This is a genomic window from Bacteroides sp. 1001302B_160321_D4, from assembly GCF_015667765.1.
In the GTDB taxonomy this organism is placed as follows: domain Bacteria; phylum Bacteroidota; class Bacteroidia; order Bacteroidales; family Bacteroidaceae; genus Bacteroides; species Bacteroides xylanisolvens.
On sequence record NZ_JADPLO010000010.1, the window covers coordinates 57,672 to 115,342 of the forward strand.

The window sequence follows — 57,671 nt, forward strand, 5'->3', positions numbered from 1 at the left end:
TTCCAACAAACTAAAACGTAAGTTATTACTTTAATTTTAATTAGGTCTTAATCCTTATTTTTTCTTACCCTTAGCAGGAGCAGCTGCTTGTCCTGGTTTCGGACGCTTAGCACCATACTTAGAACGTCTTTGAGTACGACCAGCAACACCTGCTGTATCAAGCGTACCACGTACAATGTGATAACGCACACCCGGAAGGTCTTTTACACGACCACCACGTACCAAAACGATTGAGTGTTCCTGCAAGTTGTGTCCTTCTCCCGGAATGTATGAGTTCACCTCTTTTTGGTTAGTCAAACGTACACGAGCTACTTTACGCATTGCAGAGTTCGGCTTCTTCGGAGTAGTAGTGTATACTCTCACGCAAACGCCACGTCTTTGAGGACATGAATCCAAGGCTGGAGATTTACTTTTCTCCACCAGCACTTCGCGTCCTTTTCTTACTAATTGCTGAATTGTAGGCATTTTAATTGTTTTTTGATTTATATTATTGTTATATTAATTTCGTAACTATACATTTTGGGCTGCAAAAATACGAATAATATTTGAATATTCAATGCGCTACAACTTTTTTTTCTTTTTTAATGTTTTTATATCATCCTCACGCTTCGCCTTTTACACCCGTCAAAGGAGAAATAGGGGGTTCATCCGAAGTACGAATCGGACCGAATACGCGCTCATACTTTGCTATATTATCTTCTAATGCCCGCAGCAGACGTTTTGCGTGCTCCGGAGCCACAATAATACGAGATTGCACACCAGCCTTCGGTATGCCCGGCATTACGCGCACGAAGTCAAGGATGAATTCAGAACTCGAATGAGTAATAATAGCAAGATTTGCATAAGTTCCCTGTGCAACCTCTTCTCTCAATTCAATCTGTAATTGTCCGTTGTTATTTTGTTCTTCCATATTTAATATGATTAAAAAGTTATCCTGCAAAATAACACATTTTTCCTGAAACTAATGGTAATACACGCGAGTAAAAAAGAAATAAAAAAAGGAGCAATTGCCCAATTAGGCAACTGCTCCTTTTCATATAGTCAATTGAATTGTATTTATTCTACTTCATTGTAGTCAAGTACTGTTTTCTTGTTAGCCAAGATACGGTCATACTCTTCTTTTGATCCAACGATGAGCTTTTCGAACTCGCGCTGTCCGGTACCGGCAGGAATCAAGTGACCACAGATCACATTTTCCTTCATACCTTCAAGCTTATCGATCTTACCGTTGATAGCAGCTTCATTCAATACTTTCGTCGTTTCCTGGAAGGAAGCAGCCGACATAAAGCTTGATGTTTGCAAAGCAGCACGCGTGATACCTTGAAGAATCTGAGTAGAGGTAGCAGCAACAGCGTCACGAACCTCAACCGGTTTCAAGTCACGACGTTTCAACATACTATTCTCATCACGCAACTTGCGGGCAGTTACAATCTGTCCAGCTTGCATATTTTGAGAATCACCAGCATCCACTACGACTTTCTTACCCCAGATACGATCATTTTCTTCCATGAATTCCAGTTTGTCTACGACTTGCTGTTCGAGGAAGCGAGTATCTCCCGGTTCATCAATTTGTACTTTACGCATCATCTGACGAACGATAATCTCAAAGTGCTTATCATTGATCTTCACACCCTGCAAGCGGTATACATCCTGAACTTCATTCACGATATATTCCTGTACAGCTGTAGGACCCTTGATTGCCAAGATATCTGCCGGAGTAGTAGCACCGTCAGACAACGGAGTACCAGCACGTACATAGTCATTTTCCTGTACCAGAATCTGCTTAGACAGTGCAACCAGATACTTCTTAACCTCACCCGTCTTGGAAGTTACGATGATTTCACGGTTACCACGTTTGATCTTACCCATTGTCACCTCACCGTCGATTTCAGAAACGACAGCCGGATTTGACGGGTTACGAGCTTCAAACAATTCAGTAACACGAGGAAGACCACCCGTGATATCACCCGCCTTACCTACGGCACGCGGAATCTTCACGATTACTTCACCGGCTTTTACCTTCTGACCGTTCTCAATGATAACGTGACCACCTACCGGTAAGTTATAAGTACGGATCAAATCACCGTCCTCTGTTAAGATATGAGCGGTAGGAACTTTGGTTTTATCCTTGGATTCAATAATAATAATTTCACGAAGACCTGTTGCTTCATCCGATTCAACCTTATAAGTAACGTTTTCAATCACGCCCTCAAATTCGATCTTACCAGTTGCTTCTGTGATAATAACAGCATTGAACGGGTCCCACTTAGCAATCAGTTTGCCTTTTTCTACCAAGTCGCCGTCGCTTACATACAGTGTTGAACCATAAGGTACGTTATGAGTAGAAAGAACGATACCGGTATTCACATCCACAAAACGTACTTCGGCCAAACGACCTACTACCACTTTTGCAGATTCACCCATCTCGTCAACGATATCTACTGTACGCAACTCTTCAAATTCAAGACGTGCATTATTTTTAGCAACGATACTGGCGTTAGCTGCAATATTTGCAGCAGTACCACCGGCGTGGAATGTACGCAATGTCAACTGTGTACCCGGCTCACCAATAGACTGAGCAGCGATTACACCGACAGCTTCACCCTTCTGAACCATGCGGCTCGTTGCCAGGTTACGTCCGTAACATTTAGCACAAACACCCTTCTTAGCTTCACAAGTCAATACCGAACGGATTTCAACACTCTCGATCGGAGACTCCTGAATCTTCTTGGCTACTTCTTCTGTGATTTCTTCACCACCGGCAACAAGCAATTCACCTGTGGTAGGATGAATAATATCATGTACGGAAACACGGCCTAAGATACGTTCGTACAGAGTAGCAATAACCTCATCGTTATTCTTAAGGTCCGTACAAACCAATCCGCGGAGTGTACCGCAGTCTTCTTCTGTAATAATCACATCGTGTGATACGTCCACCAGACGACGAGTCAAATAACCAGCATCGGCAGTCTTCAAAGCGGTATCCGCCAAACCTTTACGAGCACCGTGGGTAGAGATAAAGTACTCCAACACCGAAAGTCCTTCTTTAAAGTTCGACAAAATCGGGTTCTCGATGATCTGACCACCTTCAGCACCTGCTTTCTGCGGTTTTGCCATCAAACCACGCATACCTGACAACTGACGAATCTGCTCTTTAGAACCACGGGCACCAGAGTCAAGCATCATATATACAGAGTTGAAACCCTGATCGTCCGAAGAAATAGTCTTCATCAGGATATTAGACAACTCGGAGTTCACATGTGTCCAAATATCAATTACCTGATTGTAACGTTCGTTATTGGTAATGAAACCCATGTTATAGTTGTTTACGACTTGTTCAACTTCGTCGTAACCTTTCTGTACCAAAGTTTCTTTTTCCTTCGGAATGATAATATCACCCAAGTTGAATGACAAACCACCCTTGAACGCCATCTGATAACCTAAATTCTTGATTCCATCCAGAAAGTCGGCAGCCTTAGCCACACCACATACCTTAATTACATCACTAATAATATCACGAAGAGATTTCTTAGAGATAATTGTATTGATATAACCAGCTTCAGGTGGAACGATTTCATTCACAATCACACGTCCTACTGAAGTTTCGCGCATTACGTCTACAATGTTACCATTTTCATCAACGTCTTTCACGATAACCTTCACCGGAGCATGAATATCTACCTTACCTTCATTGTAAGCGATCAACGCTTCTTCCGGTCCGTAGAATGTCAAACCTTCACCTTTTGCACCGGCACGCAACTTAGTAATATAGTACAAACCAAGAACCATATCCTGTGCAGGCACAGTAATAGGCGCACCGTTTGCCGGATTCAAGATATTATGTGATTGAAGCATCAACATTTGTGCTTCAAGAATTGCTTCATTACTCAAAGGCAAGTGAACAGCCATCTGGTCACCGTCAAAGTCGGCGTTGAATGCCGTACATGCCAACGGGTGCAACTGGATAGCTTTACCTTCGATCATTTTAGGCTGGAAAGCCTGAATACCCAAACGGTGCAAGGTCGGAGCACGGTTCAACAGTACCGGGTGTCCCTTCATTACATGTTCCAAGATATCCCAAATCACCGGCTCTTTGCGGTCTACGATTTTCTTTGCAGACTTAACAGTCTTAACGATACCACGTTCGATGAGCTTGCGAATAATAAACGGCTTGTATAATTCGGCAGCCATCAATTTAGGAATACCGCATTCACCCATCTTCAATTCCGGACCAACGACGATTACGGAACGAGCAGAGTAGTCAACACGTTTACCCAGCAAGTTCTGACGGAAGCGTCCCTGTTTACCTTTCAAACTGTCAGACAATGACTTCAACGGACGGTTGGCGTCTGTCTTCACAGCACTTGACTTACGTGAGTTATCAAACAAAGAATCGACAGATTCCTGAAGCATACGTTTTTCATTACGCAAGATTACTTCCGGAGCCTTGATTTCAATCAGTCGTTTCAAACGGTTGTTACGGATAATCACACGACGATAAAGGTCGTTCAAGTCAGATGTAGCAAAACGGCCACCATCCAGCGGAACCAACGGACGAAGTTCGGGCGGAATAACCGGTACGATACGTACGATCATCCATTCCGGTTTGTTACGTCCACGTGATGCGCGGAACGATTCTACTACCTGAAGACGTTTCAAAGCTTCATTCTTACGTTGCTGAGACGCATCGTTTCCGGCGCGGTGACGCAATTCGTAAGACAAAGCATCCAGATCCAAACGAGCCAGCAAATCATAAATAGCTTCGGCTCCCATTTTTGCAACAAATTTATTCGGATCATTATCTTCAAGATACTGATTGTCTTTCGGAAGCGTATCCAGAATATCCAGATATTCTTCTTCAGAAAGCAAATCATATTCGGCTACGCCATCTTCAGCTTTCACACCCGGCTGAATAACAACATAACGTTCGTAGTATATAATCGAATCCAGTTTCTTTGTCGGCAATCCGAGCAAATAACCGATTTTATTAGGAAGCGAACGGAAATACCAGATGTGAGCCACCGGCACAACCAGCTGGATATGTCCCATACGTTCACGGCGCACTTTCTTTTCAGTAACTTCCACACCACAACGGTCGCAGACGATACCTTTATAACGGATACGCTTGTATTTACCGCAATGACATTCATAATCCTTGATAGGACCAAAAATGCGCTCGCAGAACAAACCGTCACGTTCGGGTTTGTACGTACGGTAATTAATGGTTTCAGGCTTCAAAACTTCACCACTCGAATTCTCAAGGATTTCTTCCGGAGAAGCCAGACCAATTGAGATCTTCGAGAAATTACTTTTCGTCTTATTTTCTTTTCTAAAAGCCATACTCTATATAATTGAGATTTGATAATTGAATCATTGGAAATTGAAAAAAGTGCGGATGCCAACAGACCTTCATCGGTACATTGACATCTCACATTCTTTCATTATTTTATTCTAGGTTGATACTCAAACCTAAACCTCTCAACTCGTGCAACAATACGTTCAAGGATTCCGGAATACCAGGTTGTGGCATCGGTTCACCTTTCACAATTGCTTCATAAGCCTTCGAACGTCCTACCACGTCATCAGATTTGATAGTCAGGATTTCCTGCAAGATATGGGCAGCACCGAAACCTTCGAGTGCCCAAACCTCCATTTCTCCGAAACGCTGACCACCGAATTGAGCTTTACCACCAAGAGGTTGCTGAGTAATCAATGAGTACGGACCGATAGAACGAGCATGCATCTTGTCTTCAACCATGTGGCCCAACTTCAACATGTAAGTTACGCCCACAGTAGCTGCCTGGTCAAATTGCTCACCTGTACCACCATCACAAAGATAAGTCTTACAGTAGCGAGGCAATCCTGCCTTGTCTGTCCACTGATCCAGATCTTCCATGGTAGCACCGTCGAAAATAGGAGTCGCGAATTTCACGCCCAACGTTTTTCCGGCACGTCCGAGTACAGCTTCAAAAATCTGACCAATGTTCATACGAGAAGGCACACCCAACGGATTCAACACGATGTCAACCGGAGTACCATCAGCCAAGAACGGCATATCTTCCTGACGAACAACACGGGATACAATACCTTTGTTACCGTGGCGACCAGCCATCTTATCACCCACACCAATCTTACGTTTCTTAGCAATATATACTTTTGCCATCTGGATAATACCAGCAGGAAGTTCATCACCAATTGTAATAGCAAACTTCTTACGTTTCAATTCAGCATCCAGCTCTTTATATTTCTTAATGAAATTCATCACCAGATCACGAATCATACCGTTAATATGATCGTCACTTGTCCAGTTGCTCAATTGAATAGAAGTAAAGTCAAGTGAATCAAAATCAGAAGCACTGAACTTAGAACCTTTCGCAATAACTTCCGCACCCAAATAGTCTTTCACACCTTGAGAAACCTTACCTTCAGTCAAAGTCATCAGTTTCTTAACCAGGATACGTTTCAAGTCAGCTACCTTAGATTCAAATTCATCATCAATCTTAGGCAACAATGCTTTATCGGCCAGTTTAGAGCTACGATTCTTAATCACACGTGAGAAAAGTTTCTTATCAATCACCACACCTTTCAAAGAAGGAGAAGCTTTCAAAGAAGCATCTTTCACGTCACCTGCCTTATCACCGAAGATAGCCCGAAGCAGTTTTTCTTCCGGAGAAGGATCAGATTCACCCTTCGGCGTAATCTTACCAATCATGATATCACCCGGCTCGATACGAGCACCGATTCTTACGATACCGTTTTCATCCAAGTCTTTGGTAGCTTCTTCACTTACATTCGGGATATCAGAAGTCAACTCTTCCATACCACGTTTTGTTTCACGAACTTCCAGAGAATATTCCTCTACGTGAACTGAAGTCAACAAGTCTTCGCGTACCACACGTTCGTTCAATACGATAGCATCCTCATAGTTGTAACCCTTCCAAGGCATATAAGCTACCAACAGGTTCTTACCCAATGCCAATTCACCCTTTTCAGTAGAATAACCTTCAGTCAAGATATCACCTTTCTTCACACGCTGGCCCTTGTCACAAATCGGACGCAAGTCAATCGTCATGTTCTGGTTAGTCTTACGGAACTTAGGTATTCTATATTCCTTCAAAGCAGGTTCGAAACTTACAAATTCTTCGTCTTCCGTACGGTCATACAAAATACGGATAGTAGTAGCATCCACATAGTCAACCACACCATCGCCTTCTGCGGTAATCTGGGTACGAGAGTCTCTTACCAACTGACGTTCGATACCTGTACCTACGATCGGAGCTTCACTTCTCAACAAAGGAACCGCCTGGCGCATCATGTTCGATCCCATCAATGCACGGTTAGCATCGTCATGTTCCAAGAATGGAATCAAAGAAGCTGCAATAGATGCGATCTGCTGTGGAGCAACGTCCATCAAGTCAACTTCAGATGGTTCAACAACCGGGAAATCTGCATCTTGACGAGACTTAACTCTGTTAAGTACGAATGTACCATCGTCATTCAACGGAGCATTTCCCTGCGCAATAACCTTTTCTTCCTCTTCTTCAGCAGTCAGATAAATCAGACCGTTATCAGAAAGATCCACTTTCCCATTTTCCACCTTGCGGTAGGGAGTTTCAATGAATCCTAGCTCATTAATCTTAGCAAATACACACAATGAAGAAATCAAACCGATGTTCGGACCTTCAGGAGTCTCAATCGGACAAAGACGACCATAGTGTGTATAGTGAACGTCACGAACCTCAAATCCGGCACGTTCACGGGAAAGACCACCAGGACCAAGGGCAGACATACGACGTTTGTGCGTAATTTCAGCCAGCGGGTTTGTCTGGTCCATGAACTGCGACAACGCGTTCGTTCCGAAGAATGAGTTGATTACTGAAGAAATAGTCTTCGCATTAATCAAATCAATCGGAGTAAACACTTCATTGTCACGAACGTTCATACGTTCACGAATCGTACGAGACATACGTGCCAGCCCCACAGCAAACTGATTAGAAAGCTGTTCACCAACAGTACGTACACGACGGTTACTCAAGTGGTCAATATCATCCACATCCGCTTTTGAGTTAATCAACTCAATCAGATATTTGATGATTTCAATAATATCTTCCTTCGTGAGGACACGCACGTCCATATCAGTCGTCAGATTCAACTTTTTGTTGATTCTGTAACGACCTACATCACCAAGGTCATATCGTTTTTCTGAGAAGAACAAGTTGTTGATAACCTCCCTTGCACTTGCGTCATCAGCCGGATCGGCATTACGCAACTGACGGTAGATATACAACACAGCTTCTTTTTCCGAGTTACTCGGGTCCTTCTGCAACGTATTATATATGATAGAGAAATCGGACTGATTCGGTTCATCCTTATGCAAAAGGATGTTCTGAACTCCCGACTCCAAAATTTCATCAATATGCTCCTCTTCCAGTACGGTTTCACGGTCGATAATAACTTCGTTACGTTCAATAGAAACCACTTCACCGGTATCTTCATCAACGAAATCTTCAATCCATGTTTTCAAGACACGTGCAGCCAGTTTACGGCCTAACACCTTCTTCAGATTTGTCTTGTTTACCTTCACATCTTCTGCAAGATCGAAAATCTCAAGAATATCTTTGTCATTCTCGAAGCCAATTGCACGCAACAATGTAGTCACCGGCAATTTCTTCTTACGGTCGATGTATGCGTACATCACATTATTGATGTCAGTAGCAAACTCAATCCACGAACCCTTAAACGGAATAATACGAGCCGAATAAAGTTTCGTACCATTGGCATGTACACTCTGACCGAAGAACACACCCGGAGAACGGTGAAGCTGTGACACAACTACGCGTTCGGCACCGTTAATGACGAAAGTAGCCTTATCAGTCATATAAGGAATCGGGCCGAGGAATACGTCCTGAATCACTGTATCAAAATCCTCATGATCGGGGTCCGTACAGTAAAGCTTAAGTTTCGCTTTTAAGGGAACACTATAAGTAAGCCCACGCTCTATACAATCATCAATGGTATAACGCGGCGGATCAATATAATAGTCCAGAAACTCAAGAACAAAATTGTTTCTTGTATCGGCAATAGGGAAGTTTTCAGCAAATACTTTATACAATCCCTCATTCTTACGCTTTTCAGGTGGGGTATCTAATTGTAGAAAGTCTTGGAATGACTTCAATTGTACTTCCAGGAAATCCGGGTATTCTAGCGGATTCTTAGTCGAAGCAAAATTAACTCTTTGATTTACAGTATTTGAAGACATCTGTCAATGAATTTGGAGAACTTAATTTGAAATATATACACAAAAAGGTTAAGAATCCTCTTGTGAAGGATTCCTAACCGAATTACCTGATTACCAGGCCAATGTTATTTAAGTTCAACTTCAGCTCCAGCTTCTTCCAATGTTTTCTTCAATGATTCTGCTTCGTCTTTAGCCAAACCTTCTTTTACTGTGCTAGGAGCACCGTCTACCAAGTCTTTAGCTTCTTTCAAACCAAGACCACAAGCTTCCTTAACGGCCTTAACTACTTGAAGTTTAGCTGCACCAGCGCTCTTCAATACTACGTCGAAAGAAGTTTTTTCTTCTGCGGCAGCAGCACCAGCTGCAGGACCAGCAGCAACAGCTACAGCTGCAGCAGCAGGTTCAATACCGTATTCTTCTTTAAGGATAGTTGCAAGTTCATTAACTTCTTTTACTGTCAAGTTAACTAATTGTTCTGCAAAAGCTTTCAAATCTGCCATTTTTTGTATGATTTTAATTGTTTAAATACTTTGTTGATTTTTGAAAATTATTCGGGACGTTCACCAAGAGTCTTGAGAACTCCGTGAAGGGTGTTACCACCTGATTGAAGAGCAGAAATAACATTCTTGGCCGGAGATTGCAACAGGGCAACGATATCGGCGATAACTTCATTCTTACTCTTGATTGAAACGAGAGCATCCAATTGATCAGCACCAATGTAGAAGCTTTCTTCTGCATATGCAGCTTTCAGTCCGGGAATACCGTCTTTCGCTTTGTCTTTGATTAACTTAGCAGGAACGTTTGCAGTATTGCTAAACATAACAGCAGTAGTACCTTTCAAAGAACCGTAAAGAGGTGAGAAGTCTTCCTCCAAGCTTTCAAGTGCTTTGTGAAGCAGCGTGTTTTTAACCAACATCAATTTGATGTCTGATTTAAAACAATCTCTTCTCAATGCACTGGTAGCAGCAGCGTTCATAGCTGTAACGTCTACCAAGTAGAAGTGACCATATTCCTTTACTGTAGCAGCAATTTGCTCTATAATCGTACTTTTATCTTCCTTTCTCATTATTTCTCTGTTTTATTAGATTTCATCCACTGATTTCGGGTCGATTTTAATACCCGCACTCATTGTACTAGAAAGATAAATACTCTTAATATATGTACCCTTTGCTGCGGTCGGTTTCAGTTTGTTCAGAGTAGAGATGAACTCTTTCGCATTGTCGCGAATCTGATCAGGACTGAATGATACCTTACCGATAGAAGTGTGAACGATACCGCTCTTATCAACTTTAAAGTCAATCTTACCTTGTTTTACTTCTTTTACAGCCTTAGCAACATCCATAGTTACAGTACCACTCTTAGGGTTCGGCATCAATCCACGAGGACCGAGTACACGACCGAGCGCACCAATTTTACCCATGATAGATGGCATAGTGATGATTACATCAATATCAGTCCATCCACCTTTGATCTTTTCAATATATTCGTCAAGACCAACGTAGTCAGCACCAGCTTCTTTTGCAGCAGCTTCAGCATCCGGTGTACAAAGTACCAATACACGTACTTCTTTACCAGTACCATGAGGAAGTGAAACAACACCTCTCACCATCTGGTTAGCTTTACGTGGATCAACACCTAAACGTACATCAATATCCAGTGAAGCATCAAACTTAGTAAAAGTGATTTCTTTTACCAAAGATGCAGCTTCTTTCAGTGAGTATGCTTTCCCTGCTTCAATCTTTTCTGCAGCTAACTTTTGATTTTTTGTCAGTTTACCCATTACAATTGAAGTTTATTAATTATTAACCGGGAACTCCCCTTTTACAGCGATACCCATACTTCTAGCTGTACCTGCAACCATTCTCATGGCAGCTTCCACAGTAAAACAGTTTAAGTCAACCATTTTGTCCTGAGCAATCGTACGAACCTGTTCCCAAGTAAGCTCGGCAACTTTCTTACGGTTAGGCTCAGCAGAACCACTCTTTACCTTAGCTACTTCAAGTAATTGAATAGCAACGGGAGGAGTCTTGATTACAAAATCGAAAGACTTATCTGCGTAGTAAGTAATGATAACAGGTAAAATCTTACCTGCTTTGTCTTGGGTTCTGGCATTGAATTGCTTGCAAAATTCCATGATATTGATACCCTTAGAACCCAAAGCAGGTCCAACGGGAGGTGATGGATTTGCAGCGCCTCCTTTAATCTGTAACTTGATTAGTCCAGCAACTTCTTTAGCCATTTTTTTATTGATTTATATATAAACATTAAACGAAGAACAACAACAGCGTAACAATTCCGTGTTATTCCTTTTCCACTTGCATAAAGCCCAATTCAAGCGGTGTTTTGCGCCCGAATATCTTCACCATGACCTTTAGTTTCTTTTTTTCACTATTCACTTCTTCAATGATGCCACTGAATCCGCTGAAAGGTCCAAAAGTAACTTTTACAGTTTCTCCCACTACGTACGGAATATTGAGTTCTTCACCCGTTTCCTGCAGTTCGTCCACTGTACCAAGTATACGATTCACTTCTGATTGTCTGAGAGGCACCGGTTTTTCGGAGCCGCCTAAAAAGCCTATCACATTCGGAGTATTGCGCAGGTGATGAGCGACCTCACCAACCAAAGCAGCCTCCACTAAAACGTAGCCAGGAAGATAACTTCTTTCCTTCACAATTTTTTTACCATTGCGAACCTGGTAAACTTTTTCAGTAGGAATCAATACCTGAGATACATATTCACCAAGGTCGCTGTTCTTAAGATCAGCTTCAAGATATTCCTTTACCTTAGCTTCTTTACCGCTAATAGCACGTAGAACGTACCATTTCTTTTCAATCTCAGCCATTTTCAATTCCTAATTTTTTAATGTGGATAAACGATTTTTTCCATGAAGTTCTGGAAACAGACATCCATACCCCATACTACCAATGCAATAAGCAGGGAAGCATATAAAACAACTACTGCACTGTTAGCAAGTTCAGAATACGTAGGCCACGATACTTTATGTACAAGTTCGTCGTAAGATTCTTTAATATAAGCTATTACCTTTTTCATTTCAATAATATTAGCACGGGAGGAGAGGCTCGAACTCCCGACACCCGGTTTTGGAGACCGGTGCTCTACCAACTGAGCTACTCCCGTGTGTACATAATCAGTTCCCGATGGAAAACCGGGAACTGATTAATTATTGTGTATTAGTCGATAATTTCAGTAATCTGACCAGCACCTACCGTACGTCCACCTTCGCGGATAGCGAAACGAAGACCCGGGTTCAATGCTACTGGGTAGATCAACTCAACTGTAATAGTTACGTTATCACCCGGCATTACCATTTCTGTTCCTTCCGGCAAAGTGATTTCACCTGTACAGTCCATAGTACGCAAGTAGAACTGAGGACGGTATTTGTTGTGGAACGGAGTGTGACGACCACCTTCTTCTTTCTTCAAGATATAAACCTCAGCTTTGAATTTAGAGTGCGGTTTAATCTGACCTGGTTTACAAAGAACCATACCACGTTTGATTTCGTTCTTGTCAATACCACGAAGCAAAAGACCTACGTTGTCACCAGCTTCACCTTGATCCAACAGTTTACGGAACATTTCAACACCAGTTACAACTGATTTCTTATCTTCACCTAAACCAAGGATTTCGATTTCATCACCAACGTGGATAACACCAGTTTCGATACGACCTGTTGCTACAGTACCACGACCTGTGATAGAGAACACGTCTTCAACCGGCATCAAGAATGGTTTATCAACATCGCGCGGAGGCAGTGGAATCCAGTTATCAACTGCATCCATCAGTTCCATAACTTTGTCTTCCCATTTTTCAACACCGTTCAATGCGCCAAGAGCAGAACCACGGATGATAGGAGTATTGTCACCATCGAAATCATAGAATGAAAGAAGTTCTCTCATTTCCATTTCAACGAGTTCCAACATTTCTTCGTCGTCTACCATATCGCACTTGTTCAAGAATACAACCAGACGAGGTACGTTTACCTGACGAGCCAACAGGATGTGTTCGCGAGTTTGAGGCATCGGACCATCAGTTGCAGCACAAACGATGATAGCACCGTCCATCTGAGCAGCACCAGTTACCATGTTCTTTACGTAGTCGGCGTGACCCGGACAGTCTACGTGTGCATAGTGACGGTTAGCTGTTTGATATTCAACGTGAGAAGTATTGATAGTAATACCTCTTTCTTTTTCTTCAGGAGCGTTGTCGATAGAATCGAAAGAACGCAATTCTGAAAGACCTTTCTTTGCCAACACAGTAGTGATAGCAGCTGTCAACGTTGTCTTACCGTGGTCTACGTGACCGATTGTACCAATGTTTACGTGCGGTTTGGTACGTTCAAATTTCTCTTTAGCCATAGCTTTACTTGTTATTTATTTGATTAATAATCAGCATTTACATCCTTTATGAGCTGTTACCGGGATTTGAACCCGGGACCTCTTCCTTACCAAGGAAGTGCTCTACCACTGAGCTATAACAGCAAGAAAAGAGAGCGGAAGACGGGGCTCAAACCCGCGACCCTCAGCTTGGAAGGCTAATGCTCTATCAACTGAGCTACTTCCGCATTCTTGCCAAAGTTGTCACTCTGATTGTGGGCAAAGATGGATTCGAACCACCGAAGGCGTAAGCCAGCAGATTTACAGTCTGCCCCATTTGGCCACTCTGGTATTTGCCCTTTTCAAAATCAAGAAATAAAAGAACTATTTTCAAACAATATGATAAAGACAGATGTTCTATCTTTGTTCTTCGGTTTCTTTTTGAGCCTCTTGTCGGATTCGAACCAACGACCCCGAGATTACAAATCACGTGCTCTGGCCAACTGAGCTAAAGAGGCAAACTTACTAAAAAAAGCAACCGTCACGTTCTAACGCGAGCGAAACGGCTGCAAATTTAGTTATTTATTTCTTTCCCGCAAAATATTTGGGATTTTTTTATTTGCTACGTTGCTTTTCCTTGTATTTAACCAGCTGTTTTCCGAGTGCTTCCACATCTAAATCAATTGCTTCTTCAAATGTATCGCATACTTTGCTTGCATAAAACTCTCCATTGGGGATCAATATTTTAATGCCCGCTTCCTTGTTTTCAGCAACTTCTGGTTTAACTACCTTTAATGACACCTCTACTTTCTTTATATCTTCGTAATATTTTTCCAACTTGGACACTTTCTTCTGAATAAATGCCTGCAATTGCTCTGACGCATCAAAGTGAATTGATTGAATTCTAACATCCATACTTACCTCCTTTTTTTAAGCTCTTGGATGAGCTTGTTTATACACTTTTTTAAGTTCTTCAAATGTGGCATGTGTGTAGATCTCGGTAGTTGTTATACTCTCGTGACCCAAAAGTTCTTTTACCGCTCCCAGTTCTGCTTCATTGTTCAGCATTGTGGTAGCAAAAGTATGCCTCAACACGTGAGGGCTCTTTTTCTTCAACGTCGCCACCTTTGACAGGTTCCGTTTCACTAAATTATAGACTAGATTCTTATAAAGCCGTTCACCGTTCTCTCTAATAAAGAAAGCTTCCGACCTTTCCGGAATCGTTTCGTTTCTTACATTAATATATTCAAGCATCAACTCCTGCAGTTCGTCACCGAACGGAATCAGCCGTTGCTTGTTTCTTTTCCCGGTCACTTTCAGAAGAGAAGCCGAAAAATCCACATCCTTATTATCCAGACCTATCAATTCCGAAAGCCTCATGCCGGTAGCATAAAACATTTCAATAATCAACCGATCCCGACAGCCTTTAAACCCTTCGCCAAAGTCCGTTTCATCCAATAACCGATTCATTTCGTTCTCTTTTAAGAACACAGGCAACGGTTTTTTGTTTTTAGGTCCTTTTATTTTACGCAAAGGATCTATAGTCGTTTCTCCCTGCCTCAAGAGATACTTGTAAAACGTTCGGAGCGAACTTAGCTTACGATTTACAGAAGTTGAGGTATACCCTTTATCCATCAATGAAACAATCCATTCACGAATCAGTTCCGCCTCGACTTCTAACGGATTAAATTTTCCATACTCTTCCTGAGCAAACTCCTGCAGTTGCTTTATATCTTCACCGTACGCAAGAACGGTTTTTTCAGAATAGTTCCGCTCATACTGGAGATAATCAAGAAAAGATTCTATCAACATAATATCGCTACATCTAAAATCGTGCAACGAATGTATGAAAAGAATTCAATAATTCAAAGGAAATTACGAATTATTAATCTTCTACTTGCTGAAGTTGTTGTACGTAAACTGCGCGTTCTTTCTTAAGTCTTTTAGTTACAGACGGTTTATCAAACTGTTGTCTGCTTCTCAACTCTTTTACAATGCCAGTCTTTTCAAATTTTCTTTTGAACTTCTTCAGCGCTTTTTCAATGTTTTCGCCTTCTTTTACAGGTACTACAATCATTTTGTTACTATTAATATGTTATGATTAAAAAATTCTGCAGTCAAATTGCGCCGCAAAATTACACATACTTTCTTTATTCACAAAACTTTCGGCAAATATTTCTCAAAAACTATTCATAAACAAGTTATTAAATGCAGAAAGTTAGTACCTTTGAAACACTTACATGTCTATAATAATATAATAAAGTATGAAACAGAGCATAAAAGAGCGAGTGCATGCACTGCGCATGACCTTTCATCCCAATTCTATCAAAGCGTTCATTATTCCCAGCACCGACCCTCACCTTAGTGAATATGTGGCTCCCCACTGGATGTCACGCGAGTGGATTTCTGGTTTTACTGGTTCTGCCGGAACAGCGGTTATCCTGATGGATAAAGCAGGATTATGGACCGACTCACGTTATTTTCTGCAAGCTACGAAGGAATTGGAGGGCAGCGGCATTACCTTATATAAAGAGATGTTGCCGGAGACTCCCAGTATTACAGAATTTCTCTGCCAACACTTAAAACCTGGAGAATCTGCAAGTATCGACGGGAAAATGTTCTCTGTGCAACAGGTCGAACAGATGAAAGAAGAACTGGCGGCACATCAGTTACAGGTCGACATATTTGGAGATCCATTGAGTAGCATTTGGAAAGACCGGCCCGCCATGCCTGATTCTCCTGCCTTTATTTATGATATCAAATATGCAGGGAAAAGCTGCGAAGAGAAAATATCCGCCATCCGTACGGAGTTGAAAAAGAAAGGTGTCTATGCTTTATTCATATCCGCGCTCGACGAGATCGCATGGACTCTCAATTTGCGAGGAAACGATGTACATTGCAATCCGGTCATAGTAAGTTACCTGTTAATCACACAGGATGAAGTGACTTATTTTATTTCACCGGAGAAAGTGACGGCAGAGGTAGAGACTTATCTAAAGGAACGGCAGATTGGAATACAGAAGTATGATGAGGTAGAGACATTCCTGAATTCTTTTCCAGGAAAAAACATTTTGATTGACCCACGGAAAACGAATTATTCTATCTATTCATCTATTAATCCGCAATGTTCTATTCTTCGTGGCGAGTCGCCCGTCGCATTATTAAAAGCGATTCGCAATGAGCAGGAGATCGCCGGCATCCACGCTGCCATGCGACGGGATGGAGTAGCACTCGTCAAATTCCTCAAATGGCTGGAAGAATCCGTATCTACCGGAAAAGAGACAGAATTAAGTATAGATAAAAAATTGCATGAGTTTAGGGCTGCACAGCCTCTCTACATGGGGGAAAGTTTCGACACGATTGCAGGGTATAAAGAACATGGGGCAATCGTACATTATTCGGCTACCCCGGAAAGTGACGTGACTCTTCAGCCCAGAGGGTTCTTACTCTTAGATTCAGGAGCCCAATATCTGGACGGAACCACTGACATCACCCGAACCATTGCCTTAGGCGAACTTACAGAGGAAGAAAAAACGGATTATACCCTTATATTAAAAGGACACATCGCGTTGGCTATGGCCAAATTCCCTACCGGAACCCGTGGAGCCCAGCTCGATGTACTAGCTCGTATCCCTATCTGGAACTACAGAATGAATTTTCTTCATGGCACAGGACATGGCGTCGGACATTTCCTGAGTGTACACGAAGGTCCGCAAAGCATTCGTATGAATGAGAATCCTGTCATTTTGCAGCCCGGCATGGTTACTTCCAATGAGCCTGGTGTTTATAAAGCAGGCAGTCACGGGATACGTACGGAGAACCTGACGTTGGTTTGCAAAGATGGAGAGGGAATGTTTGGAGAATATCTTAAGTTTGAAACTATCACTTTATGCCCAATCTGCAAAAAAGGGATCATCAAGGAGATGCTGACAAATGAAGAAATTGAATGGTTAAACAATTACCATCAGACTGTCTACGAGAAGTTGTCACCGGATCTTAACGAAGAAGAAAAAGTTTGGTTACAAGAGGCAACTGCTTCCCTTTAAAAAGAACTTGTCTGACACCCGGGTGTCAAGCATACTGAGACCCGGGTCTCAGCCATCACGACACCCGGGTGTCGTACAACATAGAACTGCATTAAATAAAAAACTTTATTAGAAACAAATATTATATGGCTTTAATTAAATCAGTACGAGGTTTTACTCCCGAAATCGGGGAAAACTGCTTCCTCGCAGATAATGCAACTATTATAGGAGATGTAAAAATAGGAAATGATTGTAGCATTTGGTTTAATACGGTATTAAGAGGTGACGTCAACTCCATACGAATCGGCAATGGTGTCAACATTCAGGATGGAAGTGTCTTGCATACATTATATCAAAAATCGACTATTGAAATTGGCGATCATGTATCCGTAGGGCATAATGTTACCATTCATGGGGCGACCATCAAAGATTATGCATTGGTAGGGATGGGGTCAACCATCCTGGATCACGTCGTAGTTGGCGAAGGAGCAATCGTTGCCGCCGGTTCGCTGGTATTAAGCAATACCATCATTGAGCCGGGAAGCATTTGGGGAGGGGTACCCGCGAAATTCATTAAAAAGGTAGATCCTGAACAAGCCAAAGAACTGAATCAGAAGATTGCTCACAATTATTTGATGTATTCGCAATGGTATAAGGAAGATAAATAGTATGACCCTAACAAGTTAATAAAAACAGCGGGACGTTCTAATGAAAGAACATCCCGCTGTTTTTATAAGATTTTTTATAAAGCCGTTTTTTTTACAAAAAGCGAATTCATTGGATTCATCTCTTTTCGACACTATTTCCTCTAATCAAAAATTAATCATGTGCATAATCTTTTCTGTAGCTCCGGCATTACTAGTCACATAATAACCTGCATTTGTTCCGGTTTCACGCAAGAACAATTCATCCGCCAGGAAACGATCCAGCAAAGTTTTCAGTTCATCATAATCTTTAATGGAATAAGCGCCCTTTGCTTCGAGCAATTGAACGGCTTCCATAAATTTCTGATACTTCGGTCCGAAAATCACCGGAATACCATATACAGCCGCTTCCAATGTGTTATGAATACCTACTCCGAAACCACCACCGATATAAGCTATTTCGCCATAACGGTAAATAGAGGACAGCAGTCCGAAGCAGTCTATTATGAGACAATCCGCTTTCAATACATTCCTTTCGTCAGCACGGGTATAGCGCACATACGGACGTTTCAATTTACTGATGATTTCAACCAGGTGATTCTCGTCGATCACATGCGGAGCAATAATCAGTTTCATTTCCGGATGGTTATTGAAATATTCGAGGAATAAATCTTCGTCAGGTCCCCATGAGCTTCCGGCAACAAAAGTAAAGGAATTGGTTCCTTTAAATTTCTCTACCAACGGAAGTTCTTTAGCCTCTTCACGGATTTGCAACACGCGGTCAAAACGGGTATCTCCCACTACTGTCACACGGCTGATACCGATTTTCGACAAGTAACGTTTGGATGCCTCATTCTGAACAAACAGATGATCGAAATCTTTCAATACATTGCGATAAGTTCCACCGTACCATTTAAAGAATATTTGTTCGCGACGGAAGATAGACGATACACTATATACCGGAATACGGCGTTTGTGAAGCTCATCCAGATAATTCTTCCAAAACTCATATTTGATAAAGAACGCCATGCAAGGATTTGCAATATCCAGAAACTTTTTCACATTCCGCGGTTTATCAAACGGCAGATAGCAGACAATATCCGCCCCCCGGTAATGCTTACGCACCTCGTAACCGGAAGGAGAGAAAAATGTCAGCAATATCTTATAGTTAGGATACTTCGCACGAATCATTTCTATCAGAGGGCGCCCTTGTTCAAACTCTCCCAGTGAAGCAGCATGAAACCAAATATACTGTTCCCCTTTCTCCACTTGCTGCCGCAGGAGTTCATACACTACCCAATGCCCTTTCATCATCTTTCGGGGCTTACGGCTAAACGGAGCAGCCAAATGGACGATAAAGTCATAAATGACTATTGCCAGGTCGTAAAGCATAGTACTGTGTCGATTACTTCAAAACCTCTACCGCACGTTTCATGCGAGCTATCGTCTCCTCTTTGCCCAATACCCAGGAAATATCGAACATGTGCGGGCCTTTTCCTTCACCCACTAATGTCAGACGGAAAGCATTCATGATATTACCAGTATGATAACCTTTCTCCGCAATCCAGTCCATAACGACTTTTTCCTGTCCTTCAATACTAAAGTCTTCAATGCCGGCAATCACTTCTGCCAATTCGGTCATACATTTTGCAGAATCTTCTTTCCAACGTTTCTTCACCGTCTTTTCATCATATTCGGTAGGAGCAACGAAGAAGAAGCTACATACGTCCCACAGTTCTTTAATGAAACTTACCCGATCTTTCATCATGCCAACCACAGTCACCACCTTTTCGAAAGGAGCTTCTACACCATGTTCTTTCAGGAAAGGCAAGAACAGTTCCGCAATTTCTTCGTTAGGTTTCTGCTGTATATATTGATGGTTGAACCATATTCCCTTTTTATAGTCGAACTTGGCACCCGACTTGCTGCAACGGTGAAGATCAAACAATTTAATCAATTCGTCCATTGACATCACTTCCTGGTCATTGCCCGGATTCCATCCCAACAAAGCCAAGAAATTAATCACTGCTTCCGGCAGATACCCCGATTCACGATAACCTGAAGAGATTTCTCCCGATTTCGGATCGTGCCATTCCAATGGGAATACAGGGAATCCGAGACGGTCACCGTCACGTTTACTTAATTTTCCATTGCCTTCCGGTTTCAGCAATAAAGGCAGGTGGGCAAATTCCGGCATTGTATCTTCCCAGCCGAAAGCACGGTACAACAACACATGCAAAGGAGCGGAAGGGAGCCATTCTTCACCACGAATCACGTGGGAAACTTCCATCAAATGGTCGTCCACGATATTTGCCAGATGGTAAGTCGGCAGTTCATCAGCCGATTTATAAAGCACTTTATCATCCAGAATGGATGAGTTGATAATAACTTCGCCACGAATCAGGTCATTCACATGTACGTCTTCATTCGGTTCGATTTTGAAACGAACGACGTATTGTTTGCCTTCAGCAATCAGTGCATCCACTTCTTCCTTCGGCATGGTTAATGAGTTGCGCATCATTCCGCGAGTAGATGCGTCATATTGGAAGTTAGCAATTTCAGCACGCTTAGCGTCCAGTTCCTCCGGAGTATCAAAAGCGATGTATGCTTTTCCATTTTCCAGCAAAACCTGCACATATTTCTTGTAGATTTCGCGGCGCTCCGACTGGCGGTACGGACCACATTCACCACCGAAGCTCACTCCTTCATCAAAGTGGATACCCAACCACTTAAAAGATTCGAGTATATACTCTTCCGCTCCCGGAACGAACCGGTTAGAATCAGTATCTTCAATACGAAATATCAAGTCTCCGCCGTGTTGACGCGCAAATAGATAATTATACAAAGCTGTACGCACACCACCGATGTGCAGTGCTCCCGTAGGACTTGGAGCAAAACGAACTCTTACTTTTCTTTCTGCCATAATTTGGGTTAGTATAGGTAAATCGTGGCAAAATTAAACCTTTTTTTCCACACTATTGTTTTTTTTTGTACTTTTCGCAAAAATTTCAGTGGATATGGAACATTTGAAGAAGAAAAAAAGTTTTTCATGGAGAGATTTACTATATAAATCACTGCTATTTGTGAGCACTGTGACGTTGATTGTCTATTTCCTGCCACGTGACGGAAAATTCAATTACCAGTTTGACATCAATAAGCCCTGGAAATATGGGCAGCTGATCGCTACTTTCGACTTTCCTATTTATAAAGAGGATGCGGTAGTAAAAAGAGAGCAGGACAGTCTGATGGCTTTCTTCCAACCTTATTACCAACTGGATAAAAACATCGAGAAAGACGCAATCGCCAAGTTGAAAGAGAATTATCATACCAATCTGAAAGGTATTCTTCCTTCCATTGATTATTTACGGTATATCGAGCGTACCTTAAAAGAAATCTATCAGGCAGGTATCGTATCGACAGAGAATATACAGCAGCTTCAAAAAGACAGCACTTCATCCGTCATGGTGATTGACGATAAACTTGCCAACCCGCAGGCTACCGAAAACATTTACACGGTAAAGAAAGCGTATGAACACCTGCTAACAGCAGACTCGACCCATTTCAACCGGGAAGTATTAAGGCAATGCGCGCTGAACGAATACATTACTCCCAACCTCACTTTTGACGAGGAGCGCACCCAGGCCGCCAAAGAGGAGATATTAAATAATTATTCCTGGGCAAACGGATTGGTAGTCAGCGGGCAGAAGATTATCGACCGTGGAGAGATCGTTAGTCCGCATACCTATAATATCCTCGAATCATTGCGCAAAGAATCCATCAAACGCAACGAGTCTATGGGACAAAACCGTTTGATTCTCGGAGGTCAGGTTCTGTTTGTAGGTATGCTGATGCTTTGTTTCATGCTTTATCTCGATTTATTCCGGAAAGACTATTATCAACGGAAAGGCAGTCTGTCGTTACTATTCACCCTGATTGTGTTCTACAGCGTCATAACGGCTTTCATGGTGACACATAATATATTTAATGTGTACATCATCCCCTACGCGATGCTGCCGATTATCATCCGTGTCTTTCTTGATTCGAGAACCGCTTTTCTGACGCATGTCATCACTATATTGATATGCTCCATCTCCTTGCGCTTCCCTCATGAGTTTATTCTGACGCAGTTGGCAGCGGGATTAGTGGCGATATTCAGCCTAAGGGAACTATCGCAGAGATCCCAGCTTTTCCGAACGGCCTTATTAGTGATACTGACTTATGCAGCCATTTATTTTGCTTTCGAACTGATGACGGAGAATGGTCTTTCCACCGACTTTTCGAAGTTGAATATACGTATGTACACTTACTTTATCATTAACGGAATCCTGTTATTATTCACTTATCCTTTATTATTCTTATTGGAAAAGACTTTCGGATTTACTTCCAATGTTACTTTGGTGGAACTTTCGAATATCAATAACGATCTTTTGCGGCAGATGTCTGAAACGGTTCCCGGAACCTTCCAACATTCCATGCAGGTGGCTAATCTGGCAGCGGAAGCCGCTATCCGCATTGGAGCAAAAAGCCAGTTAGTACGTACGGGGGCTTTGTATCACGATATCGGGAAGATGGAAAATCCGGCTTTCTTTACGGAGAATCAGTCGGGAGGGGTTAATCCGCATAAGAATTTGAATTACGAACAAAGTGCACAGGTCGTTATCAGCCATGTGACGGATGGATTGAAACTGGCGGATAAACACAATCTGCCTAAAGCGGTCAAAGATTTTATCAGCACTCATCACGGACGGGGAAAAACAAAATATTTCTATATTTCCTGGAAGAACGAGCATCCGGACGAAGAGCCGAATGAAGAATTGTTCACTTACCCCGGACCGAATCCGTTTACCAAAGAGCAGGCTATCCTGATGATGGCGGATGCTGTGGAAGCTGCCTCGCGCAGTCTTCCGGAATATACGGAAGAAACAATCAGCAACCTGGTCGACAAGATTATCGACTCACAGGTTACTGAAGGTTATTTCAAGGAATGTCCTATCACTTTCAAGGATATAGCAACTGTGAAAGCTGTATTCAAGGAAAAACTAAAGATTGCTTATCATACCCGGATCAGCTATCCGGAGTTAAAGAAGTAAGCAGGCCGGCACAAGCGTCTTCCAACACATCGAGTACATATTCAAATCCTTCGGCCCCTCCATAATAGGGGTCGGGGACATGATCTGCAGGAATACGGGTGCAGTACTCCGTCATGCGATGAATCTTCTTCCATTCTTCGGGAGAAGGTGCTTTGTCTTTCAGGTCGTCTATGTTCCGGTCGTCCATACCGATTATCAAATCAAAATGATAGAAATCTTCTGTACGGACGGGGCGCGAACGATGCACCAATTGGTAACCGCGACGAGCCGCGTGAGCACGCATCCGGCTGTCCGGCAGTTCGCCCTGATGATAAGACAAGATTCCGGCGGAATCTATCACAAATTCTTTTTCCAATCCCGCTTCTTTTATCAAATGAAGCATCACGCCTTCAGCCGTAGAGCTACGGCAGATATTTCCAAGACAGACAAACAATATCTTTTTCATAATTTCACTTTTAACAGATTCAAGAATAAGTCAAATGATAATTTTGCGGAGTGCCCTGAAAGGGCTTAATTATATAGCGTAGGGCAACGCCCTACGTAAAAACGACAATCTGAATTTGCGCCCTGAAAGGGCATATTTGTATACAGTTCCGCCCTTTAGGGTATGTCTAAAACGATAACATGCCGAATGGAAACCTTGTTGGGGCGCTACGCCCCTAAATTCCCATTTAACGAACAATCATTTACAATGAGTTCAATATTTGATTTGCCCGGTTCACGGTTACTGCTGCCGGGGTTTCCGGCATACTACCCAAGTTGAACGGAGCAAGCATTTTCTCTATTTTCTTTAATCCGGCTTTATTTCCCTTTTTCTCAAATTCCTGACGGAGGATATTTATCTTCTCGTGCGCCTGAATTCCTTCAATCAAGCGTTCGAAACGGATACAGCTACGCGCTCCCGGATATACAAGATACGTATCTCCACCTGCCCAACTGCGGAAACGGGAATCGAGCAGCGGTTCCAATGGCCAGCTGTTGTATGCCCAACGCAAATAACCGTCCAGGTGTTTCTTAGAAGAATAATAACTTATCCAGACAGCTTCTGCAGGATCGGAGAAAGTAAATGTATTGGGGTGAGCTTCCGTACAGCAGGTGTAATAGTTGGTACGCTTGTTTTCTGCCACACGGCGGAGGCGTACTTCTTCGGGGAAGTTCTGTCCGATTACAATGCAGTAATCATACAAATCGGGCTCAATCTCCGCATGGTAATTTCCTGCCAACGAAACTTTGAAATCCGGATCGGCCTTACGAATCACCTTCAAGGTCTTCTGCATCACTTCCATCGGACGTTCATCCATTGCTATAGCGCAGATATCGAACCATCCTTTTTCTTTCAGGTGCTTGGAGAAAGACGAAAGCATTGCTACCCACATTTCTTCGTAAGCCTCCTCGCCCGGTGCTGTTTTCACAAATTTCAGCGAATTGGTTGCCTGGTCGTAATACTGGAATGACAACTCCCAGGGAACCATTGAATAACAGTTGATCTGTTTGTCAATGCCCACACTCATCATAAATTCTACCCAACGGTCGAAAATGGTATAGTCGAAAGACCATGTGCCGTCCGCCCGTTTCATCCAGGTAACCATTGTATCAAAATAATCTTCCGTCTGACCGTTCCAGGGTTTGTGCATCAAAGTAGCCGTGATAATCTTTTGTCCGGCGTCTGTCAGCATTTTCATCAAAGGACGCATGGCGTCTAAATGCTCCTGGCTCCATAGAGGAACCTGATAGTAACGTGCCACTGCATAGGGACTTTGCCACAAATCCAAGTGGTAAGCCCACTCCGAAGGCGCCGGAAGTTCGCGGGAAGAAACCGTAATTTCCAGATTCAGGCGTTGCAACAGACGAGAGCCGTCGTTGATTAGCAACTCTCCTTTATACGTTCCGGGAACAGCCGATTGAGGAATCCAACACTGCACCCAGACAGGCTGAACAGTACGGGCAGGCAAAGCCATCGCTTTCAGACTCGTATCAATCGGGTCGGCCACCAATAATGAATCATAATCCACCGCTTTCCGATGTCCGCAGGCACCTCGACCGTCTTTGTTCAATTCGTCCGTCATCACATAACGAACAAAACCGCCGGTGAATGCATCTTGGGGAAGAACGTTTCCTTTCTTGTCTTTGAAATCACCAAAGCTGAAATTCAGGTCTTTCAGTTCTACACCTGTCCATACAACCGCTTGCGCGTTCACACGTTCACCACGCCAGCCTTTCAAAGCAATCGTTTGCTGGTTCTTCAACCGGGGAAGCCCGTGTTTTGCGTACCGGACGTCTGTTGTACCCCAAGACACTTGTGTTGTTGTCACTGCCGCCCATTCTTTATCAGACGGCGTAGCAGGGTCGGGCAATTCCTGATAAGTCAGTAAAGGGAACTTCGGTTGTCCTGTCGGAACACCACATTGAGTGACTCCTTGCTGGGCAAAAACTGCGCCTACGCTAAAGAGACAAGTCAGGGAAAAAATAGTAAGTCGTTTCATGGTTAGTTAATTAAATGATTAAAGGTTTTTATTAGGGGGAAAAATATTCAATCACATGGGGTCTACATCATAATAGACAATCAAAGATTTATAGCGTTCATCTTCCAACATCTCCCGTTGGATGCGCAACAGCAACTCCCGGGCACGTCCCATCGGAGCGTTCTGCTCAATCTTGACGACAATCTTTTTGATAAACAACGTTTGGATACGGGCAACAGGAGGTTTATCCGGCCCCAACACCCGATTGCCAAATACCGCCCGCAGCTTATCCGCCATCACTACCGCCATCTGATCCAGCAATGCTTCATTATGATTTTTCAGATAAACATATACCAACCGGTAATAAGGAGGATAATGGAACATCTGCCGTTCCGCCAACTGTCCGCCTACCATGTCTTCATAATCATTGGCAATGACCTGATGAATGATAGGATGCTCGATGCTCTTGGTTTGCAGCACCACCCTACCCCGCTTGTTCTTACGTCCGGCACGTCCCGCTACTTGCGCCATCAACTGGAAAGCCCGTTCATAGGAACGGAAATCCGGATAATTCAGCATCGTATCGGCATTCAGTATACCTACAATACTGACATGATCGAAATCCAATCCTTTCGAAACCATCTGCGTACCAATCAATATATCCGTCTTTCCCTGTTCGAAATCCGCAATAATCTTTTCATAAGCAGAGCGGGTGCGTGTGGTATCCAAGTCCATTCGTGCCACTGCCGCTTCGGGAAAAAGAATTTTAATGTCATCTTCAATCTTTTCCGTACCAAAGCCACGGTTCACCAGTTCCGTACCTTCGCAGGCAGGACAGGATTTCGGCAGTTGGTAGGTATAACCGCAATAATGACAGGTTAGCTGATTGATTCCTTTATGATAGGTAAGGCTCACGTCGCAATTCTTACACTTGGGCACCCAACCGCAGGTACGACACTCCACCATCGGAGCAAACCCACGACGGTTCTGAAAGAGAATCACTTGCTCTTCCTGTTCCAAAGCCTCTTTCATGTATTGTATCAAGAGCGGTGAGAATTGTCCCACCATCCTCTTTTTGCGATGCAATTCCTTTATATCCACCGGAATAATCTCCGGCAATTGAATTTCTTTATATCGTTCTTTCAGTTGTACAAAACCATATTTCCCCTCCCCTGCATTCTGCCACGACTCGATAGAGGGGGTAGCCGTTCCCAACAAAGTTTTAGCTCCGTACATGGCAGCCAGTACAATCGCTGCGCTACGGGCATGATAGCGGGGAGCAGGATCTTGTTGCTTATACGTATTTTCGTGCTCTTCGTCCACAATCACCAATCCCAGATTTCGGAAAGGAAGAAACACGGAAGAGCGAACACCCAGGATAATATCGTACCCATTCTCTCCCAGTTGTTTCCGCCAGATTTCAACCCGTTCGGCATCGGGGAATTTAGAATGGTAGATCCCCAGGCGAGCACCGAAGACACGTTGCAGACGCTCTGTAATTTGAGTAGTCAAGGCAATCTCCGGCAACAAATATAAGACTTGTTTTCCCTGACGAATCGTTTCTTCGATCAGATGAATATATACTTCCGTCTTCCCACTGGACGTTACTCCATGAAGCAGACAAACGTTTTTCTCCTGAAAAGACTGAACGATTTCATCATGTGCCCGTTGCTGAAACTCATTCAAGGCGTTCAGCTCGACCACTTCTTTCTCCTGTTTATTCAACCGTCCGATTTCGTGATAGTAGATTTCGAAAATCTTCTTATCCACCAGTCCGTTCAGTACCGAAGGGGCCACATTAGCCCGTTGCAACAATTCTTTCTTGGAGACTTCTTTCGGAGTTCCGGTTCCTAAAATACCTGAATACTCTACATACTTCATGAGCAACGCCAGTTGCTTCGGAGCACGAGACAGAATATCAAACAGAATATGGAGTTGCTTTTCATCTGCCGTACCCGCAAGCCGCACTCGTGCCTCTGTCTTAGGCTTATAAGTACGTTTCAATTCTTCCTTTACAAAAATAGCTTCTTTATCGAGCAGGGACTTGATGGCAGTAAGAATGTTTTTTATGCCGCTATCTTTCTCCAGTTTAGTGACGGACTGCTGCGCATCTACGGCAAGTAAATCCAAAATGCGTTGTTCCCGTTCCGGCAATGGCGCATCCGCCTCAAAATCGGGATTATATTCAACAATCGTTTCACTCTCCAGCTTCAGACCGGAAGGAAGTGCCGCTTTATACACATCTCCCTGTGTACAGAGATAGTAATCGGCTATCCATTCCCAAAATTTGAACTGAACGGGTAGTAAAATGGGAGAAGCATCCAGCAATGCAGATATATCTTTCACTTCGTACTCCGTTGGAGCACAATAATGAACGTTAAGGACGATAGCCGTATAAAACTTCTTTCGCCCGAAAGGAACTACCACACGGCAGCCTATCTTCACATCTTCCGCACATTCGTCCGGCAAAGAGTAAGTGAAACTCTTCGGAAGCGGAAGCGGTAATATGACATCTACATATTTTTTCATTGCAGGTACAAAAATACAATAAAAAAATGGGGAATGAAAAAGAAGGAAGAGAGAACACTCAAAAGAAAAACGCTTCTTAAGGCAGGATTGGGCAGAAACAGTTTCGAGACTGCAACAGGGCAGCCCCCGAACAAAAAAAGAGTTCCCGTTCACCGGAAACTCTTTTTTATATACGATGTAAAATGACAGACTATTTAAAAAATATAGGCAACAGATACCTGCCAAGTCTTAGTCTTATAAGAAGCGTCTGTTCCTTCAATATCCGCAGTGTCGCCCAATGGGATATTGTAGTTAGCACCTACCTGCAGATGGTTCAGCAACTTCAAACCGGCACCCACATTAATACCTACTTGCGCTTTCTTCTTATCAATTCCCGATTTCTTTTCAAAATCGAAATAAAAATCAGGACCTGCAGCAAGATAAATACCGGCCATACTTCCCAAACCGATTGTATATTTCAGGTTTACAGGAATATCAATACCGTTTTGCTTGATAGTCAAATCCTCGTTTCCTTCAGAAACCTTTATACCTCTTTGAGCAAAAAGCAAGGCAGCATCTACTCCCAACCCTACGATTGGAATATTAAACTCGGCCATCGGACCAATAAAGAAACCGGTAAAATTATCCTTCTTAAAGTTATCGCCTACATTAGAGAAACTCGCCTTCGACAAGTTCAAACCTCCTTTTACACCAAAGTGTATTTGCGCCTGGGCAGGCATCGCCATACCGATACATACGGCAATCATTAAAGCACCAAAAATCTTTTTCATAAATTTACGTGTTTATAATTCGGGACAAAGATATATAATTAGAATAAATAAACACAATTTATCGGTTTTTTGTTCGCTCAAAGTCGCTGTTGTTCACTTAATCCGACGCCCATACCTTTATATTTGCTCTTTTGAAGATTGAACTTACAATAGAGCATCAGTTTCATCTAACACTCACAGACTAATAAGAAGTTCTTATTAGTTCAATTTTCATCCTATTTATCATCTATAAATATTGGAAAAATGATAGTTAATCAAATTTACTTCCTAATTATCATACATAACCTTTTCAGCCAACACGTACGGCAAGTGGTCTGCTCCAATGCAAGTTCTTTTTCTAAATGCCGCACCCGGTCACATTGCTTCAACCATTTGCTCTGCAGTGCATCATACAAAAATTTAGCTCCTTTATATATGGTGATTTCCTTATCTTGTTTGCCTAAAAGTGATGCGTATATTGAACAAACTTGAGATTTATCCATGCAATATCGTTCCAACTTTTCGATATACATCAATGTAATCCCCTTTTTATTCCGGTTGATAAAATCCTGAATACTTTCATCGTCGATGATGTCGATGTCAGCTCTTTGGTAGTCCACGGTAATTTCTCTTATCTCTATCAAGACCCAAATATATTCTGTCTCGAATCCGTACTTTGCAGCCGCTTCTTCTATACTAATCCATTGTGCCATAGCGTTTGTTCTTTTATGTGTGATACAATAAGGGATGAATAATGTTTTATTCATGTATATTAGCACAACGAGCATCCACTCTTTTTGCAGTCCGCCGGATGGAGATTGGCTAGGTTAAATTGTGGGGTAATTGATAACCGGCCGAATACAAGAAAGACGCAGATGCTGCTGTACCATTATCCACTTTCAAGGCTAGCTAAACCGACCAGAGAACAATGATAACAGCAGACACCCACGTCAATCGTTTATATATAACACATCTTTTACGAATATGTTGATATACATCCGTTCACGTGGAGTATCTACCGTATCATCTCCCTCTGTTTGAATTAGCTATTTCTGAAAGTGAGAGATAATACGCTTTTACTCCATATAGGAAATAAAAACCGCTTCCTGCCTGTTTCATCACGCTGATGGGCTGAAAGCGTATGACAAAGATATATGTTTTTTTTGAAAGGTAGCAGAAATATGGAAATAAATATAGGAAGTTCTGTATTAAAATGAATTTGATAAAATATAATCCTGTTTCTTATTTCTGATTACTGAAATCCGTCACTAATAAAAATAAATAAGCAATTTTACTCTCATACTCTCATCAATCGTTTGAAAAGCCTTTATTCATCGGAGTTACAGGTATGAGAGTAAGTATGATAGTAAGATGAGAGTAACTTTTACTCTCACCATGCCTCACACCAAGACAGGACCATTATCTTCTGACATACAGTACATTATCTACTATTACCAAAAGTATTAACAGCTATAGCATCAAGTATTAACTCCCTAAAAATCATATATTAATAGTTCGAAAATCAGGTATTAATGCATGGGAAACAGTATAATAACACCTATATTAGTAGTGACAATAAAAGCATTATAGATAAACTTATAACCAAGCTACCATCATCTTTCTACCATTTAAGCAGTGAATGTTCGTTAAAACACGAATATAGGATTTGCTTTTTATAGCATTGTTCGTATATTTGCGAACATTAAATAAAAGAGAAACTAATGTATGGAACAGCAGGAACAGATTGCTCGTTTTGCTAAAGCGTTGGGGCATCCCACCAGAATAGCAATACTTAATTTTCTTGCAAGGCAAGAAAGCTGTTATTTTGGGGACATCCACGATGAGTTGCCAATCGCTAAAGCAACCGTTTCCCAGCATCTAAAAGAATTAAAAGACGCTGGACTGATACAGGGTGAAATAGAAACGCCCAAAGTGAAATATTGCATAAACCGTGAAAACTGGGAAATAGCCAGACAGTTGTTCGCCCAATTCTTTTGCGATTGCGCTTCTAAAAAAGGTGCTTGCTGTGAATAGCAGCCCCTTTTTTAGACTTATTGTTCGTTGTTTTGCGAATTACGTTTAATATATAAAATAGAAAATATGGAAATTAAAGTTTTGGGTACAGGCTGCGCAAATTGTAAAGCTCTGTACGTAACAGTAGAACAGGCTGTAAGAGATCTAAATTTAGATGCTACGTTAGTTAAAGAGGAAGATATTTTAAAGATTATGGAGTATAATATCCTTAGTTTGCCGGCATTAGTGATTGACGAAAAGATCGTTTCCGCCGGAAGAAAATTATCCTTAGCCGAAGTAAAAGAACTATTGAAACAATAACTTAGAAACACTGTACCTATGAAACATTTATTTTTGATTGCTATCAGCTTACTCCTGTTTTCTTGTAGCGGGAAGCCAAAAACAGAAAATAAACAAGAGGTTTCCGCACAAGGAGATCGTGTAGAAGTAATCTACTTTCATGGAAAACAACGGTGTGTTACCTGCCGTGCGATTGAGCAACTGACGAATGAAGTGTTGGAAGCCACTTTCAGAAATCAAATCGATAAAGGGGCAGTTGTGTATAAGGTTATAGATATTTCAGATCCGCAAAATGAAGCGATTACGGATAAATATGAGGTGACATGGTCGTCTTTGTATATAAACGGCTGGAAGGGAGGAAAAGAAACTGTTAATAACATGACTGAATTTTCTTTTGCCAACGCAAAGGGGGCACCGGATATATTCAAAGAAGGTATAAAGAACAAAATAAATGAACTGCTAAAATAACTATTATATGGATTTTCTTCAAAATCTTCTGGATAATAGCAATATCCCGGTAATAACCGCTTTCCTGCTCGGTTTGCTTACAGCCATAAGTCCTTGCCCTTTAGCTACCAATATAACTGCGATAGGCTTTATCAGTAAGGATATAGGCAACCGGAACAAGATTTTTTTAGGAGGATTGCTTTATACCTTGGGGCGTGTTGTGGCTTATACGGTTTTAGGGATCATCCTGATTTCTATATTGAAAGAGGGATCAAGCATGTTTTCCTTGCAAAAAGGTATAAGTAAATATGGTGAGATACTAATCGCTCCGGTCTTGATATTTGTAGGGGTATTCATGCTTTTCGGAGATCATTTGAATTTACCTAAGTTCGGATTTTCGGGAACAGGAAAGGCGGAAAAACTGAAAGGCAATTTAGGCAGCCTTTTGCTTGGAGTGCTTTTCGCTCTGGCATTTTGCCCTACCAGCGGACTGTTTTACTTCGGGATGCTTATACCGATGTCGGCAGCAGAACCGGGAGGCTACCTTTTGCCTATTGTCTATGCGGTAGCCACCGGCCTGCCCGTTATTCTGGTAGCTTGGATTTTGGCGTATAGCGTTGCCGGGATAGGCAAATTCTACAACCGCATACAGGTATTTCAGAAATGGTTTAACAGAGTGGTAGCTGTTTTGTTTATCGCAGTCGGCATTTATTACGCATATATCAATTACTTATAAATTAAATAAAAACAGAATATGAAAAGAATCGAGATTTTTGATCCGGCGATGTGTTGCCCTACCGGATTGTGTGGCCCGAATATCAATCCTGACCTTATGAGGATTGCAGCCGTACTGGAAACCCTCAAAAGACGGGGGATCGTTGTCGAGCGTCATAATTTACGGGACGAGCCGCAGCTTTATGTCAGCAATAAAACGGTTAACGATTATTTGATGAAAGAAGGTGCGGAAGGCTTGCCAATCACCATAGTAGAGGGGAAAATCGTGGTAACAAAAGGTTATCCGACCAATAAGCAGTTGAGCGAGTGGACAGGCATTCAGTTAGACATTATTCCAATTATCAACCAATGAGATTATGAAGAATTTCAATTTATCAGACATACAGTTAACAAAGTATTTGTTTTTTACAGGTAAAGGCGGTGTAGGAAAAACTTCTATCGCTTGCGCTACGGCCGTAGGTCTTGCGGATCTTAGCAAAAAGATATTATTGATAAGTACAGATCCAGCCTCTAATTTGCAAGATGTATTTGGGCAGGAACTGAACGGGCATGGTACGAATATCTCCGAAGTGCCCGGCCTGACGGTCGTAAATCTTGATCCGGAAAAAGCAGCCGCAGAATACCGGGAAAGCGTAATCTCTCCTTATCGTGGGAAATTGCCGGAAAGTGTGATCCGGAATATGGAAGAACAACTATCCGGATCTTGCACGGTGGAGATTGCAGCGTTCAATGAGTTTTCGGATTTTATCACCGATAAAACCAAAGAAAAAGAATACGATTATATCATTTTTGATACAGCGCCAACAGGACACACCCTAAGAATGTTACAATTACCGTCCGCTTGGAGTACGTTTATCAGTGAAAGTACACATGGTGCATCCTGTTTAGGCCAGCTGTCGGGACTGGAAGAAAAAAAAGGTATTTATAAACAGGCTGTAAATACCTTGTCCGATGAAAAAGCAACCAGCCTGATACTAGTTGCCCGGCCGGATCTTGCTCCATTAAAGGAGGCTGCACGCTCTTCTCACGAGTTGAATTTGCTTGGCATAAAAAACCAGGTACTTGTCATAAACGGGGTGTTACAACAAGCCGATGATAATGACAAGGTTTCCAAGTTATTAAGCGAAAAACAAACTTCGGCTTTACAGAACATTCCGGAGGAGTTGAAAGATTATCCGGCATATAGCGTTCCATTACGTTCCTACAATTTATCAACTATAGAAAATATCCGGAAAATGTTATCGAGCGATAACCTTATTTCGGGAGGTGATTACAAGCCTTTGCAGGGTGAAAAGAATCTGGATGATTTGGTAAATGACCTTTTTTCTTCCGGCAAACGGGTTATTTTTACAATGGGAAAAGGGGGCGTAGGAAAAACGACTGTTGCAACCAATATCGCCCTAAAGCTAAAAGCACTTGGCGCAAAAGTGCATTTGACAACAACAGACCCGGCCAATCACTTGAATTATGAACTTGTAATAAAAGCAGGGATCGACGTTAGTAAAATTGACGAAGCGGAGGTTCTGGAGGCTTATAAAAACGAGGTAAGGGCAAAAGCCAGGGAAAACCAAATGACGGCCGAAGATATGGAATATATTGAGGAAGACCTGCGTTCCCCTTGCACACAGGAAATAGCTGTATTCAAGGCATTTGCCGATATAGTGGAAAAGGCTGATACGGAAATTGTAGTAATAGACACAGCACCAACCGGACATACTTTGTTATTGTTGGATGCAACGCAAAGTTATCACAAGGAGGTAGAACGGACGCAGGGAGAAATCAAGGGAGCAGTGGCAAACCTGTTGCCACGTTTGCGCAATCCCAAAGAAACGGAGGTTGTCATCGTAACACTTCCGGAAACAACCCCTGTTTTTGAGGCGGAACGTTTATTGCAAGATTTACAACGGGCAGGCATCAAGAACAAATGGTGGGTGATAAACTCCTGTTTATCTCTGGTTGATACCCAAAACCCATTTTTAAAGGCCAAAGCACAAAGTGAGTTGCCATGGATCGACAGAGTAAAGAAATTATCAGACAGTAATACCGCGTTAATCGCATGGAGAGCAAAATAAAAAGAGAGTGATTATGAAACAACTTGCTTTTTTAGACCGTTATTTGACGGTATGGATTTTCTTAGCAATGTTTATCGGTGTAGGATTGGGTTACCTATATCCCGGCATCGTAGATTTTTGGAGTCATTTTGAAGTCGGAACGACGAATATACCCTTGGCAATAGGGCTTATCCTGATGATGTATCCACCTTTGGCAAAGGTGAAATATGAAGAATTAGGCAACGTATTCAAAGATAAAAAAATCCTGACCGTATCACTTCTGTTGAATTGGTTGGTAGGGCCGATACTGATGTTCGTTCTCTCAATCATCTTCCTGCATAATTACCCCGAATATATGTACGGATTGATTATGATAGGTCTTGCACGATGTATCGCCATGGTACTGGTTTGGAGCGAACTTGCAGGAGGAAGCAACGAATATACGGCCGGACTGGTCGCTTTTAACAGCATCTTTCAGGTCCTTTTCTTTTCTGTATATGCTTATTTCTTCTTATCTGTGTTCCCTGAATGGGTGGGAATGGAAACAACCGACGCCGTTCAACAAATCACGATGTCCGAGATTGCGAAAAGTGTAGGCATTTATTTAGGAATACCGTTTGTTCTTGGATTTCTGACACGTTTAGTCTTGGTTAAGAATAAAGGCATGGATTGGTATTACCAGAAATTTATCCCTAAAATCAGCCCGGTTACATTGTTGGCCTTGCTGTTTACAATCGTGATAATGTTCTCTTACAAGGGAGAATATATCATAAAATTGCCGTATGATGTGATGATAATAGCAGTCCCGTTGGTGTTGTACTTTGGAATCATGTTTTTTGTTTCCTTTTTTATTACCCGGAAAATGGGAACGGATTACCCAAAAGCCGCTTCCGTATCATTTACGGCTACCGGAAATAATTTTGAATTGGCTATTGCTGTGGCTATTGCCGTTTTCGGTATCAGTTCGGGAGAGGCTTTCGCCGCGGTAATCGGGCCACTGGTAGAAGTACCCGTATTGATACTATTAGTAAGATATGCGTTAAAGATGCGCCGCAAATTTAAAGCAAAGAACTAGAAACTACAGTTCCGAGGCGGGAAACTACAGTTTCCAAGGCAAGAAACGCCAGTTCCCAAGGCGGGAAACGAGAGTATCTAAGGCAGGAAACTGAAGTTTCCATATAGAGTTATTATAACTCTCCCGTAAGGATAACTAGAACTTCCCATAGCTTTGCATAAAGAAATCAAGGACTTTTCTTTAGTTATATTATACGTTGCAGATACTTTATCTGCAACGTATCTGCAACAGGTATCTGCAACGCTCCAACTGCCTATTTACTAATACATTACAAGCGTTTTGTTGCAGGTGGCAGATACTTTGATGTTTTTTAAACTTTATAGAGGAAGATTATACTCATTCTTACTACTATGAAAACAAATCATTTAACGCCTCGCTCATACTAGGATGAGTAAAAATGAAGTCACGCAGGAAAGTATAATCCTGACCTGTCTTCATTGCAACAGCAACTGTATTGATTACTTCGCTGGAATCAGGCGCAAACAGCATACAGCCCAATATTTTTCCCGTATTCTTATCAATGACAGCTTTCAACAAGCCATCCGTTTCTCCCAATGTTTTCGCTCTTGGTATCGCCATAACGGGCAATTTCCTGATAATAATATCCAAATTCTGTTTACGAGCCTCTTCTTCATTCAATCCGATACGTGCTAATGGAGGATCAATAAAAACAGAGTAGCTAACCGGATTGCGATCATTGGTTGTCCGTTCTTTATCGCCAAACAGATCCTCCCGGATAATCCGGTAATCATCCAATGAAATATAAGTGAACTGCAAACCACCTTTCACATCACCAACGGCACGTATATTCGGTTGGGTTGTTTTCAGATATTCATCCACAATGATCGCTCCGCGTGCATCCGTCTCCACTCCGGCAACTTCCAAATTCAGATCTTTCGTGTTCGGTCGGCGCCCTGTAGCCAGCAATACAGCATCAGCTTCAAGTTCCACCACCTCGCCAGTTTGTGAATCAGAAAAAACAACGACTGCTCCATCTTCGATATGTTTCACAGATTGAACCTTTGCATTCATTCGAAAAACAATGCCTTTTTTCTCTAATGTTTCTTTTACACTTGCAGCAATATCCCGGTCTTCACGCACAATCAGTTCAGGATAACTTTCGAGTACGGTCACCTGTGAACCGAACGAAGCATACATAGACGCAAACTCCAAACCGATGTAACCGCCACCGATAATAACCAGTCGGCGGGGAAGCTCGGTCAATTCCATGATTGAGGTACTTGTATAAACCAACGGATTACCCGCAACTCCCTCAATGGGAGGAATAACTGTTTCTGCTCCCGTATTGATAATAATTTGCTTCGATGTCAGCATTATTTCTTCAGTAGATGTACGGACAGAAACCACATCGGAAGAGACAAAAGAGCCCACACCTGTATAGACTGTCACATTGGGATTATCTGCCAGATTATGGTAATTCTTATTTCTCAATGCACTTGTCACAGCTTCTTTCACAGAAATGGCGTTGCGATAGAACTCACTCCTTTCTTCAAATGTAGCATCTTTCATACCGGAAGCAATTTTAGCCTGATGAACCAATGTCTTGGTCGGAATACAGCCAATATTAATACACGTTCCTCCATACATTTTATCCGAACGTTCAACAATGGCAACTTTTCGCCCACGCTTTGCAAACTCTGCCGCAAGGGTCTTCCCTCCCTTGCCAAAACCGATAATAATAACGTCAAATGCATTCATATCCATATAGTTTTAATTGGTTCTAAATTTACTTGTTAAGTTCATAACTAATGATGTTGCAAAGTTCACTGTTTTTGAAAGAATGAACAATAACTATTTTACCGGATAAGTTAGCAATTATTCCCATATAGAATAAAAGTAACAAATAATCAAAATCGCCGGAGCAGATCAGTGACCTGCCCGGCGATTTCCCTATTGAATCGATTCCCACTTACTATCTATCAACGGTTGGGATGAATATCCAGTTTGACTGGTTTTATCATATTTTCAGGTTCCAAAATGGTATCCAAATCTTTCTTGGAAAGGATATTATGTTCCAAAACAAGTTCATACACTCCCTTTCCTGTTTCCAATGCTTCTTTAGCTATCTTGGTAGAATTTTTATAACCAATCACCGGATTCAGGGCTGTCACTACGCCAATGCTGTTGTGCACATCTCTCCGGCATTTTTCTTCATTGGCTGTAATGCCGTCGATGCATAACGTACGCAAGGTATCAAAGCCATTCATCAACAAGTCGGCAGACTCGAAACAGCATTGCGCCATCACCGGTTCCATTGCATTCAGCTCCATTTGAGCGGCTTCGCCACTCATGGCCACACAAAGATCATTTCCTATCACCTTATAAGCCACCTGATTCATCACTTCAGGAATCACCGGGTTCACTTTTCCCGGCATGATGGATGAGCCCGGTTGCATAGCCGGCAGATTAATTTCGCCCAATCCACAACGCGGACCGGAAGCCAGCAACCGCAAGTCATTGCATATCTTATTCATTTTGACAGCTATACGCCTCATCGCTCCCGAATAACCTACCATGCAGGAAGTGTCCGAAGTGGCCCCCACCAAATCATCGGCTAGTTTTATATCCAGTCCCGTAATCTTGCGCAAAGCGGCAATACACTTCTCCGCATATTCCGGTTCGGCGGTGATTCCGGTTCCGATGGCTGTGGCTCCCATGTTGACTGTCAGAAAGTCCTGCGCGGCAAAATCAAGATTCTTCACTTCATGTTCAAGAATACTCGCAAACCCGTTGAAGGTCTGTCCGAGAGTCATTGGTACGGCATCTTCCAGTTGGGTACGTCCCATTTTGATGACATGCGCAAACTCACTTCCTTTCTTCCGGAAAGCCTCTATCAACACTTCGAAATGCTTAACTAATTTCAGATGAGTGTAATAGAGTCCAATGTGGATGGCGGTGGGATAAGCATCGTTGGTAGATTGCGAGCGGTTGACATGATCGTTAGGCGAACAGTATTGATACTCTCCGCGCTGATGCCCCATCAATTCCAATGCCCGGTTGGCAACCACTTCATTGATATTCATGTTCGTGGTAGTACCCGCTCCTCCCTGAATCATATCTACGGGGAACTGTTCGTGATGCTTTCCTTCGAGTATTTCTTTACAAGCTCTCAAGATAGCATCCGTTTGTTCTTCGGTTAATAAGTCCAGTTCGCGGTTGGCAACGGCGGCTCCCATCTTTGTGATAGCCAATGCCTGGATAAACAAAGGGTACTCATTTAAATGAAACTTGCTGATGCGAAAGTTTTCGATACCACGGAGCGTCTGTACTCCGTACAGTGCACTTTCCGGCACTTCACGACTACCTATCAGGTCACTCTCCGTACGAGTTTTTTTTGATAAATTCTGTTCCATATCGGTTGTTTTATAATAATAACTGTTTCGTTAGTTCTTATAATAACCAATGAGTTTAGTTATTGTTTTAATAAATATGCAAAAACTATTCAAAGACTTTTTTGTTGTTAATACAAGAAAAAGAAAATACAAAGAGAGAAATCACTTATCTTTGTTGGGAACTTAAAACAGCATCTTATGATATTACAATTAGCATTTGTTCTGACAGCTATTATTATTGGCGCACGCCTGGGAGGTATCGGCCTCGGCGTGATGGGAGGAGTTGGATTGGCTATACTTACGTTCGTTTTTGGTTTACAACCCACCGCGCCTCCTATCGACGTTATGTTAATGATTGCCGCAGTGATTTCGGCTGCTTCCTGTATGCAGGCGGCCGGCGGACTGGACTATATGGTGAAACTGGCAGAACATTTGCTTCGTAAGAATCCTTCACACGTCACCTTGCTTAGTCCGCTGGTGACCTACCTGTTTACTTTTGTAGCCGGAACGGGACACGTCGCCTATTCTGTGTTGCCGGTCATCGCGGAGGTTGCTACCGAAACCAAAATCCGTCCGGAACGTCCGTTGGGTATTGCTGTCATTGCTTCCCAACAGGCCATTACAGCAAGTCCGATTTCCGCGGCTACCGTAGCACTTCTCGGACTCTTAGCCGGATTCGATATTACCCTGTTCGACATTCTCAAGATTACGATTCCCGCTACCATTGTCGGCGTATTGGTCGGTGCTTTATTCTCTATGAAAGTCGGTAAAGAGCTGGTGGAAGACCCCGAATATCAGAAACGTCTGAAAGAAGGATTATTCAACAATAAAAAGATAGAGATTAAAGATGTGAAGAACAAACGTTCCGCTATGATTTCCGTCCTTATCTTTATATTGGCAACTGCGTTTATCGTACTCTTCGGTTCTTTTGAAGGTATGCGCCCCAGTTTCCTGATCGACGGGGAAATAGTTACATTGGGAATGTCTTCCATCATCGAAATCGTGATGTTATCGGCTGCCGCCATCATCCTGTTAGTGACCAAGACTGACGGAATCAAAGCAACGCAAGGTTCCGTATTTCCGGCAGGTATGCAGGCAGTGATTGCTATCTTCGGCATTGCCTGGATGGGAGATACCTTCCTTCAGGGAAATATGGGACAGCTGACTCTTTCTATTGAAGGAATCGTGCAACAAATGCCGTGGCTGTTTGGTGTCGCGCTGTTTGTGATGTCTATTCTATTATACAGCCAGGCTGCCACAGTTCGGGCACTTGTGCCTCTGGGTATTGCGTTGGGGATTTCGCCTTATATGCTGATCGCCCTATTCCCGGCAGTAAACGGATATTTCTTTATTCCGAATTACCCTACCGTAGTGGCCGCCATCAATTTCGACCGTACCGGGACAACAAAAATCGGCAAGTATGTGTTGAATCATTCGTTTATGATGCCCGGCTTGGTATCGACGATTGTTGCCATTGCCCTGGGACTGCTCTTTATACAAATATTTTAATATACATATATTATTAACCTAAACATCATTCAGTTATGAAACAATTCAAAAGCTTTGGACTGGTAGTAGTCACACTACTATTTTCTGTAACAATGGCATTTGCCGCAAAACCGAACATTCATATCCTTGCCACCGGAGGAACGATTGCAGGCACAGGAAGTTCAGCTACCGGAACCAGCTACACAGCAGGACAAGTTGCCATCGGCGCACTACTCGATGCCGTGCCCGAAATTAAGGACATCGCCAACGTGACCGGAGAACAGATTGTCAAAATCGGTTCGCAGGATATGAACGACCAGGTTTGGCTGACGCTTGCCAAAAAAATAAACGAACTATTGAAACGCCCGGACATCGACGGCATCGTGATTACTCACGGAACCGATACGATGGAAGAAACAGCCTACTTCTTGAACCTGACCGTTAAAAGTGACAAACCGGTGGTACTGGTAGGTGCCATGCGTCCGTCTACGGCTCTAAGTGCCGACGGCCCGTTGAATCTTTATAACGCCGTAGTTACCGCCGCCGCAAAAGAATCCAAAGACAAAGGAGTACTGGTTGCCATGAACGGACTGATCCTTGGAGCACAGAGTACGGTTAAAATGAACACGGTCGACGTGCAAACTTTCCAAGCTCCCAACTCCGGCGCGCTGGGTTATGTGTTGAACGGAAAAGTATTCTACAATCAGGTGACGCTAAAAAAACATACCACCCAATCCGTTTTCGATGTTACTCATCTGAACGCACTTCCTAAAGTAGGTATCGTATACAGCTATTCCAACATCGAAGCAGATATGGTCACTCCGATGCTCAACAACGGCTATAAAGGCATTATCCATGCAGGAGTAGGAAATGGAAATATCCATCAGAATATCTTCCCGGTACTGACAGACGCCCGTCAGAAAGGAATCCTTGTAGTCCGTTCTTCCCGTGTCCCGACAGGTCCTACCACACTGGATGCAGAGGTAGACGACGCCAAATATCAGTTTGTGGCTTCACAGGAACTGAATCCGCAGAAATCACGCGTTTTGTTAATGCTTGCACTAACCAAAACAACTGACTGGAAACAAATTCAGCAATATTTTAACGAATACTAAAAGCCTGACCTACTTATGAAAAAATGGATATTTATGTTGCTCCTCGCGGGCAGCATACAGGGAGTATATGCTCAAAAAACGGAGAAGAAGGATAAATTCAACCCGAACACTCCCCTGTTTGAAGAACTGACAGACGTAAAAAAGAAGACAGATAAGTTCAATCTTTATCTGAATATGCAAGGAAGCTTTGACGCTCATTTCCAAAATGGTTTTCAGGAAGGTGACTTCAATATGCACCAGCTCCGCATCGAAGCCAAAGGAAATATCAACAACTGGCTTTCTTACCGCTATCGCCAACGCCTCAACCGCTCGAACGATGCAAACGGCATGATTGACAATCTGCCTACTTCCATCGACTATGCCGGAATCGGTATCAAACTGAATGACCAGTTCAGCCTCTTCGCAGGAAAGCAATGTGCCGCATACGGTGGTATCGAGTTCGACCTCAACCCGATCGACATCTATCAGTACAGCGATATGATCGACTATATGAGTAACTTTATGACCGGACTGAATGTAGGCTATAACATTACTCCCGAACAGCAACTTAACCTGCAAATACTGAACAGCCGCAACAGTTCGTTCGACAGCACTTACGGAATCACGGAAGATGCCGAAGGAAATCTTCCCGATCTGAAATCCGGCAAAATGCCGCTGGTTTATACTTTGAACTGGAATGGTAATTTCAATAACGTATTCAAGACCCGTTGGTCGGCTTCTGTCATGAACGAGGCCAAAAGTCACAATATGTATTATTATGCTTTAGGTAACGAATTGAATCTCGGCAAATGGAATGCTTTTGTCGATTTCATGTATTCAAAAGAGGACATTGACCGCAAAGGTATTATTACCAGTATCGTAGGCCGTCCGGGCGGGCATAACGCTTTTGATGCTAACTATCTTTCGGTTGTTGCCAAATGTAATTACCGCTTTCTTCCGAAATGGAATGTTTTTGTGAAGGGTATGTACGAGACGGCTTCCGTAGGCAAGGCGTCCGAGGGAATAGAGAAGGGAAATTACCGTACTTCCTGGGGATATCTGGGCGGTATCGAATATTACCCGATGGAAACCAATCTGCACTTCTTTGTTACCTACGTGGGACGTTCGTATGATTTCACTTCCCGCGCCAAGGTGCTGGGACAGGAGAATTATAGTACTAACCGTATTTCTGTAGGATTTATCTGGCAGATGCCTGTATTCTAATTCTAAAGCAAGAAACCGGGCTGACAATAAAAAAATACCCGATAGCTTCTTACAACAGTTATCGGGTATTCTTATATGTTCGGTCTTTTTAAATCAGAACCCAGGTATCTGCTCCGGCCCATTCAGGCATATGCACAGCATCCCCACTGGGGAAAGACAGTCTATTCAACTGCTTCACGGAAGCACAGATAAGCCGTCTCATCAATTCTGGCAAGAGAGACTGACATTCTTTTGTGTCAGCCCATTGCTTCAAATGTGTTGATGTGATGAATTCCATAGATTACCTATATTGAGACTAGATATTGATGAACAAATATACAACTTCTTTTTGACCCAATACACAAAACATTGAAAAGATGTCGCAAATTTTTCTCAACATACTCGACAAAAGAGATTGGAACAACAGCGTTGACCAAATTCAAAAACTCACCGAAAGCCCCATAAAATCAACTAGGGAATATCCGTTTACGCTTTCATGGTCTCACTATTTGATATTAATGCGCATTGAATCTGATGAAGAACGCAGATTTTACGAAATTGAGTCTCAGAAACAAAATTGGAGTGTACGTCAATTGCAGCGGCAATATAATTCAAGCCTGTATGAGCGTTTGGCTCTCAGCAAAGACAAAGATTCAGTCTTGCGTTTAGCACAAGAGGGGCAAACGATCAATAAACCAGATGACATCATAAAGAATCCTTTAACGCTTTTTAGTAATCATTGTTCTATAATATATACAAAGAACTATGGACAATTTGTAATGTTCTAAATTATATCGAACTCACGTTAGTTTAGATGCGGGAGATTCAAAAACGCTGCAAATTCGAGGGGCGAAAGTGACTGGTTTATGTGCAATTACGATTTTCCCGGAGTCAAGAATATAAAACGAATGGATAAAAAATATTACTACGGTATACTTCTTGCATTTTTAAACTTCATCTACCCTCCCATCATTTTTCCCATCATGAAAAGACTTGTTATTTATAATCTTTTGGCAACATTCCGAACTTCTCTTTAAAACATTTTGCAAAATGGGAAGAAGAAGCAAAGCCTAACCGTTCTGCTGCCTCAGCTATGCGAACACCATTTGCAATTAATTCAGCTGCTTTGTTTAAGCGGAAGTTCTTCACATAGTTATTAGGAGGCATACCAAACAAACCTTTCATCTTCCGGTAAAGATTAGAATGACTCATATTCATTTGATCTGCCAATATATCAATTGAATAATTTTCATTAATAACCTGCTCCGATAAAATTGCATTGATCTTGTCTATAAATTCTACATCTTTTTGAGAAATAGCAAAATCCGAAAGTGAAGAAGATGAACCAATTGTGATGTCCGTCATCTGTTTATGAAACGCCAATCGCAGTTTTAATAAATTCTCGATCTGTTTATAGAGCTGCTTAACAGAAAACGGTTTCTCAAGATATACATCAGCACCACTTTCAAGTCCTTCCACTTTAGATTCCAATGTCGTTTTTGCAGTCAGCAAAATAACAGGAATATGAGAATAAGCCATATCGGATTTTACATGATTACAAAGTTCAAGTCCATCCATTTCAGGCATCATAACATCACTGACAATAACATCCACACTCTGGCGTGTGAGTATTTCCAATGCTTCTTTTCCATTACCGGCACGTATCACCCTAAACCAAGTACTTAAAGCTTCCCGAGTTAGATTTAACAATTCAAGATTATCCTCCACCAATAAAACAGTGAATCTCCTATTAGCAAATTCAGAAACAGAAGTCACCTCTTCTCCAACATCTACAGCATCCGTTTCAGTCAATTCATCAGATACATCTTCTGTTTCTACAGTTCCCAATGGTAAAGATAATACAAATGAAGCACCGCCCTCGGAACTATTTTCCAGAAACAAACTTCCATGATGGGCTTCTGCCAAAGACCTTGCAAATGCCAAACCAATCCCAGTACCCTTAGATGATGCCACAGGATCATCAGGCAATTGATAAAAAGCTTGAAATATTTTATCGCGTTGGTCCTCCGGAATACCGGGACCATCATCAGTGACCTCTATCCTCACCTCGTCATCTACTGATAATACCTTCAATTCAATTCTGGATTTCGCATATTTCATCGCATTCCCTATCAAATTTACCAGAATCTTACTCATCTTTTCCGAATCAATCATCATGTTAATCTCTTCATGAGGCAAACAAAGATGTAATGTCAGTCCTCTCAACTCCGCAGAACCGCAGAATTGATTAAAAATATCACTGACCAATGCATTAACATTGCATTTCTTCAAATTCAACTGCAAAGCACTACTTTCCAACTTCTGAAAATCAAGTAACTGATTGATGATTCCCAATAGATAATCTACATTCTTTTCTATTACAGAAATATACTTATTCTCTTTCCCTTTGATTTCCTCTTCTCTCAATTTCTCCAACGGCAAACGAATCAAACTTAGCGGAGTTCGTATTTCATGTACCAAATTAATAAAGAAATTGATTTTCGATTTATACATTTCTTTTTCTTTGGTAGTCTGATACTCCTCCATCCGACGTTTATACTTACGCCTGACATACAAATTCCAACGCCAACCAAGAAATACGATAGCAGCAAGTAACAACAATGCATATACCACATAAGCAATAGTAGTCCGCCACCAGGGAGGAGTAACCACAATCCATAAAGAAATTGCCTTTTCAGTCCAATAATGGTCATTATTTGAACCACGAACCAAAAACTCATATTCTCCCGGAGGAAGGTTGGTATAGGAAGCTGTATTATTAGAAGAGTTGTTAATCCATTCCTTATCTACTCCGTTCAAGATATACGCATAACGATTTCTAAGAGGATCTTCATAGCTAAGTATCGCAAAACGAATTGTAAAACTGTTATTCTCATAAGGTAATTTTATTTTATCAACAGTATAAAAAGGCTTATCCAACCGGAGCAACCGCCTCACTTCCCGCTCATTATTCAAATTAGGGAAACTGATATTTATAACATAAACAGGAGGAAGATAGGTGTTATCTGTAAATTCTTTCGGTTCAAAAACATTAAATCCGTTCACTCCTCCAAAATACATCTTTCCAGTCGATGAAGCTAATGAAGATTGCGCTGTGAACTGATTCCCCTGCAAACCGTCATTTATAGTAAAAAGACAGTTCTTATTCTTATCTGCAGGATTAAACTGATATAACCCGGAATTACAGGAAATCCAAAAGTTGCCGGCCAGATCCTGCTCTATCGAATAAATAACCTTATCCGGTAACCATATATTTTCCGGATCAAAATCAACAAAAGTTTCTGTTTCTTTGGAAAAAGAGCATAATCCTCCACCATTGGTCCCAAACCACATCGTACCTTTCCTATCTTCAAATAATGTTATCACGGAGTTACTCGTAATAGTAGTCAGGTCCTCCCGGATATGTTCAAAATGTTTCCACTCTTCACCAACTGTATTATAACAGAAAACGCCGCGATTTGAAGTCGCAATCCAAAGATTATTGTACATATCCTCATAGATGTCAGTTACAGAAGCCATAGCACCGACATTTATCACAGTTATAAAATTATCCGATTGTGGATTATAACGACATAATCCCCAGCTTGTTCCGACAAAGATTTCTCCTTTACGATCTTTAAAAAGGCTTAATACATCATTACTGCAAAGTGTATTCGGAATATCACGGGAATAAGTATAACTTTTAATATTCCCTGTCTTCAGATTTAACACATGCAATCCTTCAGCATAAGTTCCTACCCAAAGATTATCGCCCTCCAACAACAAACTACGTATATCGTATTTTATATTTGATTTCTTCAAAAAATACTCATGAAAAGAATGAGTTTGTGAATTGAAAAACCACAATCCATTCCGGGTTCCCACCCAAACATTCTTCTCCCGATCTTCACAGAAAGGTCCTATCTCCTTATCTGCTTTTTCCATCCCCGTCAAAGACAGAGAATAAGTAGAAAAACGCTTCGACTGTTTAGACATGTAATTTATTCCACCGGAATTAGTCATTACCCAAAGTGTACCTTCATTATCCCGCATCATCGCGTGTACAGTCGGATCGCTCAAAGCCCATAAACCAAACGGAGAGTCTCCCCTACGAAATGTCTTACGCTCACGGTCAAATAAATAAATGCCATTGTCTGTACCAACCAGCATTTCTTTCCCGTTATAGTCCATCAGACAAAGAATAGAACTGAAACTCTCTGCAGACGTATTATATATTTTTAATTCCTGACTTCCTTCCTGATAGCACCCTAACGAATTCGTCCCCACACCGCACCAAATTTCATGATCAATACTATGGAGACAGTTAATCCTCTGATTGCCAATATTCAATTCGAATGAAACCGGATAACTTTGCAGAAAAGTTCCTTGTTCATCAAAGCACAATAATCCCTCCTGCATAGAAGAGACATAGACAAGAGAATCCGTACCTTGGCAAATATCCCAGGCAAAAAAAGTCCGGATACTATTTTGAGTCAGAACGTCTTTTACCGGATCATAAATAAAGATGCCTTGTCCCAAAGTAGCTATCCAAATCAAACCATTTTTAGTTTTTACGATTTTCTTGACTTCGCAACTAATGAATACTCCATATTTAGTTGTCTTATCAAAATACAAGAAATGATCGTCAGAGCGATCATAAATGTATAGCCCGGAACTTGTTCCTATCCAAAGGTCTTCACCCTCTTCCATCAAAGAACCGACAAAGTTGTTCCCTAAAGAATATTTGTCATTTAGAACATTCCGATAAATTTTATTTCCGCTACCATAATAGCAGTTCAACCCATTACTCGTACCTATCCATAAAAAGCCATAACTATCTTGAATTGCACACCAAGTTGTGTTATGAGACAATCCGTTTTCTACTTGATATTTCTTAAAAGAAAACTCTGCAGATGCCATTAATGGCTCAATACAAAAAATAATAAGACTGATAAATGCTATTATTGCTTTTTTCATATTATATACCCATGTCGATTCAGCGAGTCAAATATAGCTATTTTAGTAACCCAAGCCAAATCTCAAAATTATTTTCACTTGGAGAATAGATAAAAACAACACAGATAACGTCTATTGATCTCATCGACGTTATCTGTGTGCCAAACAATACATTTACCTCATTGTCTTCAGACAATTAATCGTGTAATCCCTTTTTTCTCAAATAATCCAGCATGAACCCCGGACGATCAGTCTGGAGAATCCGTGCCCCCAGCTCTTCAATCAGATATCCATAGTTTCCATCCGGATCTTTTAAAGCCTGATCGTCTTCATGCCCTCCCGCAAGAGAAGCCCACAACGTATTGTACCAAATCCGACTCTTTCCCAGAATAATCGATTTCACTTTTCGAGGCAAAGGACTGGAAGAATCCGAATAAACCAATTCGAAGGCAGCAGGATGCAGCTGTGTCATATAGTCCCTGACCTTCTTTTCGCCATCCTTTCCGTCAAGTCCTATCACCGGTATGTAAATCACTTTATCCAGATAATCTCCAAACTCACTTTTGACAGTTTCCACCGGCTGGCCTCCTTTCATTATCACCAAACTGGCAGTTCCGGTTTTCTCGAGCACAGCGTATACCTCGTCAAACACAGAATACGCCTTATCCAAGTTAAACATAATCTGACCTTTGCCTGCCAACAATGCCTCTTCCAATGTTGGAACAATATGTTCTGTCAGATTTCCATCCTTATCTTTCAGTTTCAACTTCTTGATTTCTGCCAATGTATAATCCTTAATCAATCCTTTACCATTGGTTGTCCGGTCTACACGGTCATCGTGCATCAATATTAATTGTCCGTCTTTAGTCTTGTGAATATCAATCTCCACAATATCCACTCCCATTTGTATGGCACTATCAATTGCCGCTACGGAATTTTCCGGTGCACTCCGCCAGTTCCCCCGGTGTGCCACGACTAACACCTGATCGGACTTCGGATCTAAAAATGCCTTACGGATCATTTCTCCCCGTTGCGCAAACAATATAAGAGGTTGCAAACAACAGAATATCCCTAACCATATCAGTTTGTAGTTTTTCATTGTCATTCGTTTAAATAAATTGTATCATTATTCTTGATAAGCTCCCGGCCACATCGCATTTTTATCACGCGGATTCCCCAACTGGTCAGTGGAAAAAGCATCCATCTCATCCAACCATTTTCCAAACTCCTCACCTAAATTCTGGAAAGGACAACTATCCGGTTTAAAGCCGGTTGTGATCGCATTCTTAACAGCGTCGGCAGCAGTCCGGGTAAACTCATTCACATTCCCGTCCCAAGTATAGACAGAACGATTGGCATCCCATACGACATTTAAAGAGCTAATCGTACTGTTATACTTATCAAACTCTGATGTTGTAAACTTGTTGGTTGATGCAGGCATGATCGTACCGCCCATCAGATTATACCCTTTGGATGTCAAATGGCGAGTATCATCACCGGACATTTCAACAACCGGATTAGCTGCATTTTTATTCAGGATGATATTATTCATCAAGAATGATTGCCGGGCCGGCCAGGATTCACAACGAATAACAGCCCCGCTATTTTGAGCACCATCCTCGATAATGGTAGAGTTTACAATCAACATACTCCCCGCGCCGTTAATGGTTCCATCTCTACCACTATTATTGGTAACAGTTGTATTATTCATACATAAATGACCGTTTGACATTTGAATAGCATAACCGAACTGTCCGCCTTCATTGCCTGTAATGGAGCAATTATTCATAAAAAGAATACTCCCACTGTCATTGACACGAATTGCGCCTCCACGCGAAGATGCCTTGTTGTTTCTCAACTGCACATGATTTAGTTTGGCTGTCCCCTTATACATGAATATACCGGAACCACCAGCCTCACCTGAACCATTTACTCCCGCATTATAGCACTTTTCAATGATACAATGATTCAACTGTAATGTTGCATTGCCACTGCTACCATTCGCAATCAGGAATCCACCACTATAGCCATTTATTTTCTCATTGGGATGATAACCGCAAGAGAACGTACAACCTTCAAATGTAATATCTATCTGGTTTCCTAATGTAAACAAGGAATAATCACCCGCATCCGCAATGCCGTTATTATTTGCATCTCCTGTGAAAGTAGTCAGATACCGGACAGGATCACGCTTGCTTAAATCCTTCCGGGTACTTTGAGGATCATATCCACACACAACCTTTATTTCGACTTGTTTACTATATCCGCTATACTCTATTTTCAGACCGGCTTCCTGATCTGCTATCAAATAGGTACCGCCTGCCACATAGATATTCTTACCATCCAATTTCTTAGCATTCGCAGTCGTGATCGCACTGTTAGTGTTAGTTCTCAATAGATTGCGTAACCCGTCTACTCCCATTGCATTATCCCAATCCATACCGGTAGCATTCCCTGTAGCATGCTCTTTCACATAATAAGCGTCCAATTGCAATTCCGTTGCATCTCCCCCATTGATTGTACCAGTCTCCCATGGAGTGACAATCGGTTCACTCAATCTAATGACCGAACCTTCTACTTTCAAAGTAAATTCATAACAAAATCCGGCCTTTATTGCAGGAATGCCCGGCAATACCAGATCTTCCCCCTTGTAATTTAAAGAAACGAAAGTACTATTAGGATTTGCAGTTCCCGGAGCTACGATCGCCGTATATTTACATCCGCTTTGTCCGGCTTTCCCTCCTTCAGGAATGGTGACATACGGTGAAACAAGTGCAGTTCCCGATGAAACATTTCCGTCCGTATATCCCTGATAGGAACTGATTTTAACTCCTAGAGCTTTACTTTGTGAGTCTATATCGTCCAATGTCATGATAACTTTCGCCATTCTCCGGTTCATATTCAGATGAAGGACACCTGATCCCTCATTTATAGCATCTTCTACTGTGCAAGTCATGTAGTCTGCGCTCGCCAGATTTTCCAAACTCTGCTGATTAATAGGAAGAGAGAAGTTGGCTACGCTTGTTCCTTCAGTCACCGGATAAAAGGCAGAATAAGTAACAGGTTCATTTCCCCACCTAAGATAATAGTTATCCGTAGGAGCCCATTGCCCTCCAGACAACATATAAGTCACACTACCATCTTCGCAACTCAACAGAATCTGGTCTCCATTATTAAATTGCATTTGCTGTTCATTTGTTCCTGTAGGATTACTACGGGTATATGCAGCATCAATAACAGCATTGATCTTGATTGCACCGGAGTCTTCATTGAACACGGCTATCTCTTTATCCGTATCACAAGCTGCCATACCCGTTAATATACATGCAGCCAATATATGTTTAGTAATTTTCATAACTCATCTCCTCCTTTTTATTTCTGATCGATAATCTGACCGGTTGCCCGATATTTCATTTGCATGGTAGCCAACCGTGCCGTTTCATTTACATTCAGTGTCAGCGTATGCTCTACTCCCTTTTGCAACTCAATGGGCTCTTCGGCAGTCCATATATACAATTTTCCGTCATAACTGAAATTGACAGAAAAGCCTTCTATTATTGTTTGCGGGAGAAGAATGCATTCATACCCATCCGTACCCTTATAGGGGGCGATAGTTGTAGCTACAGCATCTTCCCGTGGAATGACTACCGGTTCCGGCACTGACAAATCACAAATACCACCCGCTATTGTACCATTTACAGCCATATCGCCCAGTTTACTGATCGCCGCATCTTCCATACCATTATTTACCGTCACTTTTATAATCAGCTTGCTCATGGCATGATCCAAAGTAACTTTCAATCTACCATCTGCGGTGAGATCCTGTTTCGGATCAACTATTGATTTAGTCAACAGGAAATCAGAAGCAATCACATTTTCTTCAGTAGTTTGGTTGCTTTGTATGTTGATAGCTAACGGAGTGTCTAAACTAGCTTCCGAAATGTAAGGAGCATACGCCACTACTGTTACCGGAGTTCTTGCATTATCCCAAAGCATTTGTTGCCCGTCCGCCGTATTCCAGTCATTATTAGATTTTACCATTTGCGAATTATAATCATAAGCAATGTTTTCACTGTTATGAATGATCAGTCCAAAACTCTCCAGATTACTTGCATCATATCCGGCACGCGACACAGGCGCATTCACTTCTGTCACAATACGGATTATATGATCTTCGGGAAAGTTGCCGGTCGGCTGCGTCCCGTCTTCAATGTTTGAACAGCCTGTCAGACTAATGACCAAAGCGGTCATTATATAAAATTTGTTTTTCATATCACAATTACTTTTTAAAGATTCAGTTGGACAATACAGCATCATAAGCTCCCATTTGCATCTTATCAGGATTGCGTGTCACGCCACGCTGATCCAATCCGAAAGCATCTTCACCCATCCATTCCACGAATACCTCACCTAAATTAACCATAGGAGAAGCAGCAGGATTGAAACTTTTCACAGCATTGATTACAGCTTGTTTGGTAGCATAACCACCCACCTGTCCGATCTGGTCAATATTCCACTTATAAACACCCTCTTCCGTCAGGTTGCCATTCACAAGGGTAGGATAAGCAGTATCAGAAACGTCCATTGTGAAATTATTAACTCGCTGATACAAGTTATATCCCATGGAGTAAGCTTCTTTATTCGCTCCATTCAAAATGAAGCTTGGAGCGGTAGAATTCTCGGAAATCAACAGGTTATTAATAAACTTAGTATCACCATCAATAGAGGTTTCACATCGAAAGGCGCCATACTCCTGATCAATATCATGCCCTACAATCGTACTATTAGCGAGCATGAAACTACCTCCCCCGTTTAAAGCAGCACCTTTTCCCGGATTTCCGACAATGGTTGTGTTATTCATACAAATATGTCCCGATGATATCTGAATACCGACCCCAAAAAGTTCTCTTACTGAATTGCCAGTTATCAGGCAATTATTCATAAACACAACAGCCTTATTGCTGTTACACCGTATTGCTCCGCCACGGCTATCCGCCGCATTATCCAGAAACTTCACATTGTTCAGTTTCGAGCTCCCGGAAGCAATAAGAATAGCTGTACCTCCCGCTACTCCTCCTTGCCCGTTGACAGCTTCCGTTTTACAATCCCTGATAATACAATCCGTTAATTCGACAGAGGTGCTATTGACGTTACCATTGATATAAATTCCGCTACCACACTCGTTAGACTTGGCATCATTATTAGAAAGGTACCCATATTGAAAAGTAACTCCTTCAATCCCAATAATCCCTCCTTTCACCAACAATAGTCCGCAATCACCGGAATCAGCCTGATTATTACCGTTTACATCTCCGCTGATCACTGTCTTATACGTATCAATACGACGATTAGTCAGATCTGTCCCTTCGCTCAACAAACTATATCCTCCTTTGATCGCTTTAATGTCTTTGCGGATAATCACCCCGAGTCCTCCGGTCTCGGACATCACATATTTTCCCTGGCTCATGTAAATAGTACTCTTGGACAGATCGATAGACCCACTCAATAATTTGCGAAAACCAGCTACATCCATTGCCTGATCCCATGAAGTACCATCCATGTCCCCTTCACCGAATTGAGTTACAAAATAACTTTCCAGTCCTTTTTGCAAGACAACTTCTTCATCCAGATCATCATCATAATCAGTAATCATCGGAGGATCAACCATCTCATAATCTTCCTGACACGCCTGGCTCACTAAAATAGTGAAGGCCAAAAGCCCAATCTTTGATATTGTGAGCAACTTATTTTTCATTTTTCTTCATTTTAAACTTGTACACTAAATTGAAATAATTACAGTTCACCGCTTAACGGGCAATATCCGGATAACCGGGATTCTGTTTCAGATATTCATTCTGCTCCAATTGGGTCTGTGAAAACGGGAACAATTCATAATGAGTATCTGCATCCCGTTTCTTGTCCCACCATGCATCCTGAAATCTTCCGAAGCGGATCAAATCCGTACGACGACGGCTCTCCGCAAGAAATTCCCGCCCCCATTCATCAAGCATTTCTTTTAGATCAAGTACCACGTTACCTTCCGGCTGATAAGCGATATCTGCAGTAAAGTTTTCATAGTTGCGTTTACGCACGCTGTTCAACAGCTTGCCGGCCTCGCCTGCCTGTCCGAGACGAAGAAGGCATTCCGCCTGCGAATAAATAATCTCCGCCAAACGGATTTCCGTATAATCCGACTCTATAAAATATCCTCCATCAAACGGATAGAAAGGATACTTCACACAGTAAAGCCCCGAGTTGAAATCTCCGTTTCCCAGTTTAGACTCCTGATAATTCGGGTTGGCAATATAACCGGATTCTGCGTTACCTTCAAAACGTCCCACTTGATCAAGTAGGTAAAGGACATATTGATTATCCGGATTCTTGGCATATCCCCCACTAATACTGGAATTAGCTATTTTCCCTTCCATGAAGAACATACCTTCCCGTGTATTATTACTCGTATTTACATATTGTTTATAACGTTTATCGCCCGCATACTTGGCGAATTTCTGCGTAACCATGCCCAATTCATAATCAAACAATGCACGTGGTTGCTGGTTATTATAACTTGGCGAAAGTGCATATTTGGGATTTCGGCTGCCATCTCCTTCAATTTTCAGGTATTTCTCACAACCATAAGGAAGGGCCCGCCCGTAAACTGTTCTCTTATCATTTTTCAGATGCCAGCTAGTCAGTCCATAAGAACCGGGAAAACCGAGGATTACTTCATTACACATTTCATTATTCCAGTCAAAAGGTTCGTACCAGTTATCAGCGATTGCATAATAGCCGAATTCTCCTCCGGTAATACGCTCACACATATCAATACATTCCTGCCATTTAGGCTGTCCAATCCACTTTTCCGCATTTAAATAAAGACGTACCAGCAATGCAGCAGCCCCCGCTTTAGTAAATTGTCCTTGTTGACCGCCATTACCAGATTGTCCGATTTTGGAAGGTAAAGCTACCAGACAGACATCTCTCAACTCACTTTCGATAAAATCAAACATAACCTGTGGAGATACCTGCTTCCGGTTTTCCGGCTGTTCATTGACCGCTTGGTCAGAAGTCGTAGTTAAGATACAATTACGGTAACTATTAAGCAGGCGAAGATAACAGTAAGCTCTCATACAACGTAGTTGCGCTTTAAAACTATCAAACTCACTGTCACTTAAATTAAATTTAGAAGGATTCAATTGAGACAAATCATCCAACACCAGATTGCATTGACCGATACCGCCATACATGCCTTCCCACTCGTTTGTCCAGTCTTCCTGATTAATGTCATCGTATTGATGATAATGATATTTTTCCCATTTACCGCCATCATACCACCAAGTTCCCCGAGTAGGCGTTATCAACTGATCCCCTGTCAGTTCTTCGTGTTCATGACGTCTGACAATGGATTCATAGATATGCTCAAACGGACGAAAAACGGCGTTGATAACATCCTGTTTGGTATTATAATAGTTTTGAGACATGACCTGATCATACACCGTTTCCGACAGATCTGTACAGGATGGCAAACTAATGACTGTACCTGCCATTATCCCTAATCCAATGATATATTTTGTTATTTTCATAATCGTCTTTTATTAGAAACTTACTTGTAATCCTAAAATAAACTGAAAAGCAGACGGATAATAGTTATATCCTCCTCCGAAAGTACCCGGTGTCAGTCCGTTCACTTCGTAGGTAGAAGGATCTACACCGGTAAACTTCGTAAACGTATAAAGATTGTTGGCCGTACCGAACAAACGTATCTTTTCAATATATTTCTTATTCAGGTTCATGGTATATCCTAAAGTGACGTTGTCTATCTTCAGATAATCACCCGGTTCAATGAAGTAGTCGGTAATCACATTCTTACCTGTCGTGATATGTGCATTCTTCGAATAAGCGGTCGTCAACTGGTTGGTAGTCATGCTCTGCAATCCGAAATAGAAATCATGCACGTTGAATATGTCAAACCCGGCAGCACCACGGAGGGCAACAGACAAATCAAAGTTCTTATAAGTGAAGTTATGCGTCATAGAGCCGGTGAATTTCGGCAAACCGTTTCCGGTCACAGACTTATCCTCTTCCGTACCTTGGGCTACAGGAATCACATTCCCCTTTTTATCATAAATCAGCCAGTCACCTTTTTTATCCACTCCTGCATAACGATATGTAAAGTAGTTACCAATACGTTCCCCCTCTTCAATCCGCTGCAAATATCCCGGATTATTCGGATTCGCCATGCTACAGGTAGAGTAATATTTTTGTCCTTTATATATATCGTTGGAAAAACTGACAAACTTATTGTTATTAGTAGCCCCCACTAATGTGAAACTATAAGTGAAATCCTTTGTCCGGACAGCATTTACTGTAACATCAAGTTCGAAACCGGTATTACGCAATGTACCTACATTGGTATAGATGGTGGAGAACAAGTTAGGTGGTACCGGTACAGAATAATCTCCGAGCAAATCACTTTGTTTACGATGGAAATAGTTAAATGAACCGGTCACTTTGTGTGAGAAGAGTGAGAAGTCCAAACCCACATTCTGATTATGTCCTTTCTCCCAGCGCAATTCCGAGTTCGTATTTTTGCTCGGTCCCCATACATGAAAACGGTTACCATTGTATTGATACCAACCGAAAGCCCGGTAAGTAGCCAGAGAATTATAATTTCCTATTTCCTGATTACCTGTCACCCCATAGTCATAACGTACTTTCAAGTCATCAATCCATGAAAGTCCTTTCATAAACTTCTCATCCGAGATACGCCAACCGACAGATACAGCCGGGAAATTGCCCCATTTATGATTCTCGCCAAAGCGGGAAGACCCTTCGTGGCGTAAAGAAAAAGTAAACAGGTAGCGCTCTTTCCAATCATAATTAACACGTCCGAAGAAGCTGATTAACTTATGGTCATTCTTATAGGAGCCCATCATTGTTTTTCCATCTTTTGCCGCTTCCAGCCCGGAACCCAGATTATTATACGTCAATCCATCCGAAGAGAAATTCCAGTTTTCAGCAGACATTCCGGAATTTACACCATAATTATAGCTATACCCCACCATTGCACGGATCTGATGATTCTTGATACGTGTAGAGAAATTTGTTACCCATTCCAGATTGTTAGTCGTACTTTTGTCGAAGTCACGGCTGGCTTTTCCGGTGACACCATCATTTACGTTAGAACCATAAGTAGACGGTGTAAACCATCCGTTAAATTTATCAACTTGATATTGAGAAATAGTGACCTGCGACTTCAATACCATGTCCGGATTCTTCGGATTAAACAGAGGCAGCAGATTAACGGCAGCCGTAGCATTCCATTCCAGCAACTTAATTTCCGTACCATTCTCTTCTTCATTCAATTGCTCTACGATATTAGAACCTTCCGTTCCACTGGGAAAACGATAGTACCCATTAGCCGATTCCGAATCATAAATAGGCATTGTCGGATTGTTTTTAATAGCATTGCTATATACATTGGCTGATTTGTTCCGGTCGATAACACGAGGAGTTATATTAGCAGAAAACGTGAATAGCCCGTCTTTGGTTGTATGGTTAATATTGGCACGTGCTCCATATTCACGACGGTCGGAACGCAAATCAATACCACGGGCATTACGATAGTCGGCGGTCACCCGATAGTTGGTTCTCGCATTACCGCCGGAAAATGTCAATGTATGCATGTGAGTCACCCCCAATTGAGTAACGGCATCAAACCAGTCTGAATCAGCTCCCATATCGGAAAGCGGATTAGACACTGTGCGATAAGCACGGTATTCTTCCGCATTCATGATGTCGAGTTCTTTTTTAGCTTTATTAAAAGTAACGGAAGTACTATAGGTTGTATGAACCTGTCCATCTTTGGTCCCTTTCTTTAGATT

Annotated in this window: 45 protein-coding genes, 5 tRNA genes and 1 pseudogene (1 of these 51 only partly in view); 15 read left to right on the plus strand and 36 right to left on the minus strand. The window is 42.0% G+C overall.

The features are described 5' to 3' along the window. Positions 1 to 54 precede the first annotated feature (54 nt). The 19 genes from rpsL to rpsU all read right to left on the minus strand — a co-directional run bounded on the left by rpsL (position 55) and on the right by rpsU (position 15,650). Positions 55 to 465 (minus strand): 30S ribosomal protein S12, encoded by a 411-nt coding sequence (gene rpsL / locus KFO40_RS06100; RefSeq protein WP_002558078.1) that lies wholly within the window; start codon positions 463 to 465, stop codon positions 55 to 57. A 136-nt stretch (positions 466 to 601) separates the two neighbouring features. Continuing rightward, a complete protein-coding gene (locus KFO40_RS06105; RefSeq protein ID WP_004296354.1) occupies positions 602 to 910 on the minus strand; it encodes a DUF3467 domain-containing protein in 309 nt (102 codons plus the stop codon). Positions 911 to 1,056: 146 nt separating this feature from the next. Further along, positions 1,057 to 5,340: a DNA-directed RNA polymerase subunit beta' gene (gene rpoC / locus KFO40_RS06110; RefSeq protein ID WP_004310891.1), complete on the minus strand. Its 4,284-nt coding sequence runs from the start codon at positions 5,338 to 5,340 to the stop codon at positions 1,057 to 1,059. Between the two features lie 106 nt (positions 5,341 to 5,446). Continuing rightward, on the minus strand, positions 5,447 to 9,259 hold the full coding sequence (rpoB, locus tag KFO40_RS06115; protein WP_004310892.1) for a DNA-directed RNA polymerase subunit beta: 3,813 nt from the start codon (positions 9,257 to 9,259) through the stop codon (positions 5,447 to 5,449). 104 nt (positions 9,260 to 9,363) lie between these two features. Further along, positions 9,364 to 9,738, minus strand: coding sequence for a 50S ribosomal protein L7/L12 (rplL, locus tag KFO40_RS06120; protein ID WP_004296358.1), 375 nt, complete (start codon positions 9,736 to 9,738; stop codon positions 9,364 to 9,366). Positions 9,739 to 9,785: 47 nt separating this feature from the next. Further along, on the minus strand, positions 9,786 to 10,304 hold the full coding sequence (gene rplJ, locus KFO40_RS06125) for a 50S ribosomal protein L10 (protein WP_004310893.1): 519 nt from the start codon (positions 10,302 to 10,304) through the stop codon (positions 9,786 to 9,788). Positions 10,305 to 10,319: 15 nt separating this feature from the next. After that, entirely contained in the window at positions 10,320 to 11,018 is a 699-nt protein-coding gene (rplA, locus tag KFO40_RS06130) for a 50S ribosomal protein L1 (protein ID WP_004310894.1), read from the minus strand. 15 nt (positions 11,019 to 11,033) lie between these two features. Further along, the gene (rplK, locus tag KFO40_RS06135) at positions 11,034 to 11,477 is read right to left on the minus strand and encodes a 50S ribosomal protein L11 (protein WP_004296361.1); all 444 of its coding nucleotides are present in this window, start codon (positions 11,475 to 11,477) and stop codon (positions 11,034 to 11,036) included. Positions 11,478 to 11,538: 61 nt separating this feature from the next. Next, a complete protein-coding gene (gene nusG / locus KFO40_RS06140) occupies positions 11,539 to 12,081 on the minus strand; it encodes a transcription termination/antitermination protein NusG (RefSeq protein ID WP_004296362.1) in 543 nt (180 codons plus the stop codon). Positions 12,082 to 12,098: 17 nt separating this feature from the next. Continuing rightward, complete coding sequence (gene secE, locus KFO40_RS06145; RefSeq protein ID WP_004296363.1) at positions 12,099 to 12,290, minus strand: preprotein translocase subunit SecE; 192 nt, start codon at positions 12,288 to 12,290, stop codon at positions 12,099 to 12,101. Between the two features lie 14 nt (positions 12,291 to 12,304). Beyond that, positions 12,305 to 12,377: transfer RNA gene (locus KFO40_RS06150), tRNA-Trp, on the minus strand. A gap of 53 nt (positions 12,378 to 12,430) precedes the next feature. After that, entirely contained in the window at positions 12,431 to 13,615 is a 1,185-nt protein-coding gene (gene tuf / locus KFO40_RS06155; RefSeq protein ID WP_004307553.1) for an elongation factor Tu, read from the minus strand. 51 nt (positions 13,616 to 13,666) lie between these two features. Beyond that, positions 13,667 to 13,738 (minus strand) — tRNA-Thr (locus tag KFO40_RS06160). A 10-nt stretch (positions 13,739 to 13,748) separates the two neighbouring features. After that, positions 13,749 to 13,821: transfer RNA gene (locus KFO40_RS06165), tRNA-Gly, on the minus strand. 28 nt (positions 13,822 to 13,849) lie between these two features. Next, positions 13,850 to 13,932 (minus strand) — tRNA-Tyr (locus KFO40_RS06170). An 85-nt stretch (positions 13,933 to 14,017) separates the two neighbouring features. After that, a tRNA-Thr gene (locus tag KFO40_RS06175) sits at positions 14,018 to 14,091 on the minus strand. A gap of 97 nt (positions 14,092 to 14,188) precedes the next feature. Further along, positions 14,189 to 14,488 carry a ribosome hibernation-promoting factor, HPF/YfiA family gene (gene hpf, locus KFO40_RS06180; RefSeq protein WP_004310895.1) on the minus strand — a complete coding sequence of 100 codons (300 nt, stop codon included), beginning with the start codon at positions 14,486 to 14,488 and terminating at the stop codon, positions 14,189 to 14,191. Positions 14,489 to 14,503: 15 nt separating this feature from the next. Further along, positions 14,504 to 15,385 (minus strand): tyrosine recombinase XerC, encoded by an 882-nt coding sequence (gene xerC, locus KFO40_RS06185; protein ID WP_004313453.1) that lies wholly within the window; start codon positions 15,383 to 15,385, stop codon positions 14,504 to 14,506. 73 nt (positions 15,386 to 15,458) lie between these two features. Further along, on the minus strand, positions 15,459 to 15,650 hold the full coding sequence (gene rpsU, locus KFO40_RS06190; RefSeq protein ID WP_002558090.1) for a 30S ribosomal protein S21: 192 nt from the start codon (positions 15,648 to 15,650) through the stop codon (positions 15,459 to 15,461). Positions 15,651 to 15,837: 187 nt separating this feature from the next. Here rpsU and KFO40_RS06195 point away from each other — a divergent pair, with 187 nt between their 5' ends. Together KFO40_RS06195 and KFO40_RS06200 are read left to right on the plus strand one after the other, a co-directional pair. Continuing rightward, complete coding sequence (locus KFO40_RS06195) at positions 15,838 to 17,619, plus strand: aminopeptidase P family protein (RefSeq protein ID WP_211146191.1); 1,782 nt, start codon at positions 15,838 to 15,840, stop codon at positions 17,617 to 17,619. A gap of 125 nt (positions 17,620 to 17,744) precedes the next feature. Next, positions 17,745 to 18,266, plus strand: coding sequence for a gamma carbonic anhydrase family protein (locus KFO40_RS06200; RefSeq protein ID WP_211146192.1), 522 nt, complete (start codon positions 17,745 to 17,747; stop codon positions 18,264 to 18,266). Positions 18,267 to 18,410: 144 nt separating this feature from the next. Here the strand turns inward: KFO40_RS06200 and KFO40_RS06205 are convergent, their stop codons facing one another. After that, positions 18,411 to 19,634 (minus strand): 3-deoxy-D-manno-octulosonic acid transferase, encoded by a 1,224-nt coding sequence (locus KFO40_RS06205; RefSeq protein ID WP_117809755.1) that lies wholly within the window; start codon positions 19,632 to 19,634, stop codon positions 18,411 to 18,413. Between the two features lie 13 nt (positions 19,635 to 19,647). Further along, entirely contained in the window at positions 19,648 to 21,165 is a 1,518-nt protein-coding gene (gene gltX / locus KFO40_RS06210; protein WP_004313449.1) for a glutamate--tRNA ligase, read from the minus strand. A gap of 94 nt (positions 21,166 to 21,259) precedes the next feature. Here gltX and KFO40_RS06215 point away from each other — a divergent pair, with 94 nt between their 5' ends. Further along, positions 21,260 to 23,332, plus strand: coding sequence for an HD family phosphohydrolase (locus tag KFO40_RS06215; protein WP_008023053.1), 2,073 nt, complete (start codon positions 21,260 to 21,262; stop codon positions 23,330 to 23,332). On the opposite strand, the gene KFO40_RS06220 is transcribed toward KFO40_RS06215, so the two are convergent. The 3 genes from KFO40_RS06220 to priA all read right to left on the minus strand — a co-directional run bounded on the left by KFO40_RS06220 (position 23,307) and on the right by priA (position 28,323). Next, positions 23,307 to 23,777 carry a low molecular weight protein-tyrosine-phosphatase gene (locus tag KFO40_RS06220; protein ID WP_049701238.1) on the minus strand — a complete coding sequence of 157 codons (471 nt, stop codon included), beginning with the start codon at positions 23,775 to 23,777 and terminating at the stop codon, positions 23,307 to 23,309. The genes KFO40_RS06215 and KFO40_RS06220 overlap by 26 nt on opposite strands. A gap of 241 nt (positions 23,778 to 24,018) precedes the next feature. Beyond that, positions 24,019 to 25,815 (minus strand): DUF4091 domain-containing protein, encoded by a 1,797-nt coding sequence (locus KFO40_RS06225; RefSeq protein WP_211146193.1) that lies wholly within the window; start codon positions 25,813 to 25,815, stop codon positions 24,019 to 24,021. A 51-nt stretch (positions 25,816 to 25,866) separates the two neighbouring features. Next, complete coding sequence (priA, locus tag KFO40_RS06230) at positions 25,867 to 28,323, minus strand: primosomal protein N' (RefSeq protein ID WP_049701240.1); 2,457 nt, start codon at positions 28,321 to 28,323, stop codon at positions 25,867 to 25,869. 33 nt (positions 28,324 to 28,356) lie between these two features. Between priA and KFO40_RS06235 the strand changes: the two genes are divergently transcribed. Then, positions 28,357 to 28,509, plus strand: a complete 153-nt coding sequence (locus KFO40_RS06235) for a hypothetical protein (RefSeq protein ID WP_153882643.1) — start codon at positions 28,357 to 28,359, stop codon at positions 28,507 to 28,509. 8 nt (positions 28,510 to 28,517) lie between these two features. Here KFO40_RS06235 and KFO40_RS06240 read toward each other — a convergent pair whose 3' ends face one another. After that, complete coding sequence (locus KFO40_RS06240; protein ID WP_004313444.1) at positions 28,518 to 29,093, minus strand: porin family protein; 576 nt, start codon at positions 29,091 to 29,093, stop codon at positions 28,518 to 28,520. 260 nt (positions 29,094 to 29,353) lie between these two features. Further along, positions 29,354 to 29,785, minus strand: coding sequence for a hypothetical protein (locus KFO40_RS06245; protein WP_087318394.1), 432 nt, complete (start codon positions 29,783 to 29,785; stop codon positions 29,354 to 29,356). A gap of 1,012 nt (positions 29,786 to 30,797) precedes the next feature. On the opposite strand from KFO40_RS06245, the gene KFO40_RS06250 reads away from it, so the two are divergent. The 7 genes from KFO40_RS06250 (at position 30,798) to arsB (ending at position 35,693) form a co-directional block, all read left to right on the plus strand. Continuing rightward, on the plus strand, positions 30,798 to 31,106 hold the full coding sequence (locus tag KFO40_RS06250; RefSeq protein WP_008023058.1) for an ArsR/SmtB family transcription factor: 309 nt from the start codon (positions 30,798 to 30,800) through the stop codon (positions 31,104 to 31,106). 66 nt (positions 31,107 to 31,172) lie between these two features. Beyond that, the gene (locus KFO40_RS06255) at positions 31,173 to 31,406 is read left to right on the plus strand and encodes a thioredoxin family protein (RefSeq protein WP_008023059.1); all 234 of its coding nucleotides are present in this window, start codon (positions 31,173 to 31,175) and stop codon (positions 31,404 to 31,406) included. Between the two features lie 18 nt (positions 31,407 to 31,424). Continuing rightward, positions 31,425 to 31,853 carry a nitrophenyl compound nitroreductase subunit ArsF family protein gene (locus KFO40_RS06260; RefSeq protein ID WP_117809661.1) on the plus strand — a complete coding sequence of 143 codons (429 nt, stop codon included), beginning with the start codon at positions 31,425 to 31,427 and terminating at the stop codon, positions 31,851 to 31,853. Between the two features lie 7 nt (positions 31,854 to 31,860). Further along, complete coding sequence (locus tag KFO40_RS06265) at positions 31,861 to 32,568, plus strand: aromatic aminobenezylarsenical efflux permease ArsG family transporter (RefSeq protein ID WP_118407970.1); 708 nt, start codon at positions 31,861 to 31,863, stop codon at positions 32,566 to 32,568. 18 nt (positions 32,569 to 32,586) lie between these two features. Continuing rightward, on the plus strand, positions 32,587 to 32,919 hold the full coding sequence (arsD, locus tag KFO40_RS06270; RefSeq protein WP_211146194.1) for an arsenite efflux transporter metallochaperone ArsD: 333 nt from the start codon (positions 32,587 to 32,589) through the stop codon (positions 32,917 to 32,919). Between the two features lie 4 nt (positions 32,920 to 32,923). After that, positions 32,924 to 34,639 carry an arsenical pump-driving ATPase gene (gene arsA, locus KFO40_RS06275; protein ID WP_120069828.1) on the plus strand — a complete coding sequence of 572 codons (1,716 nt, stop codon included), beginning with the start codon at positions 32,924 to 32,926 and terminating at the stop codon, positions 34,637 to 34,639. 13 nt (positions 34,640 to 34,652) lie between these two features. After that, positions 34,653 to 35,693: an ACR3 family arsenite efflux transporter gene (gene arsB, locus KFO40_RS06280; protein ID WP_117809659.1), complete on the plus strand. Its 1,041-nt coding sequence runs from the start codon at positions 34,653 to 34,655 to the stop codon at positions 35,691 to 35,693. Positions 35,694 to 36,041: 348 nt separating this feature from the next. Here the strand turns inward: arsB and KFO40_RS06285 are convergent, their stop codons facing one another. Beyond that, positions 36,042 to 37,412: an FAD-dependent oxidoreductase gene (locus KFO40_RS06285; RefSeq protein ID WP_118219146.1), complete on the minus strand. Its 1,371-nt coding sequence runs from the start codon at positions 37,410 to 37,412 to the stop codon at positions 36,042 to 36,044. Positions 37,413 to 37,633: 221 nt separating this feature from the next. Beyond that, positions 37,634 to 39,067 (minus strand): aspartate ammonia-lyase, encoded by a 1,434-nt coding sequence (locus KFO40_RS06290; RefSeq protein WP_087322673.1) that lies wholly within the window; start codon positions 39,065 to 39,067, stop codon positions 37,634 to 37,636. Between the two features lie 177 nt (positions 39,068 to 39,244). Between KFO40_RS06290 and KFO40_RS06295 the strand changes: the two genes are divergently transcribed. The 3 genes from KFO40_RS06295 to KFO40_RS06305 are packed head-to-tail and all read left to right on the plus strand — an operon-like array spanning position 39,245 to position 42,852. Beyond that, complete coding sequence (locus tag KFO40_RS06295; RefSeq protein WP_004313440.1) at positions 39,245 to 40,555, plus strand: anaerobic C4-dicarboxylate transporter family protein; 1,311 nt, start codon at positions 39,245 to 39,247, stop codon at positions 40,553 to 40,555. 35 nt (positions 40,556 to 40,590) lie between these two features. Further along, on the plus strand, positions 40,591 to 41,649 hold the full coding sequence (gene ansB / locus KFO40_RS06300; protein ID WP_008023076.1) for an L-asparaginase 2: 1,059 nt from the start codon (positions 40,591 to 40,593) through the stop codon (positions 41,647 to 41,649). Positions 41,650 to 41,664: 15 nt separating this feature from the next. Beyond that, a complete protein-coding gene (locus tag KFO40_RS06305) occupies positions 41,665 to 42,852 on the plus strand; it encodes a porin (RefSeq protein WP_008645721.1) in 1,188 nt (395 codons plus the stop codon). 88 nt (positions 42,853 to 42,940) lie between these two features. Here the strand turns inward: KFO40_RS06305 and KFO40_RS06310 are convergent, their stop codons facing one another. Continuing rightward, positions 42,941 to 43,129 (minus strand): hypothetical protein, encoded by a 189-nt coding sequence (locus KFO40_RS06310; RefSeq protein ID WP_008645720.1) that lies wholly within the window; start codon positions 43,127 to 43,129, stop codon positions 42,941 to 42,943. Positions 43,130 to 43,208: 79 nt separating this feature from the next. Here KFO40_RS06310 and KFO40_RS06315 point away from each other — a divergent pair. After that, positions 43,209 to 43,559 (plus strand): annotated as a pseudogene (locus KFO40_RS06315) (DUF1016 N-terminal domain-containing protein); the annotation flags it as partial. A gap of 268 nt (positions 43,560 to 43,827) precedes the next feature. On the opposite strand, the gene KFO40_RS06320 reads toward KFO40_RS06315, so the two are convergent. The 7 genes from KFO40_RS06320 to KFO40_RS06350 form a co-directional block, all read right to left on the minus strand. Further along, positions 43,828 to 47,808, minus strand: a complete 3,981-nt coding sequence (locus KFO40_RS06320) for a two-component regulator propeller domain-containing protein (protein WP_004313437.1) — start codon at positions 47,806 to 47,808, stop codon at positions 43,828 to 43,830. Positions 47,809 to 47,983: 175 nt separating this feature from the next. Then, the gene (locus tag KFO40_RS06325; RefSeq protein ID WP_008019709.1) at positions 47,984 to 48,886 is read right to left on the minus strand and encodes a glycerophosphodiester phosphodiesterase family protein; all 903 of its coding nucleotides are present in this window, start codon (positions 48,884 to 48,886) and stop codon (positions 47,984 to 47,986) included. Between the two features lie 27 nt (positions 48,887 to 48,913). Then, positions 48,914 to 51,142, minus strand: coding sequence for a fimbrillin family protein (locus KFO40_RS06330; RefSeq protein WP_134985344.1), 2,229 nt, complete (start codon positions 51,140 to 51,142; stop codon positions 48,914 to 48,916). Positions 51,143 to 51,159: 17 nt separating this feature from the next. Further along, a complete protein-coding gene (locus KFO40_RS06335) occupies positions 51,160 to 52,059 on the minus strand; it encodes a fimbrillin family protein (protein WP_008642684.1) in 900 nt (299 codons plus the stop codon). 22 nt (positions 52,060 to 52,081) lie between these two features. Continuing rightward, entirely contained in the window at positions 52,082 to 53,542 is a 1,461-nt protein-coding gene (locus KFO40_RS06340; protein ID WP_008642682.1) for a right-handed parallel beta-helix repeat-containing protein, read from the minus strand. A 52-nt stretch (positions 53,543 to 53,594) separates the two neighbouring features. Continuing rightward, entirely contained in the window at positions 53,595 to 55,370 is a 1,776-nt protein-coding gene (locus KFO40_RS06345; RefSeq protein WP_004316159.1) for a RagB/SusD family nutrient uptake outer membrane protein, read from the minus strand. 12 nt (positions 55,371 to 55,382) lie between these two features. Then, positions 55,383 to 57,671: the 3' portion of a SusC/RagA family TonB-linked outer membrane protein gene (locus tag KFO40_RS06350; RefSeq protein ID WP_004316158.1), read on the minus strand. 708 nt of this gene lie beyond the right edge of the window; 2,289 of the gene's 2,997 nt are visible here — the last part of the coding sequence; the start codon falls outside the window, past its right edge; the stop codon is at positions 55,383 to 55,385.

What these genes read in the sequence shown, in the direction of transcription:
- rpsL (WP_002558078.1), bottom strand. Translation starts at nt 465, where the DNA reads ATGCCTACAATTCAGCAATTAGTAAGAAAAGGACGCGAAGTGCTGGTG.
- KFO40_RS06105 (WP_004296354.1), bottom strand. Translation starts at nt 910, where the DNA reads ATGGAAGAACAAAATAACAACGGACAATTACAGATTGAATTGAGAGAA.
- rpoC (WP_004310891.1), bottom strand. Translation starts at nt 5,340, where the DNA reads ATGGCTTTTAGAAAAGAAAATAAGACGAAAAGTAATTTCTCGAAGATC.
- rpoB (WP_004310892.1), bottom strand. Translation starts at nt 9,259, where the DNA reads ATGTCTTCAAATACTGTAAATCAAAGAGTTAATTTTGCTTCGACTAAG.
- rplL (WP_004296358.1), bottom strand. Translation starts at nt 9,738, where the DNA reads ATGGCAGATTTGAAAGCTTTTGCAGAACAATTAGTTAACTTGACAGTA.
- rplJ (WP_004310893.1), bottom strand. Translation starts at nt 10,304, where the DNA reads ATGAGAAAGGAAGATAAAAGTACGATTATAGAGCAAATTGCTGCTACA.
- rplA (WP_004310894.1), bottom strand. Translation starts at nt 11,018, where the DNA reads ATGGGTAAACTGACAAAAAATCAAAAGTTAGCTGCAGAAAAGATTGAA.
- rplK (WP_004296361.1), bottom strand. Translation starts at nt 11,477, where the DNA reads ATGGCTAAAGAAGTTGCTGGACTAATCAAGTTACAGATTAAAGGAGGC.
- nusG (WP_004296362.1), bottom strand. Translation starts at nt 12,081, where the DNA reads ATGGCTGAGATTGAAAAGAAATGGTACGTTCTACGTGCTATTAGCGGT.
- secE (WP_004296363.1), bottom strand. Translation starts at nt 12,290, where the DNA reads ATGAAAAAGGTAATAGCTTATATTAAAGAATCTTACGACGAACTTGTA.
- tuf (WP_004307553.1), bottom strand. Translation starts at nt 13,615, where the DNA reads ATGGCTAAAGAGAAATTTGAACGTACCAAACCGCACGTAAACATTGGT.
- hpf (WP_004310895.1), bottom strand. Translation starts at nt 14,488, where the DNA reads ATGGATGTTAGAATTCAATCAATTCACTTTGATGCGTCAGAGCAATTG.
- xerC (WP_004313453.1), bottom strand. Translation starts at nt 15,385, where the DNA reads ATGTTGATAGAATCTTTTCTTGATTATCTCCAGTATGAGCGGAACTAT.
- rpsU (WP_002558090.1), bottom strand. Translation starts at nt 15,650, where the DNA reads ATGATTGTAGTACCTGTAAAAGAAGGCGAAAACATTGAAAAAGCGCTG.
- KFO40_RS06195 (WP_211146191.1), top strand. Translation starts at nt 15,838, where the DNA reads ATGAAACAGAGCATAAAAGAGCGAGTGCATGCACTGCGCATGACCTTT.
- KFO40_RS06200 (WP_211146192.1), top strand. Translation starts at nt 17,745, where the DNA reads ATGGCTTTAATTAAATCAGTACGAGGTTTTACTCCCGAAATCGGGGAA.
- KFO40_RS06205 (WP_117809755.1), bottom strand. Translation starts at nt 19,634, where the DNA reads ATGCTTTACGACCTGGCAATAGTCATTTATGACTTTATCGTCCATTTG.
- gltX (WP_004313449.1), bottom strand. Translation starts at nt 21,165, where the DNA reads ATGGCAGAAAGAAAAGTAAGAGTTCGTTTTGCTCCAAGTCCTACGGGA.
- KFO40_RS06215 (WP_008023053.1), top strand. Translation starts at nt 21,260, where the DNA reads ATGGAACATTTGAAGAAGAAAAAAAGTTTTTCATGGAGAGATTTACTA.
- KFO40_RS06220 (WP_049701238.1), bottom strand. Translation starts at nt 23,777, where the DNA reads ATGAAAAAGATATTGTTTGTCTGTCTTGGAAATATCTGCCGTAGCTCT.
- KFO40_RS06225 (WP_211146193.1), bottom strand. Translation starts at nt 25,815, where the DNA reads ATGAAACGACTTACTATTTTTTCCCTGACTTGTCTCTTTAGCGTAGGC.
- priA (WP_049701240.1), bottom strand. Translation starts at nt 28,323, where the DNA reads ATGAAAAAATATGTAGATGTCATATTACCGCTTCCGCTTCCGAAGAGT.
- KFO40_RS06235 (WP_153882643.1), top strand. Translation starts at nt 28,357, where the DNA reads ATGAAAAAGAAGGAAGAGAGAACACTCAAAAGAAAAACGCTTCTTAAG.
- KFO40_RS06240 (WP_004313444.1), bottom strand. Translation starts at nt 29,093, where the DNA reads ATGAAAAAGATTTTTGGTGCTTTAATGATTGCCGTATGTATCGGTATG.
- KFO40_RS06245 (WP_087318394.1), bottom strand. Translation starts at nt 29,785, where the DNA reads ATGGCACAATGGATTAGTATAGAAGAAGCGGCTGCAAAGTACGGATTC.
- KFO40_RS06250 (WP_008023058.1), top strand. Translation starts at nt 30,798, where the DNA reads ATGGAACAGCAGGAACAGATTGCTCGTTTTGCTAAAGCGTTGGGGCAT.
- KFO40_RS06255 (WP_008023059.1), top strand. Translation starts at nt 31,173, where the DNA reads ATGGAAATTAAAGTTTTGGGTACAGGCTGCGCAAATTGTAAAGCTCTG.
- KFO40_RS06260 (WP_117809661.1), top strand. Translation starts at nt 31,425, where the DNA reads ATGAAACATTTATTTTTGATTGCTATCAGCTTACTCCTGTTTTCTTGT.
- KFO40_RS06265 (WP_118407970.1), top strand. Translation starts at nt 31,861, where the DNA reads ATGGATTTTCTTCAAAATCTTCTGGATAATAGCAATATCCCGGTAATA.
- arsD (WP_211146194.1), top strand. Translation starts at nt 32,587, where the DNA reads ATGAAAAGAATCGAGATTTTTGATCCGGCGATGTGTTGCCCTACCGGA.
- arsA (WP_120069828.1), top strand. Translation starts at nt 32,924, where the DNA reads ATGAAGAATTTCAATTTATCAGACATACAGTTAACAAAGTATTTGTTT.
- arsB (WP_117809659.1), top strand. Translation starts at nt 34,653, where the DNA reads ATGAAACAACTTGCTTTTTTAGACCGTTATTTGACGGTATGGATTTTC.
- KFO40_RS06285 (WP_118219146.1), bottom strand. Translation starts at nt 37,412, where the DNA reads ATGAATGCATTTGACGTTATTATTATCGGTTTTGGCAAGGGAGGGAAG.
- KFO40_RS06290 (WP_087322673.1), bottom strand. Translation starts at nt 39,067, where the DNA reads ATGGAACAGAATTTATCAAAAAAAACTCGTACGGAGAGTGACCTGATA.
- KFO40_RS06295 (WP_004313440.1), top strand. Translation starts at nt 39,245, where the DNA reads ATGATATTACAATTAGCATTTGTTCTGACAGCTATTATTATTGGCGCA.
- ansB (WP_008023076.1), top strand. Translation starts at nt 40,591, where the DNA reads ATGAAACAATTCAAAAGCTTTGGACTGGTAGTAGTCACACTACTATTT.
- KFO40_RS06305 (WP_008645721.1), top strand. Translation starts at nt 41,665, where the DNA reads ATGAAAAAATGGATATTTATGTTGCTCCTCGCGGGCAGCATACAGGGA.
- KFO40_RS06310 (WP_008645720.1), bottom strand. Translation starts at nt 43,129, where the DNA reads ATGGAATTCATCACATCAACACATTTGAAGCAATGGGCTGACACAAAA.
- KFO40_RS06320 (WP_004313437.1), bottom strand. Translation starts at nt 47,808, where the DNA reads ATGAAAAAAGCAATAATAGCATTTATCAGTCTTATTATTTTTTGTATT.
- KFO40_RS06325 (WP_008019709.1), bottom strand. Translation starts at nt 48,886, where the DNA reads ATGAAAAACTACAAACTGATATGGTTAGGGATATTCTGTTGTTTGCAA.
- KFO40_RS06330 (WP_134985344.1), bottom strand. Translation starts at nt 51,142, where the DNA reads ATGAAAATTACTAAACATATATTGGCTGCATGTATATTAACGGGTATG.
- KFO40_RS06335 (WP_008642684.1), bottom strand. Translation starts at nt 52,059, where the DNA reads ATGAAAAACAAATTTTATATAATGACCGCTTTGGTCATTAGTCTGACA.
- KFO40_RS06340 (WP_008642682.1), bottom strand. Translation starts at nt 53,542, where the DNA reads ATGAAAAATAAGTTGCTCACAATATCAAAGATTGGGCTTTTGGCCTTC.
- KFO40_RS06345 (WP_004316159.1), bottom strand. Translation starts at nt 55,370, where the DNA reads ATGAAAATAACAAAATATATCATTGGATTAGGGATAATGGCAGGTACA.